General features: G+C 68.4%; 51 protein-coding genes, 1 tRNA gene, 2 pseudogenes and 2 riboswitches (1 of these 56 only partly in view). Of the genes and pseudogenes, 26 read left to right on the top strand and 28 right to left on the bottom strand.

All coding sequences use genetic code 11. The annotated features are described in order from the left end of the window. The 7 genes and pseudogenes from AC1VXD_RS07300 to dtd form a co-directional block, all read right to left on the bottom strand. Positions 1-873 carry the 5' portion of an ATP-binding protein gene (locus AC1VXD_RS07300; RefSeq protein ID WP_482991500.1) on the bottom strand. Its footprint begins 840 nt before the window's first position, so 873 of the gene's 1,713 nt are visible here — the first part of the coding sequence; its start codon is at positions 871-873; its stop codon lies beyond the left edge, outside the window. 233 nt (positions 874-1,106) lie between these two features. Beyond that, positions 1,107-1,182, bottom strand: a tRNA-Ile gene (locus tag AC1VXD_RS07295). Positions 1,183-1,226: 44 nt separating this feature from the next. Next, entirely contained in the window at positions 1,227-1,466 is a 240-nt protein-coding gene (locus tag AC1VXD_RS07290) for a hypothetical protein (RefSeq protein ID WP_482991499.1), read from the bottom strand. A 255-nt stretch (positions 1,467-1,721) separates the two neighbouring features. After that, positions 1,722-2,180, bottom strand: coding sequence for a HipA domain-containing protein (locus AC1VXD_RS07285; RefSeq protein WP_482991530.1), 459 nt, complete (start codon positions 2,178-2,180; stop codon positions 1,722-1,724). An 89-nt stretch (positions 2,181-2,269) separates the two neighbouring features. Further along, a pseudogene (locus AC1VXD_RS07280) lies at positions 2,270-2,503 on the bottom strand (hypothetical protein); the annotation flags it as partial. A gap of 16 nt (positions 2,504-2,519) precedes the next feature. After that, positions 2,520-4,373, bottom strand: a complete 1,854-nt coding sequence (gene rpoD, locus AC1VXD_RS07275; RefSeq protein WP_482991498.1) for an RNA polymerase sigma factor RpoD — start codon at positions 4,371-4,373, stop codon at positions 2,520-2,522. Between the two features lie 90 nt (positions 4,374-4,463). After that, positions 4,464-4,904 carry a D-aminoacyl-tRNA deacylase gene (gene dtd, locus AC1VXD_RS07270; RefSeq protein WP_482991497.1) on the bottom strand — a complete coding sequence of 147 codons (441 nt, stop codon included), beginning with the start codon at positions 4,902-4,904 and terminating at the stop codon, positions 4,464-4,466. Positions 4,905-4,965: 61 nt separating this feature from the next. On the opposite strand from dtd, the gene AC1VXD_RS07265 reads away from it, so the two are divergent. The 4 genes from AC1VXD_RS07265 (at position 4,966) to AC1VXD_RS07250 (ending at position 9,220) form a co-directional block, all read left to right on the top strand. Continuing rightward, positions 4,966-5,886, top strand: a complete 921-nt coding sequence (locus AC1VXD_RS07265) for a lauroyl acyltransferase (RefSeq protein ID WP_482991496.1) — start codon at positions 4,966-4,968, stop codon at positions 5,884-5,886. Between the two features lie 75 nt (positions 5,887-5,961). Next, positions 5,962-7,095, top strand: coding sequence for a GTP cyclohydrolase II RibA (gene ribA / locus AC1VXD_RS07260; protein ID WP_482991495.1), 1,134 nt, complete (start codon positions 5,962-5,964; stop codon positions 7,093-7,095). 158 nt (positions 7,096-7,253) lie between these two features. Continuing rightward, the gene (locus AC1VXD_RS07255; RefSeq protein ID WP_482991529.1) at positions 7,254-7,685 is read left to right on the top strand and encodes a PH domain-containing protein; all 432 of its coding nucleotides are present in this window, start codon (positions 7,254-7,256) and stop codon (positions 7,683-7,685) included. Then, on the top strand, positions 7,682-9,220 hold the full coding sequence (locus tag AC1VXD_RS07250) for a PH domain-containing protein (RefSeq protein WP_482991494.1): 1,539 nt from the start codon (positions 7,682-7,684) through the stop codon (positions 9,218-9,220). The genes AC1VXD_RS07255 and AC1VXD_RS07250 overlap by 4 nt, the downstream gene beginning before the upstream one ends. 110 nt (positions 9,221-9,330) lie before the next feature. Here the strand turns inward: AC1VXD_RS07250 and AC1VXD_RS07245 are convergent, their stop codons facing one another. Next, positions 9,331-10,389, bottom strand: a complete 1,059-nt coding sequence (locus AC1VXD_RS07245) for a CDP-glycerol glycerophosphotransferase family protein (protein WP_482991528.1) — start codon at positions 10,387-10,389, stop codon at positions 9,331-9,333. On the opposite strand from AC1VXD_RS07245, the gene AC1VXD_RS07240 reads away from it, so the two are divergent. Beyond that, positions 10,388-11,194, top strand: a complete 807-nt coding sequence (locus AC1VXD_RS07240) for a glycosyltransferase family 2 protein (protein WP_482991493.1) — start codon at positions 10,388-10,390, stop codon at positions 11,192-11,194. The genes AC1VXD_RS07245 and AC1VXD_RS07240 overlap by 2 nt on opposite strands. Positions 11,195-11,270: 76 nt before the next feature. Here AC1VXD_RS07240 and AC1VXD_RS07235 read toward each other — a convergent pair whose 3' ends face one another. From AC1VXD_RS07235 to def, 5 genes are all read right to left on the bottom strand, one after another. Further along, positions 11,271-12,575, bottom strand: coding sequence for an O-antigen ligase family protein (locus tag AC1VXD_RS07235; protein ID WP_482991492.1), 1,305 nt, complete (start codon positions 12,573-12,575; stop codon positions 11,271-11,273). Positions 12,576-12,669: 94 nt separating this feature from the next. After that, entirely contained in the window at positions 12,670-14,385 is a 1,716-nt protein-coding gene (locus AC1VXD_RS07230; protein WP_482991491.1) for an ArnT family glycosyltransferase, read from the bottom strand. 22 nt (positions 14,386-14,407) lie between these two features. Next, entirely contained in the window at positions 14,408-15,739 is a 1,332-nt protein-coding gene (gene rsmB, locus AC1VXD_RS07225) for a 16S rRNA (cytosine(967)-C(5))-methyltransferase RsmB (protein WP_482991490.1), read from the bottom strand. A 4-nt stretch (positions 15,740-15,743) separates the two neighbouring features. Beyond that, complete coding sequence (fmt, locus tag AC1VXD_RS07220; protein ID WP_482991489.1) at positions 15,744-16,667, bottom strand: methionyl-tRNA formyltransferase; 924 nt, start codon at positions 16,665-16,667, stop codon at positions 15,744-15,746. 121 nt (positions 16,668-16,788) lie between these two features. Further along, a complete protein-coding gene (gene def, locus AC1VXD_RS07215; RefSeq protein WP_482991488.1) occupies positions 16,789-17,301 on the bottom strand; it encodes a peptide deformylase in 513 nt (170 codons plus the stop codon). A gap of 128 nt (positions 17,302-17,429) precedes the next feature. Here def and AC1VXD_RS07210 point away from each other — a divergent pair, with 128 nt between their 5' ends. The 9 genes from AC1VXD_RS07210 (at position 17,430) to AC1VXD_RS07170 (ending at position 27,143) form a co-directional block, all read left to right on the top strand. Next, positions 17,430-18,557 (top strand): LysM peptidoglycan-binding domain-containing protein, encoded by a 1,128-nt coding sequence (locus tag AC1VXD_RS07210; RefSeq protein ID WP_482991487.1) that lies wholly within the window; start codon positions 17,430-17,432, stop codon positions 18,555-18,557. A 202-nt stretch (positions 18,558-18,759) separates the two neighbouring features. Next, on the top strand, positions 18,760-19,893 hold the full coding sequence (dprA, locus tag AC1VXD_RS07205; RefSeq protein ID WP_482991486.1) for a DNA-processing protein DprA: 1,134 nt from the start codon (positions 18,760-18,762) through the stop codon (positions 19,891-19,893). Between the two features lie 43 nt (positions 19,894-19,936). Then, positions 19,937-20,410, top strand: coding sequence for a DUF494 family protein (locus AC1VXD_RS07200; protein ID WP_108770130.1), 474 nt, complete (start codon positions 19,937-19,939; stop codon positions 20,408-20,410). A 39-nt stretch (positions 20,411-20,449) separates the two neighbouring features. Continuing rightward, the gene (locus tag AC1VXD_RS07195) at positions 20,450-21,181 is read left to right on the top strand and encodes a GYF domain-containing protein (RefSeq protein WP_482991485.1); all 732 of its coding nucleotides are present in this window, start codon (positions 20,450-20,452) and stop codon (positions 21,179-21,181) included. A 55-nt stretch (positions 21,182-21,236) separates the two neighbouring features. Continuing rightward, positions 21,237-22,166: an RDD family protein gene (locus AC1VXD_RS07190; protein WP_482991484.1), complete on the top strand. Its 930-nt coding sequence runs from the start codon at positions 21,237-21,239 to the stop codon at positions 22,164-22,166. Positions 22,167-22,378: 212 nt separating this feature from the next. Beyond that, the gene (locus AC1VXD_RS07185; protein WP_482991483.1) at positions 22,379-24,844 is read left to right on the top strand and encodes a DNA topoisomerase I; all 2,466 of its coding nucleotides are present in this window, start codon (positions 22,379-22,381) and stop codon (positions 24,842-24,844) included. A 120-nt stretch (positions 24,845-24,964) separates the two neighbouring features. Then, entirely contained in the window at positions 24,965-25,555 is a 591-nt protein-coding gene (tsaC, locus tag AC1VXD_RS07180) for an L-threonylcarbamoyladenylate synthase type 1 TsaC (protein WP_482991482.1), read from the top strand. Positions 25,556-25,598: 43 nt separating this feature from the next. After that, positions 25,599-26,306, top strand: a complete 708-nt coding sequence (locus AC1VXD_RS07175) for a DUF4124 domain-containing protein (protein WP_482991481.1) — start codon at positions 25,599-25,601, stop codon at positions 26,304-26,306. Positions 26,307-26,411: 105 nt separating this feature from the next. Next, positions 26,412-27,143: a hypothetical protein gene (locus AC1VXD_RS07170; protein WP_482991480.1), complete on the top strand. Its 732-nt coding sequence runs from the start codon at positions 26,412-26,414 to the stop codon at positions 27,141-27,143. A gap of 81 nt (positions 27,144-27,224) precedes the next feature. On the opposite strand, the gene AC1VXD_RS07165 is transcribed toward AC1VXD_RS07170, so the two are convergent. Continuing rightward, positions 27,225-28,001: an SDR family oxidoreductase gene (locus AC1VXD_RS07165; RefSeq protein WP_482991479.1), complete on the bottom strand. Its 777-nt coding sequence runs from the start codon at positions 27,999-28,001 to the stop codon at positions 27,225-27,227. Between the two features lie 108 nt (positions 28,002-28,109). On the opposite strand from AC1VXD_RS07165, the gene AC1VXD_RS07160 reads away from it, so the two are divergent. Further along, complete coding sequence (locus AC1VXD_RS07160; protein ID WP_482991478.1) at positions 28,110-28,316, top strand: hypothetical protein; 207 nt, start codon at positions 28,110-28,112, stop codon at positions 28,314-28,316. Between the two features lie 216 nt (positions 28,317-28,532). On the opposite strand, the gene sppA is transcribed toward AC1VXD_RS07160, so the two are convergent. From sppA to AC1VXD_RS07140, 4 genes are all read right to left on the bottom strand, one after another. Next, positions 28,533-30,455: a signal peptide peptidase SppA gene (gene sppA, locus AC1VXD_RS07155; RefSeq protein ID WP_482991477.1), complete on the bottom strand. Its 1,923-nt coding sequence runs from the start codon at positions 30,453-30,455 to the stop codon at positions 28,533-28,535. A 115-nt stretch (positions 30,456-30,570) separates the two neighbouring features. Further along, complete coding sequence (locus AC1VXD_RS07150) at positions 30,571-31,935, bottom strand: MATE family efflux transporter (protein ID WP_482991476.1); 1,365 nt, start codon at positions 31,933-31,935, stop codon at positions 30,571-30,573. A gap of 156 nt (positions 31,936-32,091) precedes the next feature. After that, entirely contained in the window at positions 32,092-32,667 is a 576-nt protein-coding gene (locus tag AC1VXD_RS07145) for a DUF3106 domain-containing protein (RefSeq protein WP_482991475.1), read from the bottom strand. Beyond that, on the bottom strand, positions 32,660-33,658 hold the full coding sequence (locus AC1VXD_RS07140; RefSeq protein ID WP_482991474.1) for a hypothetical protein: 999 nt from the start codon (positions 33,656-33,658) through the stop codon (positions 32,660-32,662). The genes AC1VXD_RS07145 and AC1VXD_RS07140 overlap by 8 nt, the downstream gene beginning before the upstream one ends. Before the next feature lie 414 nt (positions 33,659-34,072). Between AC1VXD_RS07140 and AC1VXD_RS07135 the strand changes: the two genes are divergently transcribed. After that, positions 34,073-36,250: a primosomal protein N' gene (locus AC1VXD_RS07135; RefSeq protein ID WP_482991473.1), complete on the top strand. Its 2,178-nt coding sequence runs from the start codon at positions 34,073-34,075 to the stop codon at positions 36,248-36,250. 80 nt (positions 36,251-36,330) lie between these two features. Here the strand turns inward: AC1VXD_RS07135 and AC1VXD_RS07130 are convergent, their stop codons facing one another. Continuing rightward, a complete protein-coding gene (locus AC1VXD_RS07130; protein WP_116865324.1) occupies positions 36,331-36,951 on the bottom strand; it encodes a glutathione S-transferase family protein in 621 nt (206 codons plus the stop codon). Between the two features lie 79 nt (positions 36,952-37,030). On the opposite strand from AC1VXD_RS07130, the gene AC1VXD_RS07125 reads away from it, so the two are divergent. Further along, positions 37,031-37,222 (top strand): hypothetical protein, encoded by a 192-nt coding sequence (locus AC1VXD_RS07125; RefSeq protein WP_133249454.1) that lies wholly within the window; start codon positions 37,031-37,033, stop codon positions 37,220-37,222. A 13-nt stretch (positions 37,223-37,235) separates the two neighbouring features. On the opposite strand, the gene AC1VXD_RS07120 is transcribed toward AC1VXD_RS07125, so the two are convergent. Continuing rightward, complete coding sequence (locus tag AC1VXD_RS07120; protein WP_116865326.1) at positions 37,236-38,027, bottom strand: NYN domain-containing protein; 792 nt, start codon at positions 38,025-38,027, stop codon at positions 37,236-37,238. A gap of 108 nt (positions 38,028-38,135) precedes the next feature. On the opposite strand from AC1VXD_RS07120, the gene AC1VXD_RS07115 reads away from it, so the two are divergent. Further along, a complete protein-coding gene (locus AC1VXD_RS07115; RefSeq protein WP_482991472.1) occupies positions 38,136-39,413 on the top strand; it encodes an NAD(P)/FAD-dependent oxidoreductase in 1,278 nt (425 codons plus the stop codon). Between the two features lie 103 nt (positions 39,414-39,516). On the opposite strand, the pseudogene AC1VXD_RS07110 reads toward AC1VXD_RS07115, so the two are convergent. Both AC1VXD_RS07110 and AC1VXD_RS07105 read right to left on the bottom strand, forming a co-directional pair. Further along, positions 39,517-39,603, bottom strand: a pseudogene (locus AC1VXD_RS07110) (nuclear transport factor 2 family protein); the annotation flags it as partial. A gap of 22 nt (positions 39,604-39,625) precedes the next feature. Next, entirely contained in the window at positions 39,626-39,901 is a 276-nt protein-coding gene (locus AC1VXD_RS07105; RefSeq protein ID WP_482991471.1) for a GIY-YIG nuclease family protein, read from the bottom strand. Between the two features lie 40 nt (positions 39,902-39,941). Continuing rightward, positions 39,942-40,031: riboswitch (glycine riboswitch) on the top strand. Between the two features lie 13 nt (positions 40,032-40,044). Next, positions 40,045-40,150, top strand: a riboswitch (glycine riboswitch). Positions 40,151-40,232: 82 nt separating this feature from the next. Here AC1VXD_RS07105 and AC1VXD_RS07100 point away from each other — a divergent pair. Continuing rightward, complete coding sequence (locus tag AC1VXD_RS07100) at positions 40,233-40,850, top strand: trimeric intracellular cation channel family protein (protein ID WP_079223669.1); 618 nt, start codon at positions 40,233-40,235, stop codon at positions 40,848-40,850. A gap of 276 nt (positions 40,851-41,126) precedes the next feature. On the opposite strand, the gene AC1VXD_RS07095 is transcribed toward AC1VXD_RS07100, so the two are convergent. Next, positions 41,127-42,200, bottom strand: coding sequence for a 3-deoxy-7-phosphoheptulonate synthase (locus tag AC1VXD_RS07095; protein WP_482991470.1), 1,074 nt, complete (start codon positions 42,198-42,200; stop codon positions 41,127-41,129). Between the two features lie 258 nt (positions 42,201-42,458). Beyond that, the gene (locus AC1VXD_RS07090; RefSeq protein WP_482991469.1) at positions 42,459-42,719 is read right to left on the bottom strand and encodes a hypothetical protein; all 261 of its coding nucleotides are present in this window, start codon (positions 42,717-42,719) and stop codon (positions 42,459-42,461) included. Between the two features lie 806 nt (positions 42,720-43,525). Between AC1VXD_RS07090 and AC1VXD_RS07085 the strand changes: the two genes are divergently transcribed. Beyond that, positions 43,526-43,885 carry a hypothetical protein gene (locus AC1VXD_RS07085; protein WP_482991468.1) on the top strand — a complete coding sequence of 120 codons (360 nt, stop codon included), beginning with the start codon at positions 43,526-43,528 and terminating at the stop codon, positions 43,883-43,885. Between the two features lie 87 nt (positions 43,886-43,972). Here the strand turns inward: AC1VXD_RS07085 and AC1VXD_RS07080 are convergent, their stop codons facing one another. Further along, positions 43,973-45,271: a sensor histidine kinase gene (locus AC1VXD_RS07080; RefSeq protein WP_482991527.1), complete on the bottom strand. Its 1,299-nt coding sequence runs from the start codon at positions 45,269-45,271 to the stop codon at positions 43,973-43,975. Between the two features lie 47 nt (positions 45,272-45,318). After that, positions 45,319-46,026 carry a response regulator transcription factor gene (locus AC1VXD_RS07075; protein ID WP_482991467.1) on the bottom strand — a complete coding sequence of 236 codons (708 nt, stop codon included), beginning with the start codon at positions 46,024-46,026 and terminating at the stop codon, positions 45,319-45,321. A gap of 103 nt (positions 46,027-46,129) precedes the next feature. Between AC1VXD_RS07075 and AC1VXD_RS07070 the strand changes: the two genes are divergently transcribed. Beyond that, positions 46,130-47,047, top strand: a complete 918-nt coding sequence (locus AC1VXD_RS07070; RefSeq protein WP_482991466.1) for a pepsin/retropepsin-like aspartic protease family protein — start codon at positions 46,130-46,132, stop codon at positions 47,045-47,047. A 70-nt stretch (positions 47,048-47,117) separates the two neighbouring features. After that, positions 47,118-47,384, top strand: coding sequence for a hypothetical protein (locus AC1VXD_RS07065; protein ID WP_482991465.1), 267 nt, complete (start codon positions 47,118-47,120; stop codon positions 47,382-47,384). 118 nt (positions 47,385-47,502) lie between these two features. Here the strand turns inward: AC1VXD_RS07065 and groL are convergent, their stop codons facing one another. Continuing rightward, positions 47,503-49,152 carry a chaperonin GroEL gene (gene groL, locus AC1VXD_RS07060; RefSeq protein WP_482991464.1) on the bottom strand — a complete coding sequence of 550 codons (1,650 nt, stop codon included), beginning with the start codon at positions 49,150-49,152 and terminating at the stop codon, positions 47,503-47,505. An 83-nt stretch (positions 49,153-49,235) separates the two neighbouring features. Then, entirely contained in the window at positions 49,236-49,523 is a 288-nt protein-coding gene (locus tag AC1VXD_RS07055) for a co-chaperone GroES (protein WP_108770161.1), read from the bottom strand. Positions 49,524-49,844: 321 nt separating this feature from the next. Between AC1VXD_RS07055 and AC1VXD_RS07050 the strand changes: the two genes are divergently transcribed. The 4 genes from AC1VXD_RS07050 (at position 49,845) to AC1VXD_RS07035 (ending at position 54,979) form a co-directional block, all read left to right on the top strand. After that, the gene (locus AC1VXD_RS07050) at positions 49,845-51,665 is read left to right on the top strand and encodes an endonuclease (protein ID WP_482991463.1); all 1,821 of its coding nucleotides are present in this window, start codon (positions 49,845-49,847) and stop codon (positions 51,663-51,665) included. Positions 51,666-51,732: 67 nt separating this feature from the next. Continuing rightward, positions 51,733-52,071, top strand: a complete 339-nt coding sequence (gene cutA, locus AC1VXD_RS07045; protein ID WP_079223704.1) for a divalent-cation tolerance protein CutA — start codon at positions 51,733-51,735, stop codon at positions 52,069-52,071. Beyond that, positions 52,068-54,425: a protein-disulfide reductase DsbD family protein gene (locus tag AC1VXD_RS07040; protein WP_482991462.1), complete on the top strand. Its 2,358-nt coding sequence runs from the start codon at positions 52,068-52,070 to the stop codon at positions 54,423-54,425. Before cutA ends, AC1VXD_RS07040 begins: the two co-directional genes overlap by 4 nt. Further along, the gene (locus tag AC1VXD_RS07035; RefSeq protein WP_482991461.1) at positions 54,422-54,979 is read left to right on the top strand and encodes a TlpA family protein disulfide reductase; all 558 of its coding nucleotides are present in this window, start codon (positions 54,422-54,424) and stop codon (positions 54,977-54,979) included. Before AC1VXD_RS07040 ends, AC1VXD_RS07035 begins: the two co-directional genes overlap by 4 nt. The last annotated feature ends 242 nt before the right edge of the window (positions 54,980-55,221 follow it).

The raw sequence follows: 55,221 nt of genomic DNA, 5'->3' as shown, positions 1-55,221 counted from the left end.
GGGCATTTCGATCTCGACCTGCACCCTCGGTCCAACCAGAGTCGAAACGATATCCGCTATCGAGCGGATGCTTTCGACGAGATCGAACACCTCGGGAGTGAGGCTCTGCCTGCGGGCAAACGCGAGCAATTGCGCCGTCAGCTTGGTCGCCCGGTCGGAAGCAGCGGCGATGCCATTGACATAGCGGGACTGTTGGGGTGTCAGCGAGCCGACGTGACGCAGCATGTCGGCCGAGCCACTGATCACCTGCAGCAGGTTGTTGAAATCATGGGCGACACCGCCGGTCAACTGGCCCATCGCCTCCAGTTTCTGGCTCTGCCGCAGCTGCTCTCGTGCCGATACCAGCTCCAGATGCGCTGCGCGCGCTTCTTCAGTGATGCTTTCAATGTGCCGGCTGTGACTGTTCCGCTCAGCCACCAGCTCGGTCTGCTCGCTTACCACGCAGAGCATTCCTTTTACCTCGCCCGATCGTATGCGAAGCGGCGAATAGGAAAACGTCCACACCGTGTCTTCCAGGAAGCCATCCCGGTCCATGCGAAGCGTCATGTTGCTCAGACTCTGCGCCTTGCCGCCGAAGGTTTCCTCAACCAGCCCCTTGACGTCATCCCAGACGTCGCTCCACACGACATCGAGGCGGTTGCCCATGGCGCCCTGCAGCTTGCCACGCAGCAGAGGGAGGTACGCATCGTTGAAGAAGAAGCGCTTTTCGCCAGGCCCCCAGGCAATCCAGAGCGGTTCAGGGGAATCGAAGATCATGCTGAGCGCAGAGCAGAACTCGCAGCTCGCCCCGCGCATGCCCCTGCCCTGCACCCAGTCGCAGTCCTTGAACAACCTGAAGGCCAATGAGTCAGGGTTTGAGACGGTGGGAAGCATTGGGTGTTCCTGGAACCGAAGGCGACGCGGGAGTATGGGTGAACCGCTGTGTAGGCCTTCGACACATGGCGCAGCGACGGGGAGGCTCCGACCGGGCGCGCTGAGGATATCTGTGCAGCTGGTACCAGCGGAGGCTGCCGGGCTGCACTGCCCGCGGATGGTCACCCAGCGGTCACCGGACTGGGCTGGGCGGGCAGCGTGGGCCGGCGGCGGATCCCAAGTGCCTGATTCGATGGTGGGCCCACCAGGATTCGAACCTGGAACCAAAGGATTATGAGTCCTCTGCTCTAACCGTTGAGCTATAGGCCCTGCACAGCGGCACAGTGTAGTGGAGCGCGCCCCCACCCGGCTACTCAGGCATCAACGGCCAGTACCTTGGCCACCTGCTCCAGCCGCACCTGGGCAATCTCCGCGAAATGCTGCATCTGCCGCAGGTGCGCCTGGAACAGGGCCACCGTCCGCCGGGCCCCTTCAAGCGCTGGCTGATTACCGCCACCAAACCCATCAACCAGTCCCGCGCCAGAAAGCGTCAGCAGCGCATACGTCGTGCGCCGAGCGAACCCAAGCCGGTCATCGCGCTCGTCCTGCAGCACCTCGTCCCAGTCCAGCAGCGGCGGGAAATCGACTCACGGGCAGTCGGGCGTGTCGCTCTCTTCATCATTCATGGCGTAGCTCCAGACACAGGACGAACCAGAGCAGCAGGCCGCACGCGATGTGCGTAGCCTGCTGCGCGTCTGCATTGCTACCGGTGATGTCCGGCCCGCCTGCGTGATGTGTTGAGCATCTGCCCGGCCAGACTGCGGCCGCGCCAGCAACAATTCAAACGGCAGATGCGACTCCGCTCGGGATCACCCAAACCGCGCCCCCATCGCCCTGACCCGCTCGGCATTCCCCCGCGCGAGCGCGCGCAATCCGTCCGACCCCACCCGCGCATCTCCCGCAACGCGCTCCCAGAACTCACTGGCCAGCGGCGCCGCCCAGCGCAGATGCTCCAGCTCGCCGCTCTCACGCGGTGCAATTGCGTCCAGCGGCGCATCCTGCCGCAGCACACCCAACCGCGACGGTACCAAGGACATCGGCAACATGTCGTAGGCCGGCGCCAGCGGCAACGCGCCGCGATCAACAAGTCGAAAACCGATGTTGCCCTGGTGCATGTCGCTGTTGCCGATCAATCTGCCAAACGCATGCAGCCGCGCCATGGCCTGCACGGTCTCTGCGGACAACCAGCCCAGCGCCTGCAGCTGTGCACCCGCGCGTGGCCAATCCAGCGTCGCCTCGCCAGTAAACGCGGCCGAGAGCGACAGCATCGACACAAAGCCCCGGCCCCCAGCACATTGGCGCTTCGGTCGAAGCGCGTCACTTCCAGGAAGGTATCCGTGGGCGTCTGCAGCAGCTCACTGCTGGCGGCGTCCACGCCGGCGGCGCCCAGAGTCTCCAGCGCCAGGTGTTCGCAGACCAGCAGGTCTGCCCAGCGCTGCGCGGCCTCGCCGCCATCGGGTTGGGCGAACTTCACGATCACCGCGCGGCGCACGCCTTCGCTCTCCACCGTGGCGGTGAACCTGGGCTGTTCGCCGCCGGGCGATGAGCCCACAGAAAAAACCCCGCCGAAGCGGGGTTTCTCTCGCCACATCAGCCCTCGCCGGATATCAGTCGATATCCAGGAAGCTGCGCAGCTGCTCCGAGCGGCTCGGGTGACGCAGCTTGCGCAGGGCCTTCGCTTCGATCTGGCGGATGCGCTCGCGGGTCACGTCGAACTGCTTGCCGACTTCTTCCAGCGTGTGGTCGGTATTCATGTCGATGCCGAAGCGCATGCGCAGCACCTTGGCTTCCCTCGGGGTGAGGCCGGCCAGCACGTCGCGCACGGTTTCAGACAGGTTGATGTTGGTAGTGTTCTCGATCGGGGACTCCACGTTGGTGTCCTCGATGAAGTCGCCCAGATGGGAATCCTCGTCGTCGCCGATCGGGGTTTCCATCGAGATCGGCTCCTTGGCGATCTTCATCACCTTGCGGATCTTGTCTTCCGGCATGTCCATTTCCTTGGCCAGCTCCTCCGGCGTAGCCTCGCGGCCGTACTGCTGGAGCATCTGGCGGGAAATGCGGTTCAACTTGTTGATCGTCTCGATCATGTGCACCGGAATACGGATGGTGCGTGCCTGGTCGGCGATCGAGCGGGTGATCGCCTGGCGGATCCACCAGGTGGCGTAGGTCGAGAACTTGTAACCGCGGCGGTATTCGAACTTGTCCACGGCCTTCATCAGGCCGATGTTGCCTTCCTGGATCAGGTCGAGGAACTGCAGGCCGCGGTTGGTGTACTTCTTGGCGATGGAGATGACCAGGCGCAGGTTGGCCTCGACCATTTCCTTCTTGGCCTTGCGGGCCTTGGCTTCGCCGTAGGCCATGGCGCGGCTGATTTCCTTCAGCTCGTCAAGGTCCAGCAGGGTCAGCTTTTCGATGTCGATGGTGGCCTGCTGCTCGGACACGATCTGGTCCTTCACCTCACGCAGCGCCGAGGACCACTTCTGCTTGCGCTTCAGTGCGTCTTCCACCCATTCCAGGTTGGTCTGGTTGCCTTCCCAGGAACGGATGAAGTCCTTGCGCGGCATGCGGGCGGTGACGGTGGCCAGGTTCAGCACGCGGCGCTCATGCGACTTGATGTCGGCCATGGTGTCGCGCAGCTGCTTGGTCAGCACGTCGGTCAGCGGCAGCGGCAGCTTCAGGGTGACGAACACCGCCGACATCTCCTCGCGGAGCTTCGGCAGGTGCTTCTTGTCGCCCTTGGCGGCGGCCTTCTTGAAGGCATTGAACGCGTCGGTCAGCGCCTGCATGCGCGCGGCGACTTCCTCCGGATCCGGACCGGTCGGTGCGGCTTCTTCGTCGCCGCCGTCGACATCATCGTCTTCGTCGTCGTCAGCGTCGTCATTGCTGTCGTCGCTGTCATCGGACGCAGCAGCGGCCGGAGCCGGCACGTCGTCGCTCAGGTCGTTGAAGCCGACGATCACTTCGGCCAGGCGCTTCTTGCCTTCCTTGTGGGCGTCGTAGTCGGACAGCAGCGATTCGACCGAGACCGGGAACTGGCCCAGCGCGGCCTGCACCTGCGAAAGGCCTTCCTCGATGCGCTTGGCGATGGCGATTTCGCCTTCGCGGGTCAGCAGCTCGACGGTGCCCATTTCGCGCATGTACATGCGCACCGGGTCGGTGGTGCGGCCACCTTCGGTATCCAGCGCGCTCAGCGCTGCGGCGGCTTCTTCGGCCGCGGTGTCGTCGACCTCACGGTTGCCCGTGTTGCCGTCGTTGAGAAGCAGGGTTTCCACATCCGGCGCAACTTCATGGACATCAATGCCCATGCCGTTGATCATGCCGATGATGTCTTCGATCTGTTCCGGGTCGACCATGTCGTCCGGCAGATGGTCATTGACTTCGGCGTAGGTCAGGTAGCCCTGTTCCAGGCCCTTGCTGATCAGTTGCTTGATTTCGGATTGGGCAGGACGTTCGTTGGCCATGTAGTGCTCGCGCCACCGGCTGGGGAGAAATAGGGAACGTAGCATTATACCAGCCCGGGGCCCGGCCTGCCGGGCGGTGGTCCCGGCGGCCTAGGGCCTGAGGAGGAAGGTCACGGGACCGTCGTTGACCAGGCTGACGACCATATGGGCACCAAACCGCCCCGTTTCCACCCCCGGGGCGTGATTTTCACGGCAGATCTCAACAAATCGATTGAACCCGCGTTCAGCCTCGTCCGGCGGGGCGGCGCTGGTGAAGCTGGGGCGCATGCCCGACCGGGTATCGGCGGCCAAGGTGAACTGGCTGACCAGCAGCAGCCCGCCCCCGGTATCACGCAGCGAACGGTTCATTTTCCCCGCCTCATCTGCGAATACACGGTAGCCAAGCAGCCGTTCGGCCATCCGCTTCAGCTGCGCCTCGGCATCGCCCGGCTCCATGCCCACCAGGGCCAGCAGGCCGGGGCCGATCTGCCCGACCGCCTCGCCCTCCACATGCACGACGGCCTGGGTGACACGCTGGATCAGGACGAGCATCGAAGGGCTCCAGATAACGGGGCCGGCCACGATAGCAGCGCCCTTGGCTAAACTGGGGCCAATGAATCCGCAACGCAAAGCCCGGCTGGTCTATCGCGCCACCACCCTGTTCGCCCGCCTGCCCTGGCCGCTGCTGCGGGGGTTCGCGCACGCCCTGGCCTGGGCCTGGATCCGCCTGAACGCCCGCGAGAGCCGGGTGACCCGGCGCAACCTGGAACTGGCCTACCCGGAAATCACCGGTACCGCGCGCGACCGCCTGCACCGCGAGCTGCTGCGCTCGACCGCGCTGCAGGCCATCGAAACCCTGCGCCTGTGGAGCCAGAAGCCGGCCGACAACCTGCGCCTGCACCTGAAGGAGCAGCACGGTGCGGCCCTGTACGACGCGGCCCTGGCCAGCGGCAAGGGCGTGATCGTGGCCGCCCCGCATTTCGGCAATTGGGAGCTGCTGAACCAGTGGCTGGCCTCGCGCGGGCAGATCGCCATCGTCTACAAGCCGCCGGAGGACGAGGCCGGCGACGCCTTCCTGCAGCTGGTACGGGGCGGCCAGAACGTGCAGCAGGTGCGCGCCGAAGGCCCGGCCGTGCGCCAGCTGTTCAAGGTGCTCAAGGACGGCGGGGCCACCGGCATCCTGCCCGACCAGCAGCCCAAGGCCGGCGACGGCGTGTTCGTGCCGTTCTTCGGCGTGCAGGCGCTGACCATGACCCTGGTCAACCGCCTGGCCGAGCGCACCGGCGCCACGGTCCTGTACGGCTGGTGCGAGCGCATCGGGCCGGACATGGAATTCGCCCTGCACATCGAGCCGGCTGACCCGGCCGTGGCCGACGCGGATCCACAGGTGGCCGCCACCGCGCTCAATGCCGGCATCGAGCGCATCGCCCGCCGCGATCCCGCCCAGTACCAGTGGACCTACAAGCGCTACACGCTGCGCCCGCCGGGCAGCGGCGAAGATGACCCGTACGCCACCGAAGAACACCCGCACTGAGGATGGCGGCGGCTGGCCTGCGACCGGCTGCGGCAGTACGTTGAATACGACGCTGGCGCCCCCATAGAGACTGCGATGTCCGCCTTCCCCGGTCCTGCCATGCCTGCTTCTTCCCTGTTCGGCGATCCCGCCGCGATCCGCTGCGAACGCGCGGTCGCCGAGCTGCGTGCTGGGCGCCCGGTCCTGCTGCACGACGGCCAGGGCCAGCGCCTGGCGGTGATCGCGCTGGACAGCGCCACGGCCAGCAGCTTCGCCGCCTTCGCCAGCGCCGCGCGCGAGCGCCACTACCTGTTCCTGACCGCCACCCGCGCCCGCGTGCTCGGCGTGGAGGCGGCCGACGGCGCGCGCCTGCCGCTGGCCGGCGTGGCCTTCGATGCGCTGCCCTCGCTGGGCTACCTGCGCGAGCCGGGCCCGATGCCGGACGGCTGGAGCGCCGGTGATGCCTTCGATGCGGGTGCGGTGGAACTGGCCCGCCTGGGCCTGCTGCTGCCGGCGATGGTGGCCGTGCGCCTGGACGCCGATGACCCCACCTTCGACGGTGCGGCCGAGGTGGCCCTGTGCGACCTGGCCGAAGGCGCGGCCCATGCGGCCCATGATTACGAACTGGTGGCGCGTTCGCCGGTGCCGCTGCGCGATGTGGGCATGACCACCTTCGCGGTGTTCCGCGGCGGTGTGGCCCAGCGCGACCAGGTCGCGATCATCGTTGGTGAGCCGGACCTGTCGGCCGTGGTGCCGGTGCGCGTGCATTCCTCCTGCCTGACCGGTGACCTGTTCGGTTCGCTCAAGTGCGACTGCGGCGACCAGCTGCGGCGCGGCCTGCGCAAGCTGAAGGAACTGGGCGGCGGCGTGCTGCTGTACCTGGACCAGGAAGGGCGCGGCACCGGCATTGCCGCGAAGATGCGTGCCTATGGCTACCAGCACGACGGCCTGGACACCATCGACGCCGATGCACAGCTTGGCTTCGGCGCCGACGAGCGCCGCTACGGCAGCGCCGTGGCGATGCTGCGCGGTCTGGGCATTTCGCGAGTGGCCTTGCTCAGCAACAACCCGACCAAGGCACAGCGCCTGCGCAACGCCGGCATCGAAGTGCTGGACTGCATTCCGGTCACCGGCGAGATCACCGCCGAGAACGAGTACTACCTGCGCACCAAGGCCGACCGCGCCGGCCACATGCTCGATGTCGACGCGCTGATCCAGGCCGCCCAGTAACGCGGCCGACCTGCTACCGTCTGCGCGGGGCGGCTGCGGCCGCCACCGCCCTGCCCTGCTGCCCGACGGACGCCCGCGTGACCGAACTGCCTTCGCCTGCATCGCCGCACCTGGACCACCTGGAACACTGGCAACCGCTGCCCCGCCGTGCCGCGCACATGGCCGCGCTGGAAGGCGCGTTCGGCGGCCTGTTCGTCCCCGGCGCGCCACTGGGCGCGGCCTGGTGGTTCTTCGATCTGCCCGGCGGCCTGTGGGGCGCACCGGTCGGCCTGCTGGTCGGCCTGGTGTTCGGCGCCTGGCTCGGCCATCGGCGCCTGACCCGCACCCGCTGGCGGCTGGACGCACAGGGGCTGGGCCTGCGCCGCGACCTGATGTGGCAGCTGGAAACCCGCATTCCCATTTCCCGCGTGCAGCACCTGGACCTGCGCCGCGGCCCGCTGGAACGGCGCGCGGGCCTGGCCACGCTGATCGTGCACACCGCCGGCACGCGCCTGAGCGCGGTCACCGTCAGCGGCCTGGATGAGGCCGACGCCGAGCGCCTGCGCGACACCCTTGCCCGCCAGCTCGACCAGGACGCGGACGCCCTGTGAGCCTGCCGCCGCCCCTGCCGCCGTCGCTGCCTGGCGACGGCCAAGAGCATCGCCTGCACCCGTGGTCGTGGCTGTTCGTGCTGCTGATGCAGCTGCGCCACTACCTGCTGCCGCTGGTGGCGCTGCTGGTGTTCGGCCAGCGCGGCGATCGCGACCCGATGTGGGCGCAGCTGATTCCGCTGTCGGCCATCGCCGCGCTGGTGCTGGTGTCGGTGCTGCAGTACCTGAGCTACCGCTACCGCATCGGCAGCGATGCGATCACCGTGCGCAGCGGCCTGCTGTCACGCAACCGCCGCGAGATTCCCTTCGCCCGCATCCACAACGTGGAAGTGCGGCAGAACCCGCTGCACCGCCTGTTCGGCGTGGCCGAACTGCGCCTGGAATCGGCCGGTGGCGTGCGCCCGGAAGCGGAGATGCGCGTACTGAAGCTGGACCAGGCGCTGGCCCTGGAACGGCTGGTGCGCCAGCGCGGACAACCACCGCAGGCGGTTGCCTGTGATGCGCCGCAGGACATCGCCAGCGATGACGACGAGCAGGTGCTGCTGCGTCTGTCGGCGTGGGACGTGGTGCGCATGGGCCTGCTGTCCAACCGCGGCTGGGCGCTGGCCGTGGCCGCCTTCGGCGTGCTGTTCCAGACCGTGCCGCGGCCGGTGATGGACGATGCCATCCAGCGCGGCGGCCGCCAGGCCTTCGGTTACGTCAGCCACCTGCACCCGGGCCTGACCGGCACCCTGCTGCTGGTGGCGGCCACTCTGCTACTGGGCTGGCTGGGCCTGCGCGTGCTGTCGGTGGTGCTGACGGTGCTGCGCTACCACGGCTTCACCCTGAGCGAGCGCGAACGCCGGCTGACGGTGTCCACCGGCCTGCTCAGCCGCACCCGCAGCAGCGTGGCTCGTCGCCGCATCCAGGCCTGGACGCTGCGCGAGGGCACGCTGCAGCGCTGGTTCGGGCTTCGCCAGCTGCGCATCGACAGCGCGGCCGGCGGCCCCTCGCGTGATGATGATCGTGTCCTTCGCGAACTGGCGCCGCTGGCCCCGGCCGCCACCTGCGAAGGACTGGTCAAGCACTTGCTGCCGCAGCTGCAGTGGCCGCCGGCACAGTGGCATGCGCTGCCGCAACGCGGCTGGTGGCGGCTGAGCCTGGGCAGCCTGGTGCTGGTGCCGCTGCTGGCAGCGGGCGCCTACTGGCGCTGGGGCCCGTGGGGCCTGCTGGTACTGGGCTGGCTGCCGGTGGCACTGCTGGTGGCGCACCGGCAGATGGCGCGCATGGGCTGGCACCTGGATGGCCAGTTCGTGGCCGTGCGCGGTGGCTGGTGGAAGCGCTGGTGGCGCTGGGCCGAACTGGACAAGGTGCAGGGCCTGCGCCTGCAGCGCTCGCCGCTGGACAAGCTGCTGGGCACCGCCAGCCTGCAGCTGGATACCGCTGGCGCGCACGGCGACGTGGCGCTGGCGCTGAACTACCTGCCGCAGGCGCAGGCCCAGCAGGTGATGAAGCAGCTGGCGGTGGCATTGGCGCGGCGCAAGCTGCGCTGGTGACGCGGGGTCGGATCCCTTCCCACCGGAAAGAACTCTGACCCATGCCATGCATCCACGCATGGCGTGGATCTACTGCAATCGGATTGCCGGCCAACGGCCGCCACTACCCATCACCGCTGCGACGGCCCCCAATACCCCAGGCCCTTGCGGATCTGCAGATCCCGCACCCAGCTGCCGAACGGCTTGCGGCGCAGCGCGCCCATTTCACCGGACAGGAAATCCTCGGTCGCGGCGATCACCCGCTCGCTGGAGCGACCATCGCGGAACGGGTGGATGGCATCGGCATAACGCACGATCTCCGCCTGCAGCGCGGGCTCCGGGTGCAGCGCGCGCTTCAGCATCGCCGGCAGCTGCGTGGCCTCGTCGAAGTCGATCATGTGCGGCTTCGGCACGCGGTTGCGGAAGGTCACCACCGGCTTGTGCTGGACGATGAACTCCGAAACGATCGACGAGGTATCCGACACCAGCACGTCGGCCGCACGCTGCGCGGCCATCACCTGCTCCGGCTCGATGAAGCGCGCGTTGGCACCGGCCAGCGCGCGGTAACGCTCGAACAGTTCCGGCGGGCACTTGGGGTGCAGGGTCAGCAGCCAGTAGCGCTCACCGGCGGCGATGTCAGCGGCGATCGGTTGCAGCAGGTGCGGGGCCGCGCTCAGGCGTTCGGTGAAGGTCGAGCCGAACAGGATGACCGGACGCCCGCCGGCCGGTGCACGCAGCGCGGCACTCTCACCGCCATCGTCGCGGAACAGCGGGTCCAGCTTCGGCCAGCCGGTCTCGGCCACGGCAAAGTGGCCCTGCTGCTCGGCGATCTGCCGGAACGGTGCGGTGGTGGCCGGCCCCTGCGTGCAGTACAGGTCGAACATGCCGCGCACCCGGAAGTGGCCGCGGGCGCTGTCGCGCTTCTCCACGTTGAAGCCATGGAACAGCTGGACCTTGGCCCCGGAGAGGAAGGTCGGCACCCAGTTGGCGGCGCTGAACACCGCACGCGGGCGCATCGCCAGGGCCTGCTTCAGGCCGATGTTGGGCACTCCCGGCAGGCTGCTGCCGGCCGCACCGCCCTCGAACCAGGCGGCCACCTCCTGCCCGGACGCGTGCAAGGCCTGCGCCAACGGGGCGAGAATAGGCAGCGCATAGCGCTCCGTCGCAAACAACAGGTACCCGGCCATCATGTCCTCCACGACCGCTCCCATCGAACGGCCTCGCATCTCGGCGTGCATTATCGCGTTCAACGAGGCCGGGCGCATCGGCGACTGCCTGGCCTCGCTGGCCTTCTGCGATGAGATCGTAGTGGTGGACTCGCAGTCCACCGATGCCACCGTGGCCATCGCCGAAGCCGCTGGTGCCCGTGTGCTGCAGCGCCGGTTCGATGGTTTCCGCAGCCAGAAGGCGTTCTGCGTCGAGCAGGCCAGCCACGACTGGGTGCTGTGCCTCGACGCCGATGAACGCATCAGCCCCGAGCTGCGCACGGCCATCGAGCAGGCCCGCGACAGTGGTTTCAGCAACCATGCCGGCTACCGTTTCGCCCGCCTCTCGGAGTACTTCGGCAAGTTCCTGCGCCATGGCAACGCCTACCCGGACCGGGTGATGCGGCTGTTCGACCGCCGCCGGGGCGGCTGGCGCGGCAGGCGCGAGATCCACGAAGCGGCCAGCGTCGATGGCAGCGTCGGCACCCTGCGCGGTGATCTCATCCACTACCCCTACCGCTCCCTGCAGCAGCAGCTGGCCAAGACCGAGAAGTACGCACGGATGATGGCCGAGCACGAGTTCGCACGCGGCAAGCGGGCCACCCTGGGCAAGCTGGTACTGGCGCCGGCCTGGCGCTTCTGGCGCGGCTTCGTGTTCCGCGGCGGGTTCCGCGATGGTTGGCACGGCCTGGTGTATGCCTACGTGCGCGCCAACTACGTGCGGCAGAAGACCATCATGTTGTGGATGCTGGGCAACGGCCAGGCCGTGGCCGACCCGCGCAGCGAATGATCCAGCATCTGTGCTGACCAACGGTCGGCACCCACCGGTAGATCCACGCCATGCGTGGATGACATTCACCCACTGCTCAGGCCTTCGCCCGATGGCGGGCGCCTTCCAGCAGTGACAGGCCAGTCAGCAGGCCGACGATGGTCACGTAGAAGCTGGCCGTCATCTGGTGGGCGAACATCGACTGGGTCAAGCCGCACAGCACGTAGGCGATGACGATCATCACCCCCGCCGCCGCCGGCCCGCGGAAGGTGACGCGACCGCTGCGCCGGTGCAGATGGACGAACACCCACAGCGGGACGCCGTACACGGCAATCAGCATCAGCAGGCCCGGCAGGCCTTGAGTGGCGGCCCATTCGGCCACGTCGTTGTGCGCATGGCCCAGGTGGCAGCGCACTTCGGCAGGGTCGTCGCGGCACACCGGCACGCGCTGCATGGCGCTGTCGAAGTGGCCGATACCGACACCGGTGAGCGGATGATCGAGAAAGGTCTGCCAGGCCACCTGCAGGCGCTCGACGCGCGCACCGGCGGAGGAATCGACGTCACCCTGCTCCAGCTTCTGCACGTCGCTGTGCAGTTCGGTCAGGCGCACCTGGTTGCGCAGCTCGGGCACCGACAGCAGCAGGGTGGCACCGATGGCCAGCATGCCGGCCAGCACCGACAGCCGGGCCACGCCGGTCCGCCAGCGCAGGCTCAGCGCCAGCACCACCAGCAGCGCCAGCAGGGCGGCGAAGACGCCGCGGCTGCCGGTCAGCACGATGGTGCCGCAACCGGCGGCCATGCCGACGATGACCAGCGACCAGCGCCGCGACGGGCGGCAGAACACCAGCAGCACCATCAGCATGACCACGATGTCGGCCAGCACGATGGCATTGGTGGTCAGCTCGGCGCGCGGCGCGCCCTGCAGCACCTGCACCAGTGACAGCACGAAGCTGCCCAGCAGGCCCGCCAGCGCGCCCCGCCAGAGCCAGCGCAGGTCTGGCCGCAGCGCGCAGACCCACAGTGCGATCCACGGGATGACCAGGAACCGCGAACGGTTGTCGACGTCGCGCAGGCCCTGCTCGAACAGCACCACCGAGACCAGGCCCAGCGCCACCGCCGCCAGCATCAGCCAGGTCAGCGCGCGCACCGGCGTGCCGCCCATGCCCCGCGCCCGCCACAGCAGCTCCGGCGCCAGCAGGGTGCTGACCAGCAGGGTCAGCGCATACGGCAACAGGTTCACCGGTACGGTCAGTACCAGTGCCGGCATGCAGAACAGGCCGATCTGTGCGATCCAGTGCGCGACGCCAAGGCGGCCGCCAGCAGGCACTGGCAGCGGTTCGGCGCGGGTGGGGCTCAGGTTGTCTGGCGAAGCTGGCACGTCGGGAATGATCGCTGCGGTCATGCGGAAGAAAACGGCGGCCCTGCGGCGGGCCGCCCGCCTGATGTTTTACTGGCTTTGTGCACGCTTGGGCAGTCTGGACAAGCCTGCGGCCACGTTATTGCTCGTTTCTCTGCAACCGCCGTTCACGTTTCAGTTCGGCTTCGCTGGGCACGCAGGGGCCGTGTACCGCCGATGCGGGCACCAACCACCAACGGCGACGGTTGGCGACACCGGCCAACACCGCTCCGTCGCGGTCCACGCAGCCCAGCAGCACGTCCTGCTGAACGAGCAGCCAGCGCCGCCGCGGCGACAGCTGCTGCCATCGCACCCCGGCCTGCAACTGTCGATGCCAAGGCACGTTGAAGCCGAAGGTCGTCGCCGGTCGCCCGGCCATCAGCAGGTTCTGCTCCTTCCAGGCCACCAGGCCCAGCTCGGCATCGGCACCCAGGCGCACATCGACCGAGCGCATCAGGCCGCGGGCCGAACTGGAATCATTCAACACCGGGTAGCCGACCAGGCTGTACAGCACCCACACCACGGTCAGCATCGAGACCAGCGCCAGGTGGCGCCGCGCCGGGCCGAACAGCAGCAGGCTGGCCACGCCCGCGCCCCCCATGGCCAGGACCGCCCAGGCCATCGCCACCACCGCCCCCGGCTCCAGCCCGCGCTCCAGCACCAGCCGCACTTCGAAACCGGGGTTGCCGAGCAGGGCCGACGCACCGGCGGCCAGCGTCCCCAGCGACAGCAGCAGGGTGAACCCGCCCAGCACCCACTGCACGTCGCTCCGGCGCAGCAGGCCCGGTATCAGCGGCGCCAGCGCCAGGCAGAACATCGGCAGCGACGGCAGGATGTAGACATCGCGCTTGCCGTGCGGAAGGGAAAAGAACAGCACGATCAGCAGCCACCAGGCCAGCGGCAGCAGGTAGCGCGGATCACGCCGCCGCAGCCGCCGTCGCCAGGCCGGGATCGCCCACGGCAGGGCCAGGAACGCCGGGATCCACATCGATGGCATCGTGCCCAGGAAGTACCACCATGGCTGGTGGTGGTCCCACGACTGCACATAGCGCTTGGCCGTCTGCCGGAACAGGATGTCGTCGAGGTAGGCCTGGTACTCGCCCGATTTCGTTGCCAGCGCGGTCATCACCATCGGCACCAGCCACAGCGCGACAGCCAGTGCGAAGGCCAGCGGCGCCAGCCAGAAGCGCAGGTCACGCGCATGCAGGCGCACCCGCGGCCAGTGCAGCACCGAGGCGATCGCCGCCGGCAGGATCATCAGCAGCGCGAGCACACCCACGCCCTTGGTGATGACCCCGATGCCGGCGAAGAACCAGCCAGCCCACCACCAGCGCCACGCCGGCCCCAGCAGCAGGTGGCGCAGCAGCCCGTAGTTGGCCAGGGTGACGAACAGCACCACCAGCGGGTCGATCTGCGCCTTCTTGGCCTGGAAGGTGAACTGCAGCGCGAACAGCAGCGCCCAGCCGGCATACAGGCCGACCCGGCGCGTCCACAGCCGCCGGCCCAGGTCGACAACGCACCAGAGCGTGCCCAGCGCGGCGATCAGCGAGGGCAGCAAAAAAGCCACCCGCCAGTTGCCGATCACGCTGTACAGGGTGGCCTGCCACCACATCAGCATGGGCGGCTTGTCCGAATACAGCTCCAGCCCCCGATGCGGGAACAGCCACTGGCCGCTGTCCACCATCTGCTTGGCAACCAGGGCGAAACGCGGCTCGTCCGAGGGCCAAGGGTCGCGCAGTCCGAGCCCCGCCCCGAGCACCAGCAAGGCCATCACCACGAACAACCACGTCTCGCGTGACGCGCGGGTCTTCAGCATGGGAACTCGGACAGCGACGGGGTCAGGCTGTTTTTAGCAGACGCGCGTAGAAAAAACCGTCAGCATCGTCTTCACCGGGCAGGCGCTGGCGTGCGATGCCCTCGCAGTCCAGGCCGAAAGCGTCACCCAGCGGCGCCGCTTGGGCGTCCGGATGCCACTTCAGGAAGGCCCGCACCTGGTCGACGTTCTCGGCACGCAGAATCGAACAGGTCGCGTACAGCAGCACGCCGCCGGGGCGCAGCATCGCCCAGCAGGCTTCCAGCAGGCGCGCCTGCACCCCCACCAGCGCCTCGATGTCCTCGGCACGGCGGTGGAACATCACGTCGGGCTGGCGGCGGATGACGCCGGTGGCCGAGCACGGGGCATCCAGCAGGATGGCGTCGAACGGGGTGCCGTCCCACCAGGCCGCGGCATCGCTGGCGTCGGCCACCTGGGTCTGCACGTGTTCGCCCACGCCGGTGCGGGCATAGGTGTCCTTGGCCCGGGCCAGGCGCCGCGCATCGATGTCCAGCGCCAGCAGGCGCAGGCTCGGGTCGCGTTCCAGCAGGTGCGCCGACTTGCCACCGGGGGCGGCGCAGGCGTCAAGCACCCGTGCGCCGGCCGGCGGCGCCAGGGCATCGGCCGCACACTGTGCCGACAGGTCCTGCACCGACAACGCGCCGTCGGCAAAGCCCGGCAGCTGGTTGACCGGGCTGGGCTCGGCCAGGCGCAGCGCATCGGCGCTGAGCGGGCTGGGCTCGGCGGCGATGCCAGCCTCTGCCAGCGCGGCCAGCGCCTTGTCGCGGCCGCCGAGCTGGCGGTTGGCGCGCAGCCACAGCGGTGCCGGCTGCAGGCTGGCGCTGAAGATCGCCTCGGCCTGCTGCGGCCAGTCGCGCTCGACCGCCTCGGCCAGCCAGGCGGGGAACGCGTCGCGCGCGGGTTGTTCAGGGAAACCCTCGCGCTGCGCACGGCGCAGGATGGCGTTGACCAGGCCGGCCTGGCGCTCGCGACCCAGCGCGCGCGCCGCGTCGACGGTGGCCGACAACGCCGCATGCGCGGGCAGTTCCAGCACGTCCAGCTGGGCGAAACCGACCATCAGCAGGGTGCGCAGGTCGGCATCACGCGCCGACAGCGGCTTCTGCATCCAGGCCTGCAGCGCGGCGTCATAGGTGCTGCGACGGCGCAGCACGGCGAAGCACAGGGCCTCCAGCAGCGCGCGGTCGCGGGTATCGGCCAGCTTGGGCAAGGCCCAGGCCAGTTCGGCCTTCAGCGAACGGCCACGGGTGAACACCTGGGCCAGCACGCGTGCGGCCAGCATGCGGGTGGCGGCGCCCGGCGCGGCCTTGGCAATGGAGAAATCGTTCTGCTTCGACACCGGTTTACGCTCCCACGCGCAGGTCGCGACGCGCATTGAGGTAGTCGGCGGCGGTAATCGCCTTGCCGCCCTCGCGCTGCAGGACGCGCAGGCGCAGCGCGCCCTGCCCGCAGGCAATGTCGATGCCTTCGCGGCCGGCAGCCAGCACCGTGCCCGGGGCCTGGCCGTGGGCGAGGTCCAGCGCCACCGCGCCATGGATGCGCACGCGCTCGCCGGCCAGTTGTGCCTCGGCGATCGGCCACGGGTTGAACGCACGCACGGTGCGCGCCAGTACCTGCGCGTCCTGTGCCCAGTCCAGCCTGGCTTCGGCCTTGTCCAGCTTGTGCGCGTAGGTCACGCCCTGTTCCGGCTGCGGCCGCGCGATCGGCTTGATGCCCGCGCGCAGCAGGCCCAGGCCATCGGACAGCACCTGCGCGCCCAGCGCGGCCAGCGCGTCATGCAGGTCGCCGCCGGTGGCGGTGTCGGCAATGGCCAGTTCCTGGTGCAGCAGCACCGGGCCGGTATCCAGACCCGCTTCCATCTGCATCAGGCACACGCCGGTGGTGGCATCGCCGGCCTGGATCGCGCGCTGGATCGGCGCGGCGCCGCGCCAGCGCGGCAGCAGCGAGGCGTGCACGTTCCAGCAGCCGTGGGTCGGGATGGTCAGCACCGCCCTGGGCAGGATCAGGCCATAGGCCACCACCACCATCAGATCCGGCTGCAGATCGCGCAGCTGCTGCTGGGCGGCCGGGTCCTTCAGGGTTTCCGGCTGGTAGACCGGGATGCCACGGGCAACCGCTTCGAGCTTGACCGGCGAGGGTGCCAGGCCACGGCCACGGCCGGCCGGGCGGTCCGGCTGGGTGTAGACGGCCACGACCTCATGATGGCGCGCGGCCGCGCGCAGCGACGACACCGCGAATTCCGGCGTACCGGCAAAGACAATCCTCATGGCTACCCCACTTGCAGGATGGATACGTGCAGAAAGAACGACGGCGCCGTCGGCCGGCGCCGTGCAGCCCGCGCGGGACGCGCAGGCAGGGGCCACCGCAAAGGGCGGCCCGCGATGGCGGTCAGGCCACGTGCTTGCGCTGCTTGGCCAGCTTCTTGCGGACCATTTCGCGCTTCAGCGGCGACAGGTAATCGATGAACAGCTTGCCGTCCAGGTGGTCCATCTCGTGCTGCACGCACACCGCCAGCAGGCCGTCGGTGGTGAGCTCCTGCGGCTGCCCCTGGCGGTCCAGGAACTTCACCGTGATGAAGTCGGCGCGGGTCACGTCAGCGAAGATGCCGGGCACCGACAGGCAGCCTTCCTGGTACACCTGGCCCCCGTCCTTGGCGACGATCTCCGGGTTGATGAACACCCGCGGCTCGTTCTTCTCTTCGCTCACGTCGATGACCATGAAGCGCTTGTGCACGTCCACCTGGCTGGCGGCCAGGCCGATGCCGGGAGCGTCGTACATGGTCTGGAACATGTCGTCGAGCAGGGTCTGGAAGGCCGGGGTGGTCACCTCGGCGGCGTCGATCAACGCAGCCTTTGTACGCAGGCGCGGATCGGGGAACTCAAGAATGGGGAGCAGGGCCATGGCTGTTTCCGGGTTGGGGCCGGGGATACGCCGGCATACGTCGCAGATTCTATCTGCAACGCTTGCCTTGCGCCCCGGTTTCTGGACTATAGTGCGCGAACCTGTTGGGGAATCAGGGCTCCGCACCTATGTTGCTTCGTTTTCGTACGGTCGTCGCTGCGGCGATGCTGACCGTGGCTGCCTATGCTACCGCCGTTGAAGTGAATGGCGGGCACCCGGACACCTACGTGGTCCGCAAAGGGGACACGCTGTGGGACATTGCAGGCCGTTTTCTGCAGAAGCCCTGGCTGTGGCCGGAGATCTGGCAGGCCAACCCGCAGATCGCCAACCCACATCTCATCTACCCGGGTGACGTGCTCAGCCTGGCCTATCTGGACCGCGTGACGGCCCAGCCCGGCCCGCGCACGGAAGCCCCGGTGACCGGCGTGCCGCTCTCGGAGGTCGAACCCTTCCTGAAGCAGCTGAGCGTGGTCGACAGCATCGACCAGCTGCCCTATGTGGCCGGCCTGGAAGACAACCGCCTGCGCGCCACCGGCGGCCAGACTGCGTATGTCCGCCTGGCCGATGCCCAGGTCGGCCAGCGCTGGGCCGTGGTCCGCCCAACCGTGCGCTACGGCCAGCCCAAGCCCACCGAGGACCTGACCGCCAACGGCGACGTCACCCCGGGCAGCGGCAACCTGTGGAAGGCCTACAACGCGCCCAACCACCGCCGCGGCGTGCTGGGCTATGAACTGGCCCAGGTCGGCCTCGGCACCATCACCCAGGTGGCCGGCGGCAAGACCGAAGTCTCCACCCTGATGCTGGACGCCAACAGCAACGGCCGCGAAGTGCGCGCCGGTGACCGCCTGGTGCCCGTGGAAGCGCAGCCGTACGACCTGCAGTTCTTCCCGCATGTGCCCGCCGCCAGCCTGGAAGGCCTGGACGTGCGCGTGCTGGCCGTGGCCGACATGTTCAATGCCGGCGGCCCGCGCGACGTCATCGCCATCTCCGCCGGCCGCAGCCAGGGCGTGGACAACGGCACGGTGTTCTCGCTGTGGCGCCAGGGCAGCCACGTCGCCCACCGCATGAAGTACCCGAACTCCTCGCGCATGGACGATTCGCCGTCCACCGGTGCGGGCCGGGTCAGCCTGCCGGACGAATACGCCGCCCACGCGATGGTGTTCCGCACCTTCGACAACGTCAGCTACGCGCTGGTGATGCAGGGCGTGAAGCCGGTGAACGTGGGTTACAGCGCCCAGCACCCGGACGCGAAGTAAGCGCACCTGTCTGAAAGCACCACGCGAAGGCGCCCGAGGGCGCCTTCGTCGTCTATGGCCGGCCGCGAAAATCCCGCGCTGCGCGCGATGGTCGACCAACGGTCGACTCTACCCGGCCGGCAGCCTCCCTGCGGGTTCCCCTGACAGCAGAACGCGAAGGCGCCTTAGGGCGCCTTCGTCGTCTGTAGCCGATAGTCGGGCGATGCCCCGCCCCGACCCTGCCCTCGATACCCTCGCCCGCCTGGTCCTGGCCGGCGGACCGCTGGCGCCCCGCCGCGCCCTGCTGCTGGCCAGCGGCGACGCCTCCGCCGCGCTCGCCATGGGTGTGGCCGGCTGGCGCGCGCACGGCTGTTCCGTTGAACAATGCGCCGCCCTGCAGCAGCCCGATCCTGCGGCACTGGCCGCCACCCTGCGCTGGCTGCGGCACCCCGGCCAGCAGCTGCTGGGCTGCTGCGATCCAGCCTTTCCGCCGTTGCTGCAGGACATCCCGCAGCCGCCGCTGGCATTGTTCGTGGCCGGCGACGCCAGCCTGGCCTGGCACCCGGCGGTGGCGGTGGTCGGCAGCCGCTCGCCGACCCCCACCGGGCGGGCGCTGGCGGCACGCTTCGCCGCATGCTTCGTCGAGGCCGGCCTGGCGGTGACCAGCGGGCTGGCCGCCGGCATCGATGCCGCCGCCCATGCCGCCGCACTGGATGCGGGCGGGCGCACGGTGGCGGTCATCGGCACCGGCCCGGACCAGGCCTATCCGCCCGGCAATACCCGCCTGCAGGCCCGCATCGCCGCCGAAGGCGTCGTGCTGAGCGAGTACCCGCCGGGCACCCCGGCGCGGGCGGGGCAGTTCCCGGCGCGCAACCGGCTGGTGGCTGGCCTGGCCTTGGCCACGGTGGTCATCGAGGCGGCCCAGCGCTCCGGCGCGCTGATCACCGCCCGCCTGGCCGCCGAGGCCGGGCGCGAGGTCGGCGCGGTGCCCGGTTCGGTGCTGAACCCGCGCGCAGCCGGCTGCCATCGGCTGATCCGCGAGGGCGTGGCCCTGGTCGAACGGCCCGAAGATGTGCTGGAGCTGCTGGCCCCTGCCCTGCGCCAGCAACTGCCCGGCTTGCAAAGCCGCCTTGCCACCCCCACTGAACAGGCATCGCCGGCAGACCTGCCGGACCGGTGGGCGAACGACCCTGACTACCAGAGCTTGTGGCGGGCACTGGACCACAACCCAAGCGGTATGGATTCATTGATCGCGCGTTGTGGATTGACGGCGCCTGAGGTGTCCTCCATGCTGCTGGCCATGGAACTGGCGGGAATCGTGGTGTGCGTACACGGCCGCTACTGTCGAACTCCCTAGTTTCTTCACCTCCACAGCGTCGCGCGACGCAGGCCGAGGGGCAATGAAAGAGAGCATTCTTGACGTACTGTTGTACCTGTTTGAACACTATTTCAGCGAAGATGCGGACCTGATCCGTGACCGCGACTCGCTGCAGAATGGCCTGATCCAGGCCGGTTTCAGCCCTACCGAGATCAACAAGGCCTTCGACTGGCTCGATGCGCTGGCTGCCCAGAGGCCGAGCGTGGCGCAGGCCCGGGTCGACGGCCCCGTGCGCATTTTCCACGGCCCCGAGCTGGACAAGCTGGACGTGGAATGCCGCGGTTTCCTGCTGTATCTGGAACAGCACGGCATCCTCGATGCCGACCAGCGCGAGCTGGTGCTGGACCGTGCCATGGCCCTGGACCAGGACGAACTGGACCTGGACGACCTGAAGTGGGTCGTGCTGATGGTCCTGTTCAACCAGCCCGGCGCCGAGGCGGCGTATGCCTGGATGGAAACGCAGATGTTCATGGACGAGCCAGAACCCCTTCACTGACCGTACACTTGGGGACCAAGCGCGTTCAGGAGCGTCCCCGTGAGTGAGTGGTTTCACGCCCAAGGCAACCGCCAGCAAGGCCCGTTGCCGGCGGAGCAGTTGATCGAGCTTTTCCGCAGCAACGAAATCACCCTGGACACTCTGGTCTGGCGCGACGGGCTGCCGCAATGGCAGCCCCTGCGCAGCGTGGTCGACGAACTGGGGCTGATCGTGCCGGCCGTCGATGCGCCGGCCAGCGCGCCGCCACCGCCGGTGGCCCCACAACCGCCCATCCTGCCGCCGGAAGCGCCTTACCACGCCAGCGCCAGCACCGCGTTGCCGCCGCCGAAGAAGGGCCTGTCCGGCTGCGCGCTGACCGCCATCATCGGCGGCGTCGCCCTGCTGGTCCTGGTACCGATCCTGGCCATCCTGGCCGCGATCGCCCTGCCCGCCTACAACGACTACGTGATCAAATCCAAGGTCGCCGGTGCGATTACCGCTCTGCAGCCGCTGAAGGAACAGGTCCAGCGCTTCGCCGATGACCAGGGCCGCTGCCCGGGCGCCAACGACGCCGGCTTCCCCGAAGCGGGCAGCTTCGCCAGCCAGGGGCTGTCAGCCGTGCACATCGGCCGCTTCAACAATGGCCATTGCGGTATCGAAGCCACCCTGGCCGTCCCCGGCAAGGCGATCGACGGCGACCTGCTGTGGCAGGAATACGACCGCGACAGCGGCCGCTGGGAATGCACCGGCGAAAGCGACAACAAATACCTGCCCGTGCAGTGCCGCGGCTGAGCCGCTGGCCGTGCAGGCAGCCTGAAATCCAAGGATGACCCAACAGGGGAACGCAATGACTGAGTGGTATTTCGCCGAAGGACAGCAACGCCAGGGACCGTTCCCGGTCACCGAGATCCGCCAGCGCTTCCAGCGCGGGCAGCTGACCCTAGACACACTGGTGTGGCGCGAGGGGATGGGCCAGTGGGCCGCCCTGCGCCAGGTCGTGGACGAGCTGGGCCTGCAGACCCTGGCCGAGGCCAGCGACAGCACCGCCGCAGGCGGCTTCGACCTGCGCGGCGACTATGCCGCCATCGACAACGGCACTGCCGCCCTGCCGGGCACGGGCGCACTGAGCAGCTCACCCTACAGCGCCCCGGGCGCGGCCGGCGGCGACTACGCCCAGCCTGTCCAGGGCGGCGAGGTCGTCTATGCGGGCTTCTGGAAGCGGTTCGCCGCCTATCTGATCGACTACTTCATCCTGCTGATCCCCAGCTGGATCATCGGCATGGTCCTCGGTGTCGGCATCGGCGTCGGCATGGGCGCGGCAGGCGGTGGCGACACGGCCACGGGGCTGGTCGCGCAGCTGGTCAGCGGCCTGGCCGGCCTGTTCATTTCGCTGGCCTACTACGGCTGGTTCCATGCGTCCGCTGGCGGCGCCACGCCCGGCAAGATGGCCATCGGCATCAAGGTCGTGCGCGGCAACGGTGAGCGCCTGACCCTGGGGCGCAGCATCGGCCGCTACTTCGCCACGATCCTGAGCAGCATCATCCTGTGCATCGGCTACCTGATGGCGGCGTTCACCGACCGCAAGCAGGCCCTGCATGACATGGTCTGCGACACCGTCGTGGTCGACCGCTGGGCCTTCACCGACCAGCCGCACCTGCAGCGGCGCGAGCTGGGCACGGTCACCGTGGTGATGCTGGTCATCGGCGGCCTGCTGGTCCTCGGCGGCCTGATCCTCGCCGTCGTCGCAGTGGGCGTGATCGCCAACATGGCCAGCTGAGCCTGGCCGACGGCGCCGGCAGGCGGCCGTCATCACGCTCCGCCCCTTGACAGGGGCCGTCCGGGCGTGATTCCTCTAATAAGGAAACCTGAACGCCCGGCACACTACCGGGCGTTCAGTTTATCGATTTGCCCGTGGCCGCTTCACTAATGCGGCCGTTTGCTCCACCCTAGCGGCCCCTTCCCCCGGTCCGCCCACAGACCTTTCCCTACATGCCCAAGCACCTGCTCATCGTCGAATCGCCGGCCAAGGCCAAGACGATCAACAAATACCTCGGCAAGGACTACACCGTCCTGGCCTCGTATGGGCATGTGCGCGACCTGATCCCGAAGGAAGGCGCGGTCGACCCGGACAACGGGTTCGCCATGCATTACGACGTCATCGACAAGAACGAGAAGCACGTCGATGCCATCGCCAAGGCCGCCAAGGGCGCCGACGACATCCTGCTGGCGACCGACCCGGATCGCGAGGGTGAAGCGATCAGCTGGCACATCGCCGAGATCCTGAAAGAGCGTGGGCTGGTCAAGGACAAGCCGATGCAGCGCGTGGTCTTCACCGAGATCACTCCGCGCGCCATCAAGGAAGCCATCAACCAGCCGCGCGCCATCGCCAGCGACCTGGTGGACGCCCAGCAGGCGCGCCGCGCGCTGGACTACCTGGTTGGCTTCAACCTGTCGCCGGTGCTGTGGCGCAAGGTGCAGCGCGGCCTGTCCGCCGGCCGCGTGCAGAGCCCGGCGCTGCGCATGATCGTCGAGCGCGAGGAAGAGATCGAAGCCTTCATCGCCCGCGAATACTGGTCCATCGCTGCCGAGTGCGCGCACCCCAGCCAGCATTTCAACGCCAAGCTGATCAAGCTGGACGGGCAGAAGTTCGAGCAGTTCACCGTCACCGACGGCGACACCGCCGAGGCCGCCCGTCTGCGCATCCAGCAGGCCGCGCAGGGCTCGCTGCACGTCACCGACGTGGCCAGCAAGGAGCGCAAGCGCCGCCCGGCGCCGCCGTTCACCACCTCCACCCTGCAGCAGGAAGCCTCGCGCAAGCTCGGCTTCACCACCCGCAAGACCATGCAGGTGGCGCAGAAGCTGTATGAGGGCGTGAACATCGGCGACGAAGGCACCGTCGGCCTGATCTCGTACATGCGTACCGACTCGGTGAACCTGTCGCAGGACGCGCTGGCCGAGATCCGCGACGTGATCGCCCGTGATTACGGCATCGCCTCGCTGCCGGACCAGCCCAACACCTACCAGACCAAGTCCAAGAACGCCCAGGAAGCCCACGAAGCCGTGCGCCCGACCTCGGCCCTGCGGACCCCGGCCCAGGTGTCGCGCTTCCTCACCGACGACGAGCGCCGCCTGTACGAGCTGATCTGGAAGCGCGCCGTCGCCTGCCAGATGATCCCGGCCACGCTCAACACCGTCAGCGTCGACCTGTCGGCCGGCAGCGAACACGTGTTCCGTGCCAGCGGCACCACCGTGGTGGTGCCCGGCTTCCTGGCCGTGTACGAGGAAGGCAAGGACAACAAGAGCGCAGAGGACGAGGACGAAGGCCGCAAGCTGCCGGCGATGAAGCCGGGCGACCGCGTCCCGCTGGAACGCATCCAGGCCGACCAGCATTTCACCCAGCCGCCGCCGCGCTTCACCGAAGCGGCGCTGGTGAAGGCGCTGGAAGAGTACGGTATCGGCCGTCCCTCGACCTACGCCTCGATCATCCAGACCCTGCTGTTCCGCAAGTACGTGGAAATGGAAGGCCGCAGCTTCCGCCCGTCCGACGTCGGCCGCGCGGTGTCCAAGTTCCTGTCCAGCCACTTCACCCAGTACGTGGACTACGACTTCACCGCCAAGCTGGAAGACGAGCTCGATGCCGTCTCGCGCGGCGAGGAAGAGTGGATTCCGCTGATGGCCCGCTTCTGGGAACCGTTCAAGGAGCTGGTGGAAGACAAGAAGGAATCGGTCGACCGCGCCGAGGCCAGCGGTGCCCGCGAACTGGGTACCGACCCGAAGACCGGCAAGCCGGTCAGCGTGCGCCTGGGCCGTTTCGGGCCGTATGCGGCCATCGGCAGCACCGCCGAGGACGCCGAGGAGAAGCCGAAGTTCGCTTCGCTGCGCCCCGGCCAGTCGATGCACACCATCTCCCTCGAAGACGCGCTGGAACTGTTCCTGATGCCGCGCGCACTGGGCCAGGACAAGGATGAGGACGTCAGCGTCGGCATCGGTCGTTTCGGCCCGTTCGCCAAGCGCGGCAGCACCTACGCCTCGCTGAAGAAGGAAGACGACCCGTACACCATCGACCTGGCCCGCGCCGTGTTCCTGATCGAAGAGAAGGAAGAGATCGCGCGCAACCGGATCATCAAGGAGTTCGAGGGCAGCGACATCCAGGTGCTGAACGGCCGCTTCGGCCCATACATCAGCGACGGCAAGATGAATGGCAAGATCCCAAAGGATCGCGAGCCGGCCTCGCTGACCCTGGCTGAAGTGCAGCAGCTGATGGAAGAAACCGGCAAGCCGGTGCGCAAGGGCTTTGGCGCCAAGAAGGCCGCCGCGAAGAAGGCCCCGGCCAAGAAGGCGGCGGTGAAGAAGGAAGCCGCGCCGAAGAAGGCGGCTGCGAAGAAGGCGCCCGCGAAGAAGGCGGCGAAAAAAGCAGTGAAGAAGGCCGCCAAGAAGGCCGCAGCCAAGAAGTAGACCCACGCCATGCGTGGATGATCTGCCACGCCATGCGTGGATGATCTGCCCGGATGTGCGGACCAACGGTCCGCCCCATAACCGGTGCCCACCACCCGTTCTGCACGCCGCGGGGGGATAATGAAGCCCCACGTCGGGCCGGCCGTCCCCATGAAAGAACTCACCCTCGATACTGCTGTGGCCACGCTGCGCGCGGGGGGCGTGATCGCCTACCCGACCGAAGCTGTCTGGGGCCTGGGCTGCGACCCTGCCCATGAGGCGGCGGTGCACATGGTCCTGCGCCTGAAGCAGCGCCCGGTCGAGAAGGGCATGATCCTGGTCGCCGCCGATCTGCCCCAGCTGGAAGGCTGGGTGCGCTTGGAGGCCCTGCCCGACGCCCGCCAGCGCGCGGTGCTGGCCAGCTGGCCCGGCGCCAACACCTGGATCCTGCCGGCCGGCCCCCGTGCGCGCCCGTGGGTGACCGGTGAACACAGCGGCATCGCCGTGCGCATCAGCGCCCACCCGCTGGTGGCGGCGCTGTGCCGCGCCTGGGGCGGTCCGCTGGTGTCCACCAGCGCCAACCTGGCCGGTGAACCGCCGGCGCGCAGCCGCGAAGAACTGGACCCGCGACTGCTGCGGCTGCTCGACGGCATCCTGGATGGCCAGACCGGCGGCCTGGCCCAGCCGACGCCCATCCGCGACGCGCTCAGCGGCAGCATCCTGCGCTCCTGATGCGCCGATTGCAGTGCCGCGGCAATTCGCGCAGGCTGCAGCCATGAACCTGCTGCGCCCTGCCCTCTGCCTGGCTCTGTCGATGCCCGTGGTGGCCTTCGCTGCCGATGACGTGCGGGTCTACCGCTGCGTCGGCAGCAACGGCGCCGTTGCGCTGCAGGACAAGCCCTGCAGCAGCGGCCGCCAGGAAGTTCGCGACCTGCAGCGCCCGCGCGACCCGCCGCCGCATGCGGTCAGCACCGATACCCCGCTGCCGACGCCCGCAGCGACGCCGGACATGGGCGTGCGCGAGGTCCGCCACGTCTACATCCAACCGCCGCAGCCGATGTACGAGTGCGTGCGCGACGACGGCAGCCGCTATACCAGCGACAACAACGAGGGGAATCCGCGCTGGGTGCCGGTATGGACCACGGTCTGGTACGGACCGGGCCCCCGCGGTGGGCCGCGCCCGCGTCCGCCAGGACCGGGCACGGGAGGCGGCGCCATCGGCATCGGGCCTCCTCCGGGGGCCGGCGGCATCCCGGTGCACCGGCCCCCGCTCGGCTACGGGGTCAACGTGCCCGGCGGCAACGTTCTGGTGCGCGACGCCTGCAGCCTGCTGCCGCCGCGCGAAGTCTGCTCGCGCCTGCGCGACCGTCGCTGGGAGCTGGACCGCCGCTACAACAGCGCGCTGCAGAGCGAACGCACCGCGATCAGCAACGAGCAGCGCGGCATCGACGCACGCCTGTCGCAGGACTGCAGCGGCGGCTGAGCGCATTTGCTTTGGTAGATGCCCACCTTGGTGGGCACCGCTGTCTACCAGCGCCAACCAAGGTTGGCATCCATCAGGCGGTGGCCGCTGCTGTAGGCTGCTGGCATGAAGAAACTGATCTGGCTGGCGCTGTGCCTGCTGCCCGGCACTGCCGCGGCCGAGGAGATGGTGATCTACCGCTGCACCGGCAGCAGCGATGTTCCCACCGTGCAGCGCATGCCCTGTTCGGCCGGCATGAAGCAGGAGATCGTGAAGCTGCCCGGCTCCGCGTCGTCGACGCCGGCTGCGGCCCCTGCGGCCGCTCCCACGCCGGCGCCGGTCGCCGTCGACCCCGCGCCTGCAGCGCCCGCAACGGAAGCGCCCGTCGCTCCCACACCGCCGCGCGCGGGCCAGGAACGCATCATCAGCGAGGCCTACATGGTCGAGCGCGATGGCGGCGATGCCATCCTCGACAGCGCCCTGCTGCCCCGCCCAGGGGATGCCGCGGTCGATGAGAACGCGCCGCCCAAGCCGCCACTGCCGCCGATCTTCCAGTGCCAGGATTCACAGGGCGGCCAGTACCTGCACGAATACGAAGCCGCGCCGGGCCGCTGCGAGCTGATGAACGTCAGCGGCTTGGGCGGTGCCACGCCGGTCAATGCGGCCAGCTGCGAGGTGGTCAGCGACCGTTGCAGCGAAGTGGCCGAGGCGCAGCGCTGTGGCAGCTGGCAGCAGCGCTTCCGCAATGCCCGCGGTCGCGAGCGCTTTGCCTCGGAGGAAAACCGCGACGCCGCCCGCGCCGAACGCGAGCGCCTGCAGGCGGTGCTGGCCGCGAGTGATTGCCGGGTGCCGGATTGATTGTCCGCCGGGCATGGCCGGGCGCTACCCACCCGATGTCGCGCCATCACCGGTAGCGCCGGGCCATGCCCAGCGAGGGGGTCAGAACCCGTAGCGCAGGAAGCCGCCGTCCACCGCGATGCATTCGCCGGTGACGTAGCTCGATGCGGGCAGGCACAGGAAGCCCACCGCTGCGGCCACTTCTTCCGGCTCGCCAATGCGGCGCATCGGCGTGCGTGCGATCACTTCTTCGTAGTAGTCGGCATCGGACAACGGGCCGGACGTGCGCCGGGTGCGGATGTACCACGGCGCCACCGCGTTCACCCGGATGCCATCCTCGGCCCACTCCACCGCCAGGTTGCGGGTCATCTGGTGCATCGCCGCCTTGGTCATGCCGTACACCACGCCGCTGCGTACATGGGTGAAGCCCGAAACGCTGCCGACGTTGACGATGGACGAGGAGGCGTGCCGGGCCAGCAGCGGATGCGCGTAGCGCGACAGCTCGAAGGCCGAGAACAGGTTGGTCTCGAAGATCTGGCGCCACTCGTCCTCGGAGTACTCGGTCGCCGCCTTGCTGACGTTGCCGCCGGCATTGTTGACCAGGATGTGCAGGCCATCGCTGTGGTCCTCCACCCAGTCCAGGATCTGCCGGCGATCTTCGTCATCGGAGACATCGGCGGCCAGCGCATGCACCTGCATCTGCGGATGCACGTCCAGCAGTTCGTCGCGCGCGGTTTCCAGCATGTCGATATCGCGGCCGACGATCATCAGGTCGGCGCCGAAACCGGCCAGTTCGTGCGCGATCGCCAGGCCGATGCCGGCGCTGGCACCGGTGATCAGGGCCGTCTGCCCGTCCAGGCGCCACCGTTGCTGGATCATATGTTCTCCGGGGCCGCGCCCGCTGTCTCGATGCCGCAAGGATACGCGTCACAGCAGGGCGTTGCCGACAGTGCGACACTGCCGCATCACCCGCCCCGGAGCACCACGATGCGTCTGCTGATTCCCGTGTGCCTGTCGGTCGCACTGCTGGCCGGTTGCCAGAAGCCGGCCCCGCCCAACCCCGGGAAGCCGCCGGAGCCGCAGGCGCTGGCCAAGGCCATCAACCGGCCGCTGGACCGCGCCAAGGATGTCCAGAAGACCGTGGACGCTGGTGCCGAGCGCGAGCGCAAGGCCGAGGCTGAAGCAACGCAATGACGCGTGAGCGGTAGCGCCGGGCCATGCCCGGCGAGCGCGAAGCGCGGCCGCCACAGCGCGGGACGCCGAGACAGCCGCCAAGCTGTCGGGCTCGCGCTTCACCCTGCTGCGCGGCCAGGTCGCCCGCCGGTCTCCAGAATCCGCCGGGCATGGCCCGGCGCCACCAATGAAAACACCCGGCCGAAGCCGGGCGTTTTCATTACCAGCAGATGCCGGTCAGAACCCGCAGAAGCAGTACGCCAGCGCCTTCACCGGTGCACCGTTGCCCTTCTCGCGCGCGGCGTTCTCGACGAAGCGCAGCTGGGTATCCACTTCCGGCATCGTGCGCGCCAGCATCATCCGCGCCACGCCCGAATCGGCCAGCATCCAGGCACCGGCATGGCTGCCGGCGAACCCACTGACGAACTGCGCGAACGGAGTGGCAGGTTTCTCGATGTAGCGCACGCGGTACTTCTCGTCATTGCCCAGCTTGGCACGGCTGGCGGCGTCGGCCACGGCGTCCTTCATGCCGCCGAAGGCGTCGACCAGGCCGCGTTCCTTGGCCTGTGCACCGCTCCAGACGCGGCCACGGGCCACTTCGTCGATGGCTTCGACCGGCTTCTTGCGGGCTTCGGCGACGCGACCGGTGAAGTCGGCATAGCCCTTGTTGATCACCGACTGGATGACCTGGCCCACGGCCGGGTCCATCGGGCGGGTGACGTCGAAGGCGCCGGCGAAGCGGGTCGTGCCCACGCCGTCGGTGTGTACGCCGAACTTGTCCAGCGCGCGGCTGAAGTTGGGGATCATGCCGAAGATGCCGATCGAACCGGTGATGGTCGACGGATCGGCGTAGATGCGATCGGCGTTCATGCTGATCCAGTAACCACCGGAGGCGGCCAGGTCACCCATCGACACCACCACCGGCTTGCCGGCGGCCTGCAGGGCCACCACTTCGCGGCGGATCTGCTCGGAGGCAAACACTTCACCGCCCGGCGAATCCACGCGCAGCACCACGGCCTTGACCTGGTCGTCGTCGCGCGCAGCGCGCAGCAGGGCCGAGGTCGACTCGCCACCGATGCGGCCGGCCGGCAGGTCGCCGCCGCTGATCTCGCCGGAGGCCACCACCACGGCCACCTGCGGACGGTTGTCCACCGGGTTGCGGCGCGCGTCGAGCTGACCCATGTACGAGGCGAAATCGATGTTGCGGAAGCCGCCGTCGGCGTCTTCGTCGGCCACGCCGCGCTCGATCATCAGATCCTCGAATTCCTCGCGGGTCTTCAGCGCGGTCACCAGCTTCTGCTGCAGGGCGAACTTGGCCAGGTCACCACCAGCCGCCGCCACGCCTTCGGGCAGGGTGTCGATGCCCGCAGCCAGCTGTGCCGGATCCAGGCGGCGCGCCTTGGCGATGTCACCCAGGTAGCGCTGCCACACGTCGTTCATCCAGAACAGGTCGGCTTCCTTGGACGCCGGCGAGGCCGCATCCAGCACGTATGGTTCGGCGGCGGACTTGTACTCGCCCACCTTGAACAGGTGCACGTCCACGCCCAGCTTGTCCTGCAGGCCGGTGCGGAAGTACTGGCGGTAACGGCCCAGGCCCTCGAGCACCACCGAGCCCATCGGGTCCAGGTAAACCTCGTCGGCCTGCGCGGCCAGCAGGTACTGCGACTGGCCCATGCTCTGGCTGAAGGCCACGATCTGCTTGCCCGAGGCGCGCAGGTCCTGCAGCGCACCAGCCACTTCACGCAGCGAGGCGAAGCCGGACGGCTGCAGCTTGTCCAGCTCCAGCACCACGCGTTCGATCTTCTTGTCGGCCTTGGCCGACTCGATCACGCGCAGCAGGTCGCGCAGCTGCACTTCCTCTGCACCGTTGTCGCCGACCGCCTTGGCCAGCGCGCGGCTGACCGGATCAGCGCTGTACTGCTCGACCAGACGGCCTTCCGGCGCGATGACCAGCGTGGTGCGGTCCTGCAGCGATCTGCTGGCGCCGGCACCCATGCCCGCAGCGACGATGAACATCACCACCACGAACAGCAGCAGGCCGAAGAACACCAGGTTGAGGATCAGCCTGCGGGTGAAATTCATCACGTCCCACAGCCCGATGAAGAAACCGGCGATGGGATTGCGATGCGCCGGGGGCAGCGGGGGCACGGGTTGGTTCATGGAGCGCTCCGGATGGCTTCTTGCCGTGGTAACAGCATAGCCGGTGCCGTGTGAGGCGGCATCGGACACAAGTCAGGGGTTCGCCCGTCACGGTCTGGCGTGACGGGCACGACGATCATTCCAGGGCCGATTGACCGATGCGCAGGCTGCTGCGACGCAGGCGCCAGCCCATCAGGATGGCGGCGGCGGTCAGGCCGACGATCAGGCCGATCCACATGCCCTGCGGGCCCATGCCAAGGCCCAGGCCGAGCCCGGCACCGAGCGGCATGCCCAGGCCCCAGTACGCGAACATGGCGATGAACATCGGCACGCGCGTGTCCTTCAGCCCGCGCAGCGCGCCGGCCGACAGCACCTGGATGCCATCGGGGAACTGGAACGTGGCCGCGTACAGCAGCAGGGTCGAGGCGAGGCCGGCCACCGCGAGGTCATTGGTGTAGACGCCGACGATGGCGTCGTGGCCGAACAGCAGCACCGCCGCCGACAGCGTCTGCGTGCCCATGATGATCGCGTAGCCGGCCCACGCCGCGCGGCGCACGCCGAAGCCATCGCCGCGGCCGACCGCATGGCCCACGCGCACGGTGGTGGCCTCGGCCACGCCCATCGGGATCATGAAGCACAGCTGCGCCACGTTGATCGCGATCTGGTGCGCGGCTGCTTCGTTGGCGCCGAGGCGGCCGATCAGCAGCGCGGTGACGATGAACAGGCCGCCCTCCATCAGCACGGTGATGCCGATCGGCAGGCCGGTGCGCAGCAGGTCCCAGATGGCCGCCGGGCGCGGGCCCTCGAAGTGCGAGAACAGCTGCAGGTGGGCGAAGCGCCTGGTGAACCACAGGTAGGTGGCGAAGGCGATGGCCTGCAGCCACATCATCACCGCCGAGGCGATGCCCAGGCCTTCGGCGCCCATTTCCGGAAAGCCGAGCTTGCCGTTAGCCAGCACGTAGCCCATCGGCGCCAGCACCAGCAGGCCACCGAAGCCGAGCAGCATGGTCGGCAGCGTCCAGTGCATGCCCTCGCTGAGGTAGCGCATGCAGAAGTACAGGGTCAGCGCCGGGCCACCCCAGCGCACAGCGTGCAGGAACGCCGTCGCCCCCGGCACGATGTCCGGGGCGATGCCGAAGGCCGGCAGCAGCGGCGGCACCACCGTGAGGAAGATGAACATGATCAGGCCCAGGCCCAGCGCCAGCCACAGCGCCTGGCGGAACAGCGGGCCGATCTCGCGCTCGCGGCCGGCACCGTGCAGCTGGGACACCGAGGCGGTAAGCGAGATGAGCGTGCCGATCGGGATCAGCATCGGCAGCCACAGCAGGGCCGTACCGATGGTCACCGCAGCCAGGGTGGCGGTGGCGTGGTGGCCGGCAATGACGTTGTCGACGAAGGAGATCAGACCGGTGGATACATGGCCCAGCACCAACGGCAGGGCGAGCAGACCGGTCGCGCCCACTTCCTTGCGGAAGCGCGGCGTGGAGGTTGCGGTAGACATGGAAGTACAGGACGCCAACTACGGTTGCGCGCGAAGGGCACAGGCACCGGGTTGCGGCCGGTCATCTTACGCGCGCAGACGCGCCATTCCCATGACCGCCCGCTAAAAAGGGGACGGAGGGGATTGAAGCGACATAATCCCCTCCGTCCCCTTTTTTCAGCCGCCTGCCTGGTGCTTGAGCCAGGCGTCGCGTTCGGCGGCGGGTACGGCGAGGAAGGCGCTGCGCACGGCATCGCGTTCCTGCGGCGGGGTGCGCTGGGCCACCAGCGTCAATTGCGTCAACTGCGCGGGGCTGAGCTGGCGCAGCGCGGCCAGTGCTGCCTCGCGCTGCTCCGGCGGCACCAGGCCGAACAGGCCGTGCAGCTTGGGGAACTGCATGCCCAGCTGCGGCCCCAGCCGCCAGCCATCGCGGAAGGACTGGTCCTGGGCCTGGAACCGCTCGCGCAGGCGCTGCTGCTGTTCGGCCGGCAGCGCGGCAAAACGGGCGGCCGCCTGGCGGACGCGCTCGCGCTCGCCCTCCGGCAACGCCTTCAACGACGCATAGTCGGCACGACGCTGACGCTGCTGCTCGGGGCTGAGCTGGGCGAAGGCGGCGGGTGAACCCGTATCGGCCACCGGCGCCGGCGTTGCACCGGGCGCTGGCGGCGGCAGCGGTACTTCCAGCGAGGGCGGCGCGGCGGCCAGCGACAACGGCAAGGCCAGCAGCACGCTGGCAAGCAGGAATTTATTCATCGGCAGCAGCGGTTTCCAGCGCGGCACCGACCGGCTCGGGGCGGGTCGGCTTGGGTTCGGATTCATCCACCGGCAGCGGGCCGCCCGCAGCGCTCCACGCATACAGGTCGGCGTCGGCGGCCAGCGGATAGTCGCGGTCTCCCAGCATGGCGGCGTCCTCGGCCGCGTGGCCATCGGCGGCAGCGGTCGGCTGCACCTCGCTGGCCGGCAGGGATTCAACGGTGACCGGGCCGGACTCGGCGACCACGCCTTCCGGCAGCGGCGCATCGCTGGCCGTCGCGTGGTGCTGCCAGTAGCGCCAGCCCAGGGCGGCCGCGAGCAGTACCGCCACCGTCACCAGCAGGATGACCGGACCACGCCAGCGTGGCGCACCACTGCTGGGGCGGCGGCGCTTGGGCGCGCTGCGCTCGTCGCGCTCCGGCGTGCGCCAGCTGGCGGTAGGAGGCTGGTTGTTCGTGGCCGGTGCCGAGGGCTGCTGCAGCTGCTGCAGGCGCTTGGCCGGCAGATCGCGGATGCGCAGCTGCACCTGCTCGGCCAGGCCGCGCCACGCCGCGGCGTCTGGCTGGCCGTGGGCATCGCGCGGGCAGGCGGCGGCCAGCAGCTGCTGGTAGCCGTCTTCATCGATATCCAGCACCCGGGTGGCAATGCCTTCATCCAGGCTGCCACCGACCCGCAGCAGCAGGGCCAGGCGCGGCAGCGGCGGCATATCGCCCAGGGCAGCCAGCGACGGCGGCCACTGCCCGGCAGCCGGCTCGCGCAGCGCCTGGCGCTGGCCCAGCAGGGTCCAGAAACGGGTCGGCCACTGCGCCATCGGCAGGTCGCTGGCCACGGCGGAGAAAGCGCGCATCACCGCGACCAGGGTCTGCTCGGCGCGGGCGGGGTCACCGCACTGCAGCTCGGCAACCACCAGCGCGCGGCGTTCGACGCCACGCAGGAAGGCCGACAGCGCGCCGGCCGCGGTCGAGGAAACAGGGGCGGGCACAGCCGTCATCGGTTACTCCAAAGGTCTGCGGGCATGATAGCGGCAGCCCATCGGCGACCGGCAGGACTTGCGCCCACGGGCACTTCGTGCTGCAGGTTGTGCACAGCATCAATGCGGTCCCCGGTCGAACCGATGTGAAGCTGCGGATTCACCTTGTTTCAGCAATGTTTCACGATCAAGTCATTGATTTTGTTGCCTTTTTAATCATGGCTATTTTTTGACCAACCCGGGTGTAAAGCCGTCGCCATCGGCCTCACACGCGCCCGTCGAGCGGTAACGCACAACGTTATCCACAGAAGATGTGGATAAGACTGAATCTCTAACAGCCACCGATATTTAGGTGACATTTACGATTGCGCGGCAGGCGCGGGCGACGCGATCGACTCTGCCATCGGCTCCCGCCCTGCCCGTTACACTGCCCCGATGCTCGACCCCATCCCGACCCTGCAGGTCGCCCTGCCCGTCCCGCTGCCCCGCCTGTTCGACTACCTGCCCCCGGAAGGTCCGGCTCCGGCCGTGCCGGTCGGCTGCCGCCTGAGAGTGCCGTTCGGCAATCGCGAGCTGGTGGGCATGGTGGCCGGCCACGGCCAGGTGGACGACGGCCAGGGCCTGCGCCAGGCGCTGGCCTGGTGCGATCCGCAGCCGCTGCTGCAGGGCGAGCTGTGGCAGAGCCTGCAGTGGCTGGCCCGCTACACCCATTCACCGTTGGGCGAAGTGGTGAACACCGCCCTGCCCGGCCCGCTGCGGCATGGCGAGGCCCTGCCCGACACCCATCACTGGGGCTGGCAGCTGACCGCCGCCGGCCAGGCCCAGCGCGAAAAGCTGCGCGCCGGCACCCGCCCGCGGCAACTGGCCGAACTGCTGGGCAAGGCCGTGGTCGACGAAGACGTGCTGGGCGCGCGCATGGAGGACTGGCGCACCGCTGCACGCAGTCTGGCCAAGCGCGAGCTGGCCGAGCGCGTGGCCCTGAGCGTGGCACCACAGCATGCGCAGCCCCTGCCCGGCCCCACTCTCAACCCGGAACAGGCCGAGGCCGTAGACGCGATCACCGCAGCCGACGGCTTCCATGCCTTCCTGCTGGACGGGGTGACCGGCAGCGGCAAGACCGAGGTCTACCTGCAGGCGATCATCCACTGCCTGGCGCAGGGGAAACAGGCGCTGGTGCTGGTGCCGGAAATCGGCCTGACCCCGCAGACCCTGTCGCGCTTCCGTGGCCGCCTCGGCATCGCGGTGCATGCGCTGCATTCGGGCTTGAACGACAACGAACGCGCGCGCGTCTGGGCCGCGGCCTCGCGCGGCGAAGCGCGGGTGATCGTCGGCACCCGCTCGGCGGTGTTCACCCCGCTGCCGCAGGCCGGCCTGCTGATCGTCGACGAGGAACACGACGGCAGCTACAAGCAGCAGGACGGCATCCGCTACCACGCCCGCGATTTCGCCCTGGTGCGCGCGAAGGCGCTGGGCATTCCGGTGCTGCTTGGCAGCGCCACGCCGTCGCTGGAAACCCTGCACAACGCCCATGCCGGCCGCTACACCCACCTGCGCCTGAAGCAGCGCGCCGGTGAGGCGCGGCCGCCACGCGTGCGCATCCTCGATGTGCGCAAGCGGCCGCTGCACGATGGCCTCTCCGCCGACGTGCTGGCCGGTATCGGCGAACACCTGCAGCGTGGCCAGCAGGTGCTGGTGTTCAAGAACCGCCGTGGCTACGCGCCGGTGCTGCTGTGCCACGACTGCGGCTGGACCGCGCCATGCCAGCGCTGCGATGCGCCGATGACCGTGCATGGCGGCGGCCGTCGCCTGCAGTGCCACCACTGCGGTGCGCGGCAGCCGGCGCCCCTGGCCTGCCCTGCCTGTGGCAGCCTCGCGCTGCAGCCGCAGGGCATCGGCACCGAGCGCCTGGAAGAACACCTGGTCAGCGCCTTCGCCGATTATCCGGTGGTGCGCATCGACCGCGGCACCACCTCGCGCCGCGACGCGCTGGAACAGCAGCTGGCGAAGCTGGGCGACCAGCCCGGCATCCTGGTCGGCACGCAGATCCTGGCCAAGGGCCACGACCTGCCCAAGCTGACCCTGGTGGTGGTGGTCGGCATCGACGAAGGCCTGTTCTCGGCCGACTTCCGCGCCAGTGAAAAGCTGGCCCAGCAGCTGATCCAGGTGGCCGGCCGCGCCGGTCGCGCGCGCGATCCCGGCGAAGTCTGGCTGCAGACCCACCACCCGGGGCACCCGTTGCTGGAAACCCTGGTGAGCGGTGGCTACCACCCATTCGCGCAGGCCGAATTGAACCAACGCCAGGCCGCCGGCTTCCCGCCGTTCGCACACCTGGCGCTGATGCGTGCCGAAGCGCAGCAGCTGGAACATGCCAACGCCTTCCTGCTGGCGGCGCGGCAGCTGCTGGGCGAGCAGAACGTGGTGGAGGCCTATGGGCCGATGCCGGCGCCGATGCCGCGTCGCGCCGGTTACCAGCGCACGCAGCTGCTGCTGTCCGCGCTGCAGCGGCCACCGCTGCATGGCGTGCTGGCCCAGCTGGTGCCCCAGCTGTACGCGCTGCCGGAGGCGCGCAAGGTGCGCTGGTCGCTGGATGTGGATCCGACGGATCTGTATTGAGGCAGACGGTCGGCAGCGCCGGGCCATGCCCGGCGATCCTCCGCACACCACGTTCGCCGGGCATGGCCCGGCGCTACCACTCAGGTCAGCGGTGACATCACGCCGCGCTGGTAGGCCGGGCGCTCGCGCAGGCGGGCATACCAGTCGGCCACGTTCGGCAGGTCGGGACGCTGGATCGGCAGTTCGAACCAGGCATAGATCAACGAACCCAGCGGAATGTCGCCCATGGCGAACTTCTCGCCCGACAGCCACGGCTGCCTGCCCAAGGTCTCATCGGCCATCTTCAGGTAATCACCGGCACGCACGATGGCGGCGTTGATGCGCGCTTCATCGCGGTCGGCCGGCGCGGTGCGCATGATGCCCCAGATCAGTTCGGAGTACAGCGCGGCCATCCGCGAGGTGCTCCAGTCCATCCACTTCTCGGCCTGCGCGCGTTCCATCGCGTCTTCGGCGTACAGCGTGCCCAGCGAGTAGCGCGCGCTCAGGTAGCGGACGATGGTGTTCGATTCCCACAGCGGCAGGCCGTGGTCTTCGATCACCGGCACCAGGCTGTTGGGATTCATCGCCACGTATTCGGCCGACTGCGTGCCGCCATGGCTGCCGCCCACTTCGATGGATTCGTACGGCAGCCCGATTTCTTCGGCGCACCACAGCACCTTGCGGACGTTGCTGGAATTGCGGCGGCCCCAGATCTTCAACATTGCGGAATTCCCTGCCTGCAGCGGTGCGCCACGGTGGCGCGGAAACGCTACGATACGCCCATCCACAGGGAGAGACGACGTGACTGCATGGGATGCGTTGAACTACGTTCTGCTGGCAGCAGGGCTGGTGATGCTGGTGCTGGGCTACCGCCGTTCCAGCCGCAACCAGCTGCTGTGCGCCGGGCTGTTGCTGCTGGCCTTCAACGGCGTTGAGGATTTCGCCGCCGGGTTTGCCGACGGCCATGCGGGTTCCGATGCGCGGGTGATCTGAGTCGCGGCCGGCACTACCGGTTCTTCTTCGGCAGCGCGCGCACGTAGGACGATTTGCCGTCCTTCTTCAGCTCGAACAGGCCAATGGCCGCCAGCAGGTCGCTGAGCTTGCCGTAGCCATAGTTGCGCGGGTCGAACGAGGCCTGGTTGCCGATCTGGCTGCCGACCGGGCCCAGGTGTGACCAGCCATCCTCGCCCTCGGCCGCCGACACCGCACGCCGCAGCATCTTCACCAGGCGCGTGTCATTGCGCAGTTCCGCGCTGTTCTTGCGCGGGCGCACTTCATCACTGGCCACCTGTTCGCCAGCAACCTGCCCGCTGGGCGCCTGCCCGGCCTCGGCCTCGACATCGGGCACGCTGGCGTGGGTCTGGCCGAGGGCTTCCAGGTAGGTGAACTTGGAGCAGGCGTTGACGAAGGGCTCGGGCGTCTTCTTCTCGCCGAAGCCATACACCTTCACGCCATCGGTCAGCAGGCGCATCACCATCGGGGTGAAGTCGGCATCGCTGGAGACGATGGCGAAACCATCCAGGTTGCGCGCGTACAGCAGGTCCATGGCATCGATGACCATGGCCATGTCCGAGGCGTTCTTGCCCTTGCTGTAGGCGAACTGCTGGATCGGGCGGATGGCGTACTCGTGCAGCACCGATTCCCAGCCCTTCAGTCGCGGGCTCTTCCAGTTGCCGTAGGCACGGCGCACGTTGGCCACGCCGTAACGGGCGACTTCGGCCAGGACTTCGTCGATCTTCGAGGCCGGCGCATTGTCGGCGTCGATCAGCAGGGCGATACGCTTTTCCGGTTCGGACATGGTTTCCTCGGTGGGCTGCAGGCTGAGCGGAGTATCACCCATGGCCACTGGCAGCCATGTGACGTGCGATGATGCAGGGCGACATCCATCCCCCTCTGGAGTACGTCGATGAGCCGCGAACCAGTCCCCCACCTGGTCATCATCGGCGGCGGTTTTGCGGGCCTCTGGGCCACCCGGGCCCTGGCCCGCGAAAAGATCAGGATCACTCTGCTCGACCGCCGCAACCACCACCTGTTCCAACCCCTGCTGTACCAGGTCGCCACCGCTGGCCTGTCCGCCCCCGACATCGCCGCGCCGCTGCGCCACATCCTCGGCCACCAGCGCAACGTGGAAGTGCGCCTGGGCGAGGTCGTCGCCATCGACAAGGCCGCCCGCCAGGTGCAGCTGGCCGACGGCAGCACCCTGGGCTACGACAGCCTGCTGCTGGCCACCGGCGCCACCCACGCCTATTTCGGCAACGACCAGTGGGCGGCCGATGCGCCGGGCCTGAAGACCCTGGACGATGCCATTGCCCTGCGCCGCAAGCTGCTGCTGGCGTTCGAGCGCGCCGAGGCCGAACCGGACCCGGCGAAGAAGGCCGCATGGCTGAGCTTCGCGGTGGTCGGCGGCGGCCCCACCGGCGTCGAACTGGCCGGCACCCTGGCCGAGATCGCCCGCCACACCCTGCGCAACGAGTTCCGCCACATCGATCCGGCCAGCGCCAAGGTGCGCCTGGTCGAGGCGGGCCCGCGCGTGCTGTCCTCGTTTCCCGAGGTGCTTTCGCTGAAGGCACGCCGGCAGCTGGAAAAGCTGGGCGTGGAAGTACTGACCGGCACCCCGGTGAGCGACATCGACAGCCTCGGCTTCAAACTGGGCGAACAGTTCGTGCCCGCACGCACCGTGGTCTGGGCCGCCGGCGTGGCCGCCTCGCCGCTGGCGCGCACGCTGGACGTACCGCTGGACCGCGCCGGCCGCGTGCAGGTGCAGCCCGACCTGACCCTGTCCGGGCACCCCGAACTGTTCGTGGCTGGTGACCTGGCCGCGGTGAACCAGGCCAACGGCAAGCCGGTGCCCGGCGTGGCGCCCGCCGCCAAGCAGATGGGCAAGTACGTGGCCGATGTCATCCGCGCGCGCCTGCATGGCAAGCCGACACCGGGGGCGTTCAAGTACGCCGACTACGGCAACCTGGCCACCATCGGCCGCATGGCCGCCATCGTGCACCTGGGCCGGCTGCAGCTGTCAGGCGTGCTGGCCTGGTGGTTCTGGCTGGCCGCGCACGTGTTCTTCCTGATCGGCTTCCGCAACCGCGTGGTGGTGCTGCTGAACTGGGCGGTGGCGTACTGGAGCTACCAGCGCAGCGCGCGCATCATTTTTGGTGATGACCAGGAAGATCGCCGGCCGAAGTGATGGCCCCTCGAACACCGCCACAGTAGATCCACGCCATGCGTGGATGAATGCCTGCGCGGGGCACATGGAAAGCATCCACGCGTGGCGTGGATCTACCGGTTCATCGGCCAAGGCCCAGGCGCCCGTCAGGCGTATCGCCAACCACCGCGCGCGTTGCCAGCTCCGGGTGCAGGGACCGTGCGACGCGCTTGCAGCCGAGCATGGGCTCGGCGTTACAGGACGGCCTCGACCGGGGCCTGCAGCCAGGCGAGCTTGCGTTCGCGCGGCTGCTGCTTGAGCTGCCATTCGGCGCGGGAGGCGGCCGAGCGGTCCGGGTATTCGCGCACGGCAAGGATGCGCAGCGGCGGCCGGGCCCGGGTGTAACGGGCGCCCTTGCCGGCCAGGTGGGCAGCGAAACGAGCCGCCACGTCGGTGCTGATGCCGGCGTAATAGGTGCCGTCCCGGCATTCGAGCAGATACAGGAACCACGGGGCGGAAGGACGGGCCATGGGGGGATTATGGCTTGCTGCACTGCAGCGGATATACTGGCGTCCGAATGCAGGAGAGAGGCGCCGCGCTGGCGCCCGCCGAAGGCGCAGGCTCCCATGATCGCTCAGGCCGGTGGGCTGGAATCCCACCAACCATGCATTCGACTCGCCGAGCTGGAGAGAGGTCACCGGGCTCGCCCGGCACGATCCGCCGAAGGGGCACGCGGTTCATCCCGCTGAACTCTCAGGCAAAAGGACAGCGGGAGCGGCACCGGTCATCGTCATCCCGTCATTGCGCAGGCAGTGGCGGTATACGCGCATGGCCGGCCCCACCGCGCCCGGAGCCTGTCCCATGCTGCTGTCCATCATCTATCTCGTTGCCATTTCCGCCGAAGCCATGACCGGCGCGCTGTCCGCCGGCCGCCGCCGCATGGACCTGTTCGGCGTGGTCATGATCGCCTGCGTCACCGCCCTCGGCGGTGGTTCGCTGCGCGACATCCTGCTCGGCCACTACCCGCTGGGCTGGGTAAAGCACCCCGAGTACCTGGGCTTCACCGTGTGCGCGGCGCTGATCGCCACCTGGGTGGCGCGCTGGATGCACCATTTCCGCCGCACCTTCCTGGTGCTCGATGGCCTGGGCCTGATCGCCTTCACCCTGATCGGCTGCTCGATCGCACGCGAGGCAGGCCATGCGATGCCAATCGTGCTGATCGCCGGCATGCTCACCGGTGCCTTCGGCGGCGTGCTGCGCGACATCCTCTGCAACGAGGTGCCGCTGATCTTCCAGAAGGAGCTGTACGCGATCATCTCGCTGCTGACCGGCGCGGTGTATCTGCTGCTGCTGCGCTGGGGCGTGGCCGATGCCACGGCGATCCTGTGCTGCCTGGGGGGTGGCTTCGCGCTGCGCCTGCTGGCGATCCATTACCGCTGGGAAATGCCCAAGTTCGTGTACCACGACGAAGTGCATTGACTGCGTCCGCCGGGCGTGGCCCGGTGCTGCCGATGACCATGCGCTGTTCGTAGCGTCGAGCTTGTACACGCATGGCGTGGATCTACTGCGTCAGTAAAGTATGACTCGACCCTGCAAAAAAACGGTATCCCCCCCCCGGCGATGTACCTGGCGCTGTCGCACTTACGCAGCGCCAGGCGCATCGCCGGTGCGGACGGGTCAGCCTCCAACTCCGACCGACCCTGATCGCGGCCGCACCCCCGCAGGCGCTGGCCGCCATCCACACACGTGCCGCACTCAGGCGGCTTCGGACACCTTTACGTCACGGCGGGCGCGCACGGCAGCGGCCAGGCGCTCCAGCACCTGCACGGTGGTGTCCCAATCAATGCAGCCATCGGTGATGCTCTGGCCGTAGACCAGCGGCTGGCCTTCGACGAGTTCCTGCCGGCCACCGACCAGATGGCTTTCCACCATCACCCCGACGATGCGCTGTTCGCCGTCTTCCAGCTGGGTGGCGATGTCCTCGATCACCTTCGGCTGGTTTTCGGGGTTCTTGAGGCTGTTGGCGTGGCTGGCATCGATCATCAGGCGCGTCGGCAGCTTGGCCTTGGCCAGTGCCTGGCAGGCCTCGCCGACGCTGGCTGCGTCGTAGTTCGGTTGCTTGCCGCCACGCAGGATCACATGGCAATCCGGATTGCCGGTGGTCGACACGATGGCGGTGCCGCCCTGCTTGGTCACCGACAGGAAGTGGTGCGCGTTGGACGCCGCACCCACTGCATCGGCCGCGATCCTGACGTTGCCGTCGGTGCCGTTCTTGAAGCCGACCGGGCAGGAAAGGCCCGACGCCAGTTCGCGGTGCACCTGGCTTTCGGTGGTGCGCGCGCCAATGGCGCCCCAGGCGACCAGATCGGCGATGTACTGCGGCGAGATCACATCAAGGAACTCGACGCCGGCCGGCAGGCCCAGCTTGTTGATGTCGCGCAGCAGGCCGCGGGCGATGCGCAGGCCCTTGTCGATCTTGAAGCTGCCATCCAGATCCGGGTCGTTGATCAGGCCCTTCCAGCCCACCGTGGTGCGCGGCTTTTCGAAGTACACGCGCATGACGATCTCCAGTTCGCCGGCCAGCGCATCGCGCAGGGGCTTCAGGCGCTGGGCGTATTCGATGGCCGCGTGCGGGTCGTGGATCGAGCACGGGCCCACCACCACGGCCAAGCGGTCGTCACGGCCGTGCAGGATCTCATGCAGGGCCGCGCGCGAGGCACTGACGGTGTCGGAGGCTTCATCGTCGCAGGGCAGGATCGCCAGCAGCTGGGCGGGCGGTGTCAGCGGTTCAATGGTGCGGATACGCAGGTCGTCGGTGTGCGGGGGCATTGCGGGGGTTCTCCGGAACGTTGGGGGTCCCCAGCGTGGCGACATGAAAAAAGCCGCCAGGTTCGCTGGCGGCTTTCGGGAATGCGTCTGAAGGTTTCTTCAGGGTGAGCGCAGTCCTTCCTCCGCCGTGGGCTTCGGAAAGTAATACCAATAAAAGTTGGCGTGGACGGCGTTCATGGGGTGTATTGATAGCACAGCTTTTGCGCAGTGCAAAATGTTTCATCGGCAACTGCGGGAGCGGTTCAGGCGAGGCGCGCCTCAGCGCTTGCCGTGCACTTCCACATCCAGCAGCAGGCCTTCGTGGATGTCCACCCAGCGCTCCACGACGCGGTCCAGTTCCTTCTGCGCCTCATCGAGCTGCTCGGGGTTGAGCAGTGAGCGGGCGGTGTAGAGATCGGACACCAGCTGCCGCAGGGTCGATTCCAGGATGGCCACCGACGGCCCGTCCAGCCCGGGCAACTGCAGAGCTGGGCTGTCGCCAAGGGTTCCGTACAGCGTGACCTGGAGCTTGCTCTGCATGATCGACTTCCCTGCGGGTGGACATGGGCAGTCGTCATGTTTACCGCGTATTGGTGACAGGCGCATGTGCCGTGGCGTGATTGCCACTGCTGCTGGACGGCTTGAGCTGCAGAACGCGCCTGCCTGCGAGTTCAGTCCAGGCAGACGTTGCGCGCACACGGGTCGATCGCTATGGTCGAGCACGACTGCGCAGACAGCAGAAAATTTGTCGGCGCCGCTGCGAAACTCGCGAGGAGTACATGAAGGGAAAATGCTGACGATTGGATTGTTCGTTTGAGTACGGAAATCCGTCAGTGTGGCCGTCCTTCCTGTGCAGTCGATCCCGTTGCTCCCTGGGCCCGTGCCACGTTGATCCCGGTGGCACGCGCTTCTTACAAGCTTCTTCGCCCCGCCGTTTCTACCCTGCCGGGTTTCCACCCGGGGACCGCCCGCTACCCGATCTACGAATAAGCTGTCGCGATTGAACCGATCGACATTGTGCTGCGTGATGCATCCGGGACTTCTTCCCCGCGAAGTTCAACGCCAGAAGAATGCGGGTGAAACAACGGATTTCATGGCCTCTGGCGTATGCAATACTGCGCCGCGTTTTCATGGCTGTCGCGGATTCCCTTGGTGCTGCGCGCAGGCGTTTGCCGGCCGGCGTCGCTTCGTGCGGCGCCGGCTGGCAATCCGTCCGCGTTCCATGGCGGGCGGTGCGTGGGGGCGCTTGCGCCCGCCGGTATCAGCATCTCCCGGTCTTTGCCGCCACGTACCGTCCGCCACCTATTCCGGTGGCGCTGCCGTCCTCTATGTACGGAGCACACGCCATGAACGCAAAGCACGTCCCCTTCCCTGGTAGCGGCCACAACGACCCGGCCAACACCGAAGACGCTGCCCCTGATCCCCACGGTTTCATCGCCAACCTGCAGCGTATCGGCGCAGGCTGCGGCAGCGATGGCCTTCCCTGGCCCGAACCGAACCTGCCGATCGGCCGACGCATCCAACTGGCCGATGCCGATTGCGCCCATGCAGGGCTGCGCGTATTGCATGAGGTGATGCTGGCCGCCGAGCGCAGCCGCCAGAACGGGGGGCCAGAACGTGATGTCGGCCCGCGCGTGATGGAGGGCCTGATGATGGCCTGCCTGGAACTGGGTGCGCACGCGGCAGAGCGGGTGCGGCCGCGGTAATCAGGCATTGGCGGAAGACTGGAGAGCCGCCGGGCGTGGCCCGGCGCTACCGGGTGGCGTGGGGGCTCATCCACGCATGGCCTGGATCTACCGGGCCTTGGGCAGCTGCAGGCGGGCGATCAGGCCGCCGCCTTCGCGCTCCAGCAGTTGCAAGGTGCCACCATGGCTGCGTGCGGCATTGGCGGCCACGGCGAGGCCGAGACCGGTGCCGCCGGTGGCACGGCTGCGCGAGGTTTCACTGCGCTGGAAAGGCTGCAGCAGGCGCTCGCGGTCTTCGGCGGGAATGCCGGGGCCACGATCCAGAATGTCCAGCTGCAGCAGTCCGTTACCCTGGGAGGTCCGCAGCTCCACCGCACCCGCGTAACGACCGGCATTGTCGATCAGGTTATCCAGCGCGCGGCGCAGCAACAGCGCATCGGCCTGCCAATGCAGAGCGGCGGGCAGTTCAGCGGCCACCGCGATGCCACGCAGTCGCGCCGCCTGCACGCAGTCGTCCAGCATCGGCGCCAGATCCATCGGCCGCAGCTGTGGCGGCTGCAGTTCGCCGCGTGCGTAATCCAGTACCTGCTCGATCATCGCGTTCATGCGTTCGATGTCGGCCACCATGCGTGCGGCCTGTGCGGGCGGCGCGAAGTCGGCACGCAGGCGCAGGCCGGTGAGCGGCGTGCGCAGATCGTGCGCCACCGCGGCCAACATGCGTGTCATCTGCTGCGCCTGTTCGCGCAGGCGGGTACGGCCCGCATCCAGGGCTACGGCAAGCATTTGCACTTCGCGTGGACCGTCGTCGGGCAGCGGCGTCTGGGCATGCAGATCGAGATGGGCGCTGGCATCGGCCAGGCGGCGCAGCGGACGGCCCAGACGCACTGCTGCCCAGGCAGCCAGCGGCGCAAGCAGCACCATGCCGCCCAGCAAGGCCAGCAGTACCTGCCGTCGCCAGGCAGCCAGATCGCTGTAAGCACTGCTGACCACCCGCCAGCGACCATCGGCCTGCTGCACGGCCAGTTCGAACGGTGGCCACGGCAGGCTGGCGAGCACCTGCTGCGCGGCTTTCAAGGCGGCCGTATCGCTGGCACTGGCCTGTTCCTCACCCGCGGCGATGACATGGATATCCGGCGGCTTGCTGTTGCCTGCCCAGACCAGCCGCACCCGCTGGGCGGGAAGATGCAGGCCATCGGCCACCAGCTGCTGCAGGCGCGCATGGTCGGCGCCTTCCGGCGCCTGCGCGCGCTCATCCAGGCGCAGTCCCACGCTGTCAGCCGTGCGCTCGCCGCGCAGCACCTGCATGGCCTGGTCCAGCCGCATCTGCGGTGCCGCCGGGCGCGGCAGCCAGCCTACCACCGCCATGCTGACGGTCGTGGCCAGCAGCAGGCTGCTGACCGCCAGCATCGCAATCCAACGCGCGGTGCTCCAGCGCAATGTGCTCCAGCGCGCGCTCACAGGCGCTGCACCGCTGCGCCGAAGCGATAGCCCTCACCGCGCAGGGTCTGCAGCAGGCCATCGCCGCCGGGGGCAGCCTGGGCCAGCTTGCGGCGCAGGCGGCTGATGGCCAGATCGACGGCGCGGTCCACGCTGTCGCTGTCATCGCCCCGGGTGAGCTGCACCAGCTGCTCTCGGTCCAGCACGCGGCCCGGGCGCTCGGCCAGCGCCTGCAGCAGGGCGAACTCACCACGACTGAGCGCTACCTCGGCGCCCTCGGGTGCCAGCAGGCGACGCTGTTCCGGCAACAGGCGCCAACCTTCGAAGCGCAGCTCCATCGGTGTCTGTGCGCGCAGCTTGTCCTGCCGGCGCAACAGCGCGCGCACGCGGGCCAGCAGCTCGCGCGGGTCGAAGGGTTTGGCCAGATAGTCATCCGCGCCCATTTCCAGCCCGATCACCCGGTCCGGGGCGCTGCCCATGGCCGACAGCATCAGGATGGGGATAGCGCGCGACTGCAGGCGACGGCACACCGACAGACCGTCTTCACCGGGCATCATCCAGTCCAGGATGATGGCATCGGGACGTTCTACCTGCAGCAGCACGTCCATGGCAGCGGCATCGGCGGCCACGCGCACGCGGTAGCCATGCAGCAGCAGGTGGTCGGCGATGGCATCGCGGATGCTGGCATCGTCATCCACGACGATGAGGGTGGCGGTAGCATTCATGCCGCCAGTATGACGGCGCTGTGTATCTGCCCGGTATCAACGCGGACAAACCGGCGATACGCGCCTGCGGCGAAATGGCCACTCTTTCCCGAGGAGTAAACCGATGCGCCTGGCCCTGTTGCCCCTGCTGCTCACGTCGCTGCCCGCAGCAGCCGAACCCGCTGCCCTGCACAGCCTGCCGATGACGATGCAGGCCAGCCACCCCACCGTGCTGGGCACGCTGGAGGGAGGCGATGAGCGATTGCATCTGGTGGTGGACAGCGCGGCCAGCGCCACGCTGCTGGATACGGCGGTCGTGCAACGCTTCCAGCTGCAGGACCCGAACGCACGCCACCACGACGCGCAGGGTGCCAGCGCGGGCGGGTTGGCGTTGCGCAGCACGCGCAGCGTGGCGATGGCGCTGGGCGGCCTGCAGCTGCAGGTAACCGCACTGCAGGCCGACCTGGCCAGCCTGTCGTCGGCAGGGGGCGCACCGTTGCACGGCATCATCGGCCAGGACATCACGGCGCGTTTCGATACCCGTTGGGATTTCGTCCATGGGCGCCTGATGCTGTGGCCCGCGCAGACGCTGCCAACCACGGCGCCGTACTGTCAGGGCAATGCCCTGCCCGATCGCGCCGGCGTGCTGAAGGGCTTCGGCTTCGTCAGCCTGCGCCTGGGCAGCGAGGGCGTGGCGGCCATCGGTGTGGTCGATACCGGTGCGGCGCAGACCATTCTCAACGATGCTGCGGCGCGAGAGTTGGGTCTGCGCACCGATGGCAGCGATACGCGCGTGCGGGCGCGCAGCAAGGGCAGCGAAGGACTGGGTGGCAAACCGACACCGACGTGGCTGTTCACCCTGCCCGCGCTGGCCAGTGCAGGCTGGCAGCACCCGGCGGTGGAAGTCCGCATCAGCGAGCTGCCGGTGTTCCGGGCGATTGGGCTGGACCAGCGCCCGGCGGTGATCCTGGGGGCGGATGTGATGCAGGGTGGCCAGGTGGACATCAGTGCAGGCGCCGAGCGGATCTGTTTGCAGCGGTAGGCGCGTGATCTACGCGACCTTGGCGGGCGGCGCAGTATAAGAACCAGACACCTGTCTCTCTGGACCCCGCATGACCCCTTCGCAAGCCGATGCCATTGCCAGCGCCGTGATGCACCCCGACCACCGGCGTGACGAGATCGCCGCGCGCCAGCAGGAGGAGATGCAGCAGCTGCAGCGCCAGCGCAGGGCGGCCGCCATCGGCCTGGTCGGCATGGCCGCAGGTGGGCTCATTGCCTACCAGCTGGGACTGCCCTGGGTGAAGGGCGTGCTGTACGGCGGCGTGCCTACATTTTGCATCGCCAAGGTGTGGTTGGATCGGCGCGCGTTGCGCGGTTGAGGCCGCGCGCGGGTTCATCCACGCATGGCGTGGATCTACCCGAGGTCATCGCGATCCAGACCCACAAAAAAACCCCGCCTTCCGGCGGGGTTTTTCATTACGTCGGGAACGCGTGGACTTAGAAGTCCATGCCGCCCATGCCACCCATGCCGCCCATGCCACCCGCGCCACCCATGGCCGGCTCGTCCTTCTTCGGAGCTTCGGCAACCATGGCTTCGGTGGTGATCATCAGGCCAGCGATCGAGGCAGCGTTCTGCAGCGCCGAACGGGTCACCTTGGTCGGGTCCAGGATGCCGAACTGCAGCATGTCGCCGAACTCGCCGGTAGCGGCGTTATAGCCGAAGCTGCCAGTGCCTTCCTTGACCTTGTTGATGATGACCGACGGTTCTTCACCGGCGTTGGCCACGATTTCGCGCAGCGGGGCTTCCATCGCACGCAGGGCGATCTGGATGCCGTGGTTCTGGTCTTCGTTGGCACCCTTCAGGCCAGCCAGCGAGGTGACCGCACGGACCAGGGCAACGCCGCCGCCCGGGACCACGCCTTCTTCAACGGCTGCACGGGTGGCGTGCAGGGCGTCGTCGACGCGATCCTTCTTTTCCTTCATTTCGATTTCGGTCGAAGCGCCGACCTTGATCACGGCAACGCCGCCGGCCAGCTTGGCCACGCGTTCCTGCAGCTTTTCGCGGTCGTAATCCGAGGAGGTGTCCTGGATCTGGGTCTTGATCTGGCCGACGCGTGCGTCGACGGCAGCCTTGTCACCCACGCCATCGATGATGGTGGTGTTTTCCTTGGAAACCTGCACCTTCTTGGCGCGGCCGAGGTCCTTGATGGTAGCCTTTTCCAGCGACAGGCCAACTTCTTCGGAGATCACGGTGCCGCCGGTCAGCACGGCCATGTCTTCCAGCATCGCCTTGCGACGGTCGCCGAAGCCCGGAGCCTTGACGGCCACGACCTTGACGATGCCACGGATGGTGTTGACGACCAGGGTAGCCAGGGCTTCGCCTTCGACTTCTTCGGCAACGATCAGCAGCGGCTTGCCGGCCTTGGCGACGCCTTCCAGCACCGGCAGCAGGTCACGGACGTTGGAGATCTTCTTGTCGTGCAGCAGGATGAACGGGTCATCCAGGTCAGCGGTCTGCGACTGCTGGTTGTTGATGAAGTACGGGGACAGGTAGCCGCGGTCGAACTGCATGCCCTTGACCACGTCCAGCTCGTTGTCCAGGCCCGAGCCTTCTTCAACGGTGATCACGCCTTCCTTGCCGACTTCCTTCATCGCGTCAGCGATGATCTGGCCGATCGACTCGTCCGAGTTGGCCGAGATGGTACCGACCTGGGCGATCGCCTTGTCGTCGGCGGTCGGCTTGGAGATGGTCTTCAGCTCGGCGACGGCGGCCACGACGGCCTTGTCGATACCACGCTTCAGGTCCATCGGGTTCATGCCGGCGGCCACGGCCTTGGCGCCTTCGCGGATCAGGGCCTGGGCCAGCACGGTGGCGGTGGTGGTGCCGTCGCCAGCGTCGTCGTTGGTGCGGGAAGCAACTTCCTTCACCATCTGCGCGCCCATGTTCTCGAACTTGTCAGCCAGTTCGATTTCCTTGGCGACGGAGACGCCGTCCTTGGTGATGGTCGGAGCGCCGAAGCTCTTTTCCAGCACGACGTTGCGGCCCTTCGGGCCCAGGGTGGCCTTGACGGCATTGGCGAGAACGTTGACGCCGCGCACCATGCGCGAACGGGCGTCTTCACCGAAACGAATATCCTTGGCAGCCATGTGCAGTTACCTCATTGGTAGCGCCGGGCCATGCCCGGCGGCTGGGTGTTGGAATCAGGGGATAAAACAGGTCGCGCCGAGGCTCAGCCGATGATGGCGAGCACGTCGTCTTCGCGCAGGACCTTGTACTCGACGCCTTCGCTCTTGTACGAGCTGCCGGCGTACTGGCCGTAGATGACCTTGTCGCCAACCTTCAGCGAGGGAGCGCGCACGGTGCCGTTGTCCAGGGCCTTGCCCGGGCCGACGGCGACGACTTCACCCTTGGTCGACTTTTCCTTGGCCGAATCCGGAATGACGATGCCACCGGCGGAGATTTCGTCAGCTTCGATCGGCTTGACCACAACGCGGTCGTGCAGCGGCTTGATGTTCATAGGGACCTCTTAAGTTGTTGATTGGTCTAAAAAAGTCCGGCGATGTTAGCACTCACCCCAGGTGACTGCCAGCATTGCTCGCGAAAAAACCCGACAGGTCGGGAGCAGGACAGAGATGGAGCTGCCCGACGACCTTTCAAGCCCCGCGGAAGAAAAAATTTCGACGGTGCACTGCGGCGGCGAACAGACGATCGCACCGACGGGTTTCGGCAATTTTGGTGAACTACGTCGCAGTGTCAGATATCTGACGTTCAGTTACGGCAAAGTGTCACGCGTTCGGCCTTAGGCTCGCCCGGCATTCCCAATCACAAGGAGTAGTCGATGCGATTGCTGTCCCCGCTCGCCGCCGCCTGCCTGCTGGCGCTGGTCGCCGCGCCGGCCCAGGCCGAGGTCTTCATCAACGAACTGCACTACGACGACAGCACCCCGGCCGGTGACGTCGGCGAAGCCATCGAAGTGGTCGCCACCGCCGGCGAGGACCTGTCCGGCTACCGCCTGTACCTGTACAACGGCGCCAATGCCTCGGCCGCCGTGGTCTACGACAACAAGCCCGTCCCGGCTGGCAGCGCCGCCGGCTGCGGCAGCGCCGCGATCGCCGTGGCCACCTACCCGACCAACGGCCTGCAGAACGGCCCCAACGACGGCATCGCCCTGGTCGACGCCAGCGGCAAGGTGGTCCAGTTCCTCAGCTACGAGGGCGCCATCACCGCCTCCGGTGGCCCCGCCGCCGGCATGACCAGCCAGAACATCCCGGTTGCCGAAACCAACAGCACCACCCCGGGCACCTCGCTGCAGCTGACCGGCAGCGGCAGCCAGTACGCCCACTTCACCTGGGCCGAATCGGCCGGTGAGACCTTCGGCCGCTGCAACAACAACCAGACCTTCAGCGGCGGTGGCGGCACCCCGGGCGGCCCGAACACACCGCCGTCGGTGACCACCACGACCCCGGCACAGGGCAGCAGCACCTTCCCGGCCGCGGCCGATCTGGAAGTAGTGTTCAGCGAGACGGTGAACCTGGCCAGCGGCGCCTTCGCCCTGAGCTGCGGTACCTCCGGCAGCGTGCCGCTGACCTGGCCGGCCAGCGGGAAGACCGTGAAGCTGTCCACCAACACCGCCCTGGTGGCCGGTGAGGCCTGCCGCTTCGACATCCGCGCCTCGCGCATCACCGACAGCCAGGGTGCACGCCCGGCCGCCGACAGCCGCATCGCCTTCACCGTGGCCAGCACCACCGGCAACCCGGACCCGGGCAATCCGGACCCCGGCAATCCCGGCAACCCGGGCACCCCGGCGGGCTACTACTCCAAGGTGAACACCTCCAGCCCGAGCCAGCTGCGCTGCTCGCTGCACGAGACCATCAAAGGCCACACCGCTTACCCGTACAGCGGCTCGGGCACCAGCACCTGGACCATCCTGGAAATTGCCGACGAAGATCCGAACAACAGCGGCAAGATCCTCGACGCCTACCGCAACCACAGCTACACCAAGGTGAGCAGCCGTGCGGGCACGGGCAGCGGCCTGACCTACAACCGCGAGCACACCTGGCCGAACTCGCTGGGCTTTGCCAGCACCACCGGTGACAAGGGCCTGCCGTACGCCCCGTACACCGACACCCACATGCTGTACCTGACCGATGCACAGTGGAATGCCGACCGCGGCAACAAGCCGTTCGGCAAGTGCGATGCCAACTGCGGCGAGCGCGCCACCGAGGCCAACAACGGCCAGGGCGGCGGCAGCGGCGGCTACCCGGGCAATTCCAACTGGGTGCGTACCCCCGACGGCAACACCGGCACCTTCGAGGTGTGGGGCAGGCGCAAGGGCGACATGGCGCGTGCGGTGATGTACATGGCCATCCGTTATGAGGGCGGTAAGGATGCGGCTACCGGCCAGTCCGAACCGGACCTGGAACTGACCGACGACCGCAGCAAGATCGTCAAGACCAGCAGCTCGCCGGCCTACATGGGCCTGCTGTCGACCCTGATCGACTGGCACCTGTCCGATCCGCCGGATGATGCCGAGCGTGCGCGAAATGACGTGATCTACTCGTTCCAGGGCAACCGCAACCCATTCATTGACCACCCGGAATGGGCCACCCCGGCCCTGTTCACCTCCGCCAAGCCGGGCACCTGCCAGCTGGCCAACTGACCGCGCAACGCAGCGGTCCACGCCACCGCCGGGTCCTGACCCGGCGGCGGCCCTATACTCGGCGGTCATGTCGACCGTCGACCCCGTCCTGCTGCTGTTGACCACCTGCCCCGACCGGGCCAGTGCCGAGCGCATCGCGCACGCGCTGGTCAGCGAGCGCCTGGCTGCGTGCGTCACCCGGCTGGAGGGGGCACAGTCGACCTACCGCTGGCAGGGCGACGTCATCACCGACGCCGAACTGCAGTTGCTGGTGAAGACCACGGCGAGCCGCGTCGATGACGCAATCGCCCGCATCGTCGAACTGCATCCGTATGAACTCCCGGAGTGCATCGCGGTCGAAACCCGGGCCGGCCTGCCGGCGTATCTGGACTGGATCCGGGCGCAGACCCGGGAGGACACCGATTGATGAAGTTGTTTGCTCGTGGCGCCGCGCTGTGCGCCCTGCTGTGGCTGGCCCTGCCCGCTTCCGCGCTGGATGAAAAGGACCTGCTGCCGGTCGACCAGGCGTTCGCGCTGACCGCCACTGCGCCCGAACGTGGCCAGATCCAGCTGCAGTTCAAGATCGCGCCCGGCTATTACCTGTATCGCCACCGCACCAGCGTCAAGGCCGACCCGGCCTTCAATGCCGGTGCGCTGCAGATGCCGGCCGGCAACAAGCACCACGACGATTTCTTCGGCGAGGTGGAAACCTACCGCGAGCGCCTGCAGGCCACCCTGCCCGGCACGCCGACCGATGCGGCCGGCACCATCAGCCTGGAAGTGCGCTACCAGGGCTGCGCCGATGCCGGCGTGTGCTACCCGCCACAGAAGCGCGTGGTGCAGGTGACCCTGCCCGGCGCGGGCGGCAAGGCCGCGGTGCCCACCGCGCGCGTCACCGGCGTCACCCCCTTCAACAACCCGCTGGCCGGTGCCGGCAGCAACGGCGGCCTGCGCCTGCCGGGCGCCAGCAACACCCAGGCGCTGCCGCTGCCGTCGGAACAGGCGTTCGGCTTCGATGCCATCGCCAGCGACGGCAATACCCTGCTGCTGCGCTTCACCCCGGCGCCGGGCTACTACCTTTACCGCGACCGCACCTCGCTGAAGCTGGAAGGCAGCACCGGCGTGCTGGCCGACAAGCCGCGCTGGCCGGCCGCGCAGGCGCACCGCGACGAGCACTTCGGCGATGTCTCGGTGTACTTCAACCAGGTGGAGGTGCCGCTGCCGCTGCGCCGCACCCGCGCCGAGGCCGTGGACAGCACCCTGGTGGTGACTTTCCAGGGCTGCCAGACCGATGGCATCTGCTACCCGCCGATGACCCGCCGGATGAAGCTGTCCATTCCCGCCGGCACGCTGACTGCTGCCGCTGGCTCCGCCGCTGGTGCACCGGCCGCCGCCAGCGGCACGCCGCGCGAGGACACCGACGGCACGCCGCGCCGCCTGCTGCCGACCGTGCCCAACGATGCCGCGGACGCCGCCGGTGACAGCGCCGCGGGAGGCGATGCCTTCGCCGCCGATGCGCAGCAGGACAACGCCAAGCGCACCAAGCCGCCGGGCAGCGTGCCCAAGACCGACAGCTCGCTGCTGTGGGTGCTGCTGCTGGCGCTGGGTGGTGGCCTGGTCCTGAACCTGATGCCCTGCGTGCTGCCGATCCTGTCGCTGAAGGTGCTGAGCCTGGCGCAGAGCGGCGAGAGCGCCGAGCGCGCCCGCAGCCATGCCCTGTGGTACACGCTGGGCGTCCTGGTGGCGTTCGCGGTGATCGGTGCGTTGATGGTTGGCCTGCGCATGCTCGGCAACGCGGTGGGCATCGGCTTCCAGCTGCAGCACCCGGGCGTGGTGGCCGCACTGGCCTACATCATGTTCGCCGTCGGCCTGAGCCTGTCCGGTGTGTTCACCATGGGCGGCGGCATCGGCAACTTCGGCCAGTCGCTGGCCCGCCGCAGCGGCCCGGCCGGTGATTTCTTCACCGGCGTGCTGGCCTGCGTGGTCGGCAGCGCCTGCGTCGGCCCGTTCTTCGGCCCGGCCGTGGCCTATGCCTTCGTGGCCCCGCCGATCGCGGCGATGCTGGTGTTCCTGTTCCTCGGCCTGGGCCTGGCCCTCCCGTTCCTGCTGATCGGCTTCGTGCCGGCCCTCGCCCGCCGCCTGCCCAAGCCGGGCCCGTGGATGGAAACCCTGAAGCACGTGCTGGCCTTCCCGATGTATGCGGCCGCGCTGTGGCTGCTGTGGGTGCTGGGCAAGCAGCGTGGCGTGGACGGCATGGCGCTGGCTTTGGGTGGCCTGCTGCTGCTGACCGCCGGCCTGTGGCTGTTCGAGACCAGCCGCTGGCGCAGCAAGCGTGGCGCCAGCCTGCTGGGCGTGCTGCTGGCCCTGGCCGCGCTGGGCCCGGTGTGGGGCGTGACCCAGCTGCAACCGCCGGCACGCGCCGCGCAGGCGGCCAGCGACAACGTGGTGGATTACTCGCCGCAGATGCTGGACCGGTTGCGCGCGGACAACCGCGTGGTGTTCGTGAACATGACCGCCGACTGGTGCGTGAGCTGCAAGGCCAACGAACGCGCGGTGCTGTCGCGCCCGGAGTTCAAGGAACTGCTCAAGCGCACCAATGCGGTGTACATGCGCGGCGACTACACCAATGTCGACCCGCAGATCACCGCGTTCCTGGATGAGCACAAGGCCGTGGGCGTGCCGCTGTACGTGGTGTACGGCCCGGGCGCACCGCCGACCGTGCTGCCGACCCTGCTGACCCAGGCCCTGGTGGAAGAAGCGCTGCTGCGCACCGCCCGATGAGTTGGCGGCGGCCCGCACTGCTGTGGACAGCGGTGCTGGCCGCCGGCCTCGGCCTGTGGGCCGGGCATCGGTTGACCCCGGTGCCTGCGCCGGTGGCTTCGACGCCTCCTGATGTGAAACCCCCGGTTCCCGTCCTGCGCGCCGGTGATGCATTGCCGGCGCTGGTGCTGCCCGGCGTGGACGGGCAAGCGCTGGATCTCCGCCAGCGTTTCAGCGGCCGGCCGCTGCTGGTGAACGTGTGGGCCAGCTGGTGCGGGCCCTGCATCGAGGAAATGCCCGACCTGGCCCGCTTCGCCCAAGCGCAGGGCGAGCACGGCGTGCAGGTGCTGGGCCTGGCGCTGGATACGCCGGAGGGCGTGGCGGATTTCCTGCAGCGGGTGCCGGTGGGTTACCCGATCGTGCTTGACACTCCGGGCCCGCGCGATGCCAGCGTCCAGCTGGGCAATGCGCAGGGGCTGCTGCCGTACAGCGTGCTGTTCGATGCGCAGGGGCGGATGGTGAAGGCGAAGCTGGGGCCGTTCGAGCACGGTGAGATCGCAGGCTGGGTGGAGTGAGGGTGTTTTGCAGGGCTTGCAGCCCTGCACCTGCTCACAGCAACGGCAACGGCCAAAGCAAGAGCGGCATTCCGTGGGATGGCGGGGCCCAGTGGGTTTGCGGGGACGGCGCAAGTACGTCATTGTAGGGTTGGTGGCCGCATCTGTGGGGCTAACACCCCGAAAACCAAATGTGCCCCGCCTTCGACAGGTTCACGCGGCTGTGGGCAACGGCGATGCGCGGCAGTTGGTAGGTGTCGACC

The sequence above is a fragment of the Stenotrophomonas sp. STEN054 genome (assembly GCF_056854535.1).
Note: the sequence above shows the minus strand (reverse complement) of the source record. Positions and strands in the feature narration are given on the sequence as shown.

Excerpts from the sequence above, each read along its gene's own strand:
- AC1VXD_RS07285 (WP_482991530.1), bottom strand. The coding sequence starts at position 2,180 with ATGCTGTCGCTCTCGGCCGCGTTTACTGGCGAGGCGACGCTGGATTGG.
- rpoD (WP_482991498.1), bottom strand. The coding sequence starts at position 4,373 with ATGGCCAACGAACGTCCTGCCCAATCCGAAATCAAGCAACTGATCAGC.
- dtd (WP_482991497.1), bottom strand. The coding sequence starts at position 4,904 with ATGCTCGTCCTGATCCAGCGTGTCACCCAGGCCGTCGTGCATGTGGAG.
- AC1VXD_RS07265 (WP_482991496.1), top strand. The coding sequence starts at position 4,966 with ATGAATCCGCAACGCAAAGCCCGGCTGGTCTATCGCGCCACCACCCTG.
- ribA (WP_482991495.1), top strand. The coding sequence starts at position 5,962 with ATGTCCGCCTTCCCCGGTCCTGCCATGCCTGCTTCTTCCCTGTTCGGC.
- AC1VXD_RS07255 (WP_482991529.1), top strand. The coding sequence starts at position 7,254 with ATGGCCGCGCTGGAAGGCGCGTTCGGCGGCCTGTTCGTCCCCGGCGCG.
- AC1VXD_RS07240 (WP_482991493.1), top strand. The coding sequence starts at position 10,388 with ATGTCCTCCACGACCGCTCCCATCGAACGGCCTCGCATCTCGGCGTGC.
- AC1VXD_RS07245 (WP_482991528.1), bottom strand. The coding sequence starts at position 10,389 with ATGATGGCCGGGTACCTGTTGTTTGCGACGGAGCGCTATGCGCTGCCT.
- AC1VXD_RS07235 (WP_482991492.1), bottom strand. The coding sequence starts at position 12,575 with ATGACCGCAGCGATCATTCCCGACGTGCCAGCTTCGCCAGACAACCTG.
- AC1VXD_RS07230 (WP_482991491.1), bottom strand. The coding sequence starts at position 14,385 with ATGCTGAAGACCCGCGCGTCACGCGAGACGTGGTTGTTCGTGGTGATG.
- fmt (WP_482991489.1), bottom strand. The coding sequence starts at position 16,667 with ATGAGGATTGTCTTTGCCGGTACGCCGGAATTCGCGGTGTCGTCGCTG.
- def (WP_482991488.1), bottom strand. The coding sequence starts at position 17,301 with ATGGCCCTGCTCCCCATTCTTGAGTTCCCCGATCCGCGCCTGCGTACA.
- AC1VXD_RS07210 (WP_482991487.1), top strand. The coding sequence starts at position 17,430 with ATGTTGCTTCGTTTTCGTACGGTCGTCGCTGCGGCGATGCTGACCGTG.
- dprA (WP_482991486.1), top strand. The coding sequence starts at position 18,760 with ATGCCCCGCCCCGACCCTGCCCTCGATACCCTCGCCCGCCTGGTCCTG.
- AC1VXD_RS07200 (WP_108770130.1), top strand. The coding sequence starts at position 19,937 with ATGAAAGAGAGCATTCTTGACGTACTGTTGTACCTGTTTGAACACTAT.
- AC1VXD_RS07190 (WP_482991484.1), top strand. The coding sequence starts at position 21,237 with ATGACTGAGTGGTATTTCGCCGAAGGACAGCAACGCCAGGGACCGTTC.
- AC1VXD_RS07185 (WP_482991483.1), top strand. The coding sequence starts at position 22,379 with ATGCCCAAGCACCTGCTCATCGTCGAATCGCCGGCCAAGGCCAAGACG.
- tsaC (WP_482991482.1), top strand. The coding sequence starts at position 24,965 with ATGAAGCCCCACGTCGGGCCGGCCGTCCCCATGAAAGAACTCACCCTC.
- AC1VXD_RS07175 (WP_482991481.1), top strand. The coding sequence starts at position 25,599 with ATGAACCTGCTGCGCCCTGCCCTCTGCCTGGCTCTGTCGATGCCCGTG.
- AC1VXD_RS07170 (WP_482991480.1), top strand. The coding sequence starts at position 26,412 with ATGAAGAAACTGATCTGGCTGGCGCTGTGCCTGCTGCCCGGCACTGCC.
- AC1VXD_RS07165 (WP_482991479.1), bottom strand. The coding sequence starts at position 28,001 with ATGATCCAGCAACGGTGGCGCCTGGACGGGCAGACGGCCCTGATCACC.
- AC1VXD_RS07160 (WP_482991478.1), top strand. The coding sequence starts at position 28,110 with ATGCGTCTGCTGATTCCCGTGTGCCTGTCGGTCGCACTGCTGGCCGGT.
- sppA (WP_482991477.1), bottom strand. The coding sequence starts at position 30,455 with ATGAACCAACCCGTGCCCCCGCTGCCCCCGGCGCATCGCAATCCCATC.
- AC1VXD_RS07150 (WP_482991476.1), bottom strand. The coding sequence starts at position 31,935 with ATGTCTACCGCAACCTCCACGCCGCGCTTCCGCAAGGAAGTGGGCGCG.
- AC1VXD_RS07145 (WP_482991475.1), bottom strand. The coding sequence starts at position 32,667 with ATGAATAAATTCCTGCTTGCCAGCGTGCTGCTGGCCTTGCCGTTGTCG.
- AC1VXD_RS07140 (WP_482991474.1), bottom strand. The coding sequence starts at position 33,658 with ATGACGGCTGTGCCCGCCCCTGTTTCCTCGACCGCGGCCGGCGCGCTG.
- AC1VXD_RS07135 (WP_482991473.1), top strand. The coding sequence starts at position 34,073 with ATGCTCGACCCCATCCCGACCCTGCAGGTCGCCCTGCCCGTCCCGCTG.
- AC1VXD_RS07130 (WP_116865324.1), bottom strand. The coding sequence starts at position 36,951 with ATGTTGAAGATCTGGGGCCGCCGCAATTCCAGCAACGTCCGCAAGGTG.
- AC1VXD_RS07120 (WP_116865326.1), bottom strand. The coding sequence starts at position 38,027 with ATGTCCGAACCGGAAAAGCGTATCGCCCTGCTGATCGACGCCGACAAT.
- AC1VXD_RS07115 (WP_482991472.1), top strand. The coding sequence starts at position 38,136 with ATGAGCCGCGAACCAGTCCCCCACCTGGTCATCATCGGCGGCGGTTTT.
- AC1VXD_RS07105 (WP_482991471.1), bottom strand. The coding sequence starts at position 39,901 with ATGGCCCGTCCTTCCGCCCCGTGGTTCCTGTATCTGCTCGAATGCCGG.
- AC1VXD_RS07100 (WP_079223669.1), top strand. The coding sequence starts at position 40,233 with ATGCTGCTGTCCATCATCTATCTCGTTGCCATTTCCGCCGAAGCCATG.
- AC1VXD_RS07095 (WP_482991470.1), bottom strand. The coding sequence starts at position 42,200 with ATGCCCCCGCACACCGACGACCTGCGTATCCGCACCATTGAACCGCTG.
- AC1VXD_RS07090 (WP_482991469.1), bottom strand. The coding sequence starts at position 42,719 with ATGCAGAGCAAGCTCCAGGTCACGCTGTACGGAACCCTTGGCGACAGC.
- AC1VXD_RS07085 (WP_482991468.1), top strand. The coding sequence starts at position 43,526 with ATGAACGCAAAGCACGTCCCCTTCCCTGGTAGCGGCCACAACGACCCG.
- AC1VXD_RS07080 (WP_482991527.1), bottom strand. The coding sequence starts at position 45,271 with ATGCTGGCGGTCAGCAGCCTGCTGCTGGCCACGACCGTCAGCATGGCG.
- AC1VXD_RS07075 (WP_482991467.1), bottom strand. The coding sequence starts at position 46,026 with ATGAATGCTACCGCCACCCTCATCGTCGTGGATGACGATGCCAGCATC.
- AC1VXD_RS07070 (WP_482991466.1), top strand. The coding sequence starts at position 46,130 with ATGCGCCTGGCCCTGTTGCCCCTGCTGCTCACGTCGCTGCCCGCAGCA.
- AC1VXD_RS07065 (WP_482991465.1), top strand. The coding sequence starts at position 47,118 with ATGACCCCTTCGCAAGCCGATGCCATTGCCAGCGCCGTGATGCACCCC.
- groL (WP_482991464.1), bottom strand. The coding sequence starts at position 49,152 with ATGGCTGCCAAGGATATTCGTTTCGGTGAAGACGCCCGTTCGCGCATG.
- AC1VXD_RS07055 (WP_108770161.1), bottom strand. The coding sequence starts at position 49,523 with ATGAACATCAAGCCGCTGCACGACCGCGTTGTGGTCAAGCCGATCGAA.
- AC1VXD_RS07050 (WP_482991463.1), top strand. The coding sequence starts at position 49,845 with ATGCGATTGCTGTCCCCGCTCGCCGCCGCCTGCCTGCTGGCGCTGGTC.
- cutA (WP_079223704.1), top strand. The coding sequence starts at position 51,733 with ATGTCGACCGTCGACCCCGTCCTGCTGCTGTTGACCACCTGCCCCGAC.
- AC1VXD_RS07035 (WP_482991461.1), top strand. The coding sequence starts at position 54,422 with ATGAGTTGGCGGCGGCCCGCACTGCTGTGGACAGCGGTGCTGGCCGCC.